The 57,671-nt window shown below is 44.1% G+C and carries 38 protein-coding genes and 4 tRNA genes (1 of these 42 running past the window's edge); 20 read left to right on the top strand and 22 right to left on the bottom strand.

Going from position 1 to position 57,671, the window contains the following annotated elements:
• From L1070_RS18325 to L1070_RS18370, 10 genes are all read right to left on the bottom strand, one after another.
• Nucleotides 1–359 (bottom strand): hypothetical protein (locus L1070_RS18325; RefSeq protein ID WP_237126645.1); only part of this gene is annotated, 359 nt, incomplete at its 3' end.
• Nucleotides 356–13,462 carry a non-ribosomal peptide synthetase gene (locus L1070_RS18330; protein WP_237126646.1) on the bottom strand — a complete coding sequence of 4,369 codons (13,107 nt, stop codon included), beginning with the start codon at nucleotides 13,460–13,462 and terminating at the stop codon, nucleotides 356–358. The genes L1070_RS18325 and L1070_RS18330, both read right to left, overlap by 4 nt.
• Before the next feature lie 38 nt (nucleotides 13,463–13,500).
• Nucleotides 13,501–15,099, bottom strand: a complete 1,599-nt coding sequence (locus L1070_RS18335; protein WP_070987163.1) for an MBL fold metallo-hydrolase — start codon at nucleotides 15,097–15,099, stop codon at nucleotides 13,501–13,503.
• A 55-nt stretch (nucleotides 15,100–15,154) separates the two neighbouring features.
• Entirely contained in the window at nucleotides 15,155–16,135 is a 981-nt protein-coding gene (locus L1070_RS18340) for a sulfotransferase domain-containing protein (RefSeq protein WP_237126647.1), read from the bottom strand.
• On the bottom strand, nucleotides 16,122–17,906 hold the full coding sequence (locus L1070_RS18345) for a cyclic peptide export ABC transporter (protein WP_070987167.1): 1,785 nt from the start codon (nucleotides 17,904–17,906) through the stop codon (nucleotides 16,122–16,124). The genes L1070_RS18340 and L1070_RS18345 overlap by 14 nt, the downstream gene beginning before the upstream one ends.
• Before the next feature lie 24 nt (nucleotides 17,907–17,930).
• On the bottom strand, nucleotides 17,931–20,381 hold the full coding sequence (locus L1070_RS18350; protein WP_237126648.1) for a penicillin acylase family protein: 2,451 nt from the start codon (nucleotides 20,379–20,381) through the stop codon (nucleotides 17,931–17,933).
• Between the two features lie 91 nt (nucleotides 20,382–20,472).
• Nucleotides 20,473–21,687 (bottom strand): aminotransferase class V-fold PLP-dependent enzyme, encoded by a 1,215-nt coding sequence (locus L1070_RS18355; protein ID WP_237126649.1) that lies wholly within the window; start codon nucleotides 21,685–21,687, stop codon nucleotides 20,473–20,475.
• Complete coding sequence (locus L1070_RS18360; protein WP_237126650.1) at nucleotides 21,678–22,979, bottom strand: phenylacetate--CoA ligase family protein; 1,302 nt, start codon at nucleotides 22,977–22,979, stop codon at nucleotides 21,678–21,680. Before L1070_RS18360 ends, L1070_RS18355 begins: the two co-directional genes overlap by 10 nt.
• An 899-nt stretch (nucleotides 22,980–23,878) precedes the next feature.
• Entirely contained in the window at nucleotides 23,879–25,891 is a 2,013-nt protein-coding gene (gene uvrB, locus L1070_RS18365; RefSeq protein ID WP_070987437.1) for an excinuclease ABC subunit UvrB, read from the bottom strand.
• Nucleotides 25,891–27,267: an MATE family efflux transporter gene (locus L1070_RS18370; protein ID WP_237126651.1), complete on the bottom strand. Its 1,377-nt coding sequence runs from the start codon at nucleotides 27,265–27,267 to the stop codon at nucleotides 25,891–25,893. The genes uvrB and L1070_RS18370 overlap by 1 nt, the downstream gene beginning before the upstream one ends.
• A gap of 1,026 nt (nucleotides 27,268–28,293) precedes the next feature.
• Between L1070_RS18370 and L1070_RS18375 the strand changes: the two genes are divergently transcribed.
• The 13 genes from L1070_RS18375 (at nucleotide 28,294) to L1070_RS18435 (ending at nucleotide 38,255) form a co-directional block, all read left to right on the top strand.
• Nucleotides 28,294–28,370 (top strand) — tRNA-Asn (locus L1070_RS18375).
• 19 nt (nucleotides 28,371–28,389) lie between these two features.
• Nucleotides 28,390–28,466 (top strand) — tRNA-Asn (locus L1070_RS18380).
• Nucleotides 28,467–28,483: 17 nt separating this feature from the next.
• A tRNA-Asn gene (locus L1070_RS18385) sits at nucleotides 28,484–28,560 on the top strand.
• Nucleotides 28,561–28,587: 27 nt separating this feature from the next.
• Nucleotides 28,588–28,664 (top strand) — tRNA-Asn (locus tag L1070_RS18390).
• 126 nt (nucleotides 28,665–28,790) lie between these two features.
• Nucleotides 28,791–30,734 (top strand): GGDEF domain-containing protein, encoded by a 1,944-nt coding sequence (locus tag L1070_RS18395; RefSeq protein ID WP_237126652.1) that lies wholly within the window; start codon nucleotides 28,791–28,793, stop codon nucleotides 30,732–30,734.
• Nucleotides 30,735–30,934: 200 nt separating this feature from the next.
• On the top strand, nucleotides 30,935–31,516 hold the full coding sequence (rsxA, locus tag L1070_RS18400) for an electron transport complex subunit RsxA (RefSeq protein ID WP_070987180.1): 582 nt from the start codon (nucleotides 30,935–30,937) through the stop codon (nucleotides 31,514–31,516).
• Nucleotides 31,517–31,518: 2 nt separating this feature from the next.
• Nucleotides 31,519–32,073, top strand: coding sequence for an electron transport complex subunit RsxB (rsxB, locus tag L1070_RS18405; RefSeq protein ID WP_070987182.1), 555 nt, complete (start codon nucleotides 31,519–31,521; stop codon nucleotides 32,071–32,073).
• Nucleotides 32,074–32,082: 9 nt separating this feature from the next.
• Nucleotides 32,083–34,560 (top strand): electron transport complex subunit RsxC, encoded by a 2,478-nt coding sequence (gene rsxC / locus L1070_RS18410; protein ID WP_237126653.1) that lies wholly within the window; start codon nucleotides 32,083–32,085, stop codon nucleotides 34,558–34,560.
• Nucleotides 34,557–35,615 (top strand): electron transport complex subunit RsxD, encoded by a 1,059-nt coding sequence (gene rsxD, locus L1070_RS18415; RefSeq protein WP_237126654.1) that lies wholly within the window; start codon nucleotides 34,557–34,559, stop codon nucleotides 35,613–35,615. The genes rsxC and rsxD overlap by 4 nt, the downstream gene beginning before the upstream one ends.
• Entirely contained in the window at nucleotides 35,612–36,250 is a 639-nt protein-coding gene (rsxG, locus tag L1070_RS18420; protein WP_237126655.1) for an electron transport complex subunit RsxG, read from the top strand. The genes rsxD and rsxG overlap by 4 nt, the downstream gene beginning before the upstream one ends.
• The gene (locus L1070_RS18425; protein WP_237126656.1) at nucleotides 36,247–36,945 is read left to right on the top strand and encodes an electron transport complex subunit E; all 699 of its coding nucleotides are present in this window, start codon (nucleotides 36,247–36,249) and stop codon (nucleotides 36,943–36,945) included. The genes rsxG and L1070_RS18425 overlap by 4 nt, the downstream gene beginning before the upstream one ends.
• Nucleotides 36,946–36,962: 17 nt before the next feature.
• Nucleotides 36,963–37,598 (top strand): endonuclease III, encoded by a 636-nt coding sequence (gene nth, locus L1070_RS18430; RefSeq protein ID WP_237126657.1) that lies wholly within the window; start codon nucleotides 36,963–36,965, stop codon nucleotides 37,596–37,598.
• A gap of 15 nt (nucleotides 37,599–37,613) precedes the next feature.
• Nucleotides 37,614–38,255: a helix-turn-helix domain-containing protein gene (locus L1070_RS18435; protein ID WP_237126658.1), complete on the top strand. Its 642-nt coding sequence runs from the start codon at nucleotides 37,614–37,616 to the stop codon at nucleotides 38,253–38,255.
• Here L1070_RS18435 and L1070_RS18440 read toward each other — a convergent pair.
• Nucleotides 38,252–38,635, bottom strand: a complete 384-nt coding sequence (locus L1070_RS18440) for a VOC family protein (protein WP_237126659.1) — start codon at nucleotides 38,633–38,635, stop codon at nucleotides 38,252–38,254. The two genes, L1070_RS18435 and L1070_RS18440, sit on opposite strands and share 4 nt — an antisense overlap.
• 171 nt (nucleotides 38,636–38,806) lie before the next feature.
• Nucleotides 38,807–39,193, bottom strand: coding sequence for a winged helix-turn-helix transcriptional regulator (locus L1070_RS18445; protein ID WP_237126660.1), 387 nt, complete (start codon nucleotides 39,191–39,193; stop codon nucleotides 38,807–38,809).
• A gap of 154 nt (nucleotides 39,194–39,347) precedes the next feature.
• Here L1070_RS18445 and L1070_RS18450 point away from each other — a divergent pair, with 154 nt between their 5' ends.
• Nucleotides 39,348–39,890: a nuclear transport factor 2 family protein gene (locus tag L1070_RS18450; protein WP_237126661.1), complete on the top strand. Its 543-nt coding sequence runs from the start codon at nucleotides 39,348–39,350 to the stop codon at nucleotides 39,888–39,890.
• Between the two features lie 224 nt (nucleotides 39,891–40,114).
• On the opposite strand, the gene L1070_RS18455 is transcribed toward L1070_RS18450, so the two are convergent.
• Nucleotides 40,115–40,630, bottom strand: coding sequence for a hypothetical protein (locus tag L1070_RS18455; RefSeq protein WP_237126662.1), 516 nt, complete (start codon nucleotides 40,628–40,630; stop codon nucleotides 40,115–40,117).
• A gap of 143 nt (nucleotides 40,631–40,773) precedes the next feature.
• On the opposite strand from L1070_RS18455, the gene L1070_RS18460 reads away from it, so the two are divergent.
• Nucleotides 40,774–41,823, top strand: coding sequence for a helix-turn-helix domain-containing protein (locus L1070_RS18460; protein ID WP_237126663.1), 1,050 nt, complete (start codon nucleotides 40,774–40,776; stop codon nucleotides 41,821–41,823).
• A 262-nt stretch (nucleotides 41,824–42,085) separates the two neighbouring features.
• Here L1070_RS18460 and L1070_RS18465 read toward each other — a convergent pair whose 3' ends face one another.
• From L1070_RS18465 to L1070_RS18495, 7 genes are all read right to left on the bottom strand, one after another.
• Nucleotides 42,086–43,336 (bottom strand): peptidase S41, encoded by a 1,251-nt coding sequence (locus tag L1070_RS18465; RefSeq protein ID WP_237126664.1) that lies wholly within the window; start codon nucleotides 43,334–43,336, stop codon nucleotides 42,086–42,088.
• A gap of 5 nt (nucleotides 43,337–43,341) precedes the next feature.
• Nucleotides 43,342–44,109 carry a helix-turn-helix domain-containing protein gene (locus tag L1070_RS18470; protein ID WP_343221775.1) on the bottom strand — a complete coding sequence of 256 codons (768 nt, stop codon included), beginning with the start codon at nucleotides 44,107–44,109 and terminating at the stop codon, nucleotides 43,342–43,344.
• A gap of 125 nt (nucleotides 44,110–44,234) precedes the next feature.
• Entirely contained in the window at nucleotides 44,235–44,885 is a 651-nt protein-coding gene (locus L1070_RS18475) for a DUF1826 domain-containing protein (RefSeq protein ID WP_237126665.1), read from the bottom strand.
• A 1-nt stretch (nucleotide 44,886) separates the two neighbouring features.
• Entirely contained in the window at nucleotides 44,887–46,092 is a 1,206-nt protein-coding gene (zigA, locus tag L1070_RS18480; protein ID WP_237126674.1) for a zinc metallochaperone GTPase ZigA, read from the bottom strand.
• Nucleotides 46,093–46,311: 219 nt separating this feature from the next.
• Nucleotides 46,312–46,875, bottom strand: a complete 564-nt coding sequence (locus L1070_RS18485; RefSeq protein WP_070987218.1) for a hypothetical protein — start codon at nucleotides 46,873–46,875, stop codon at nucleotides 46,312–46,314.
• A 191-nt stretch (nucleotides 46,876–47,066) separates the two neighbouring features.
• Nucleotides 47,067–47,624, bottom strand: coding sequence for a hypothetical protein (locus tag L1070_RS18490; RefSeq protein WP_070987220.1), 558 nt, complete (start codon nucleotides 47,622–47,624; stop codon nucleotides 47,067–47,069).
• A gap of 22 nt (nucleotides 47,625–47,646) precedes the next feature.
• Entirely contained in the window at nucleotides 47,647–47,805 is a 159-nt protein-coding gene (locus L1070_RS18495) for a hypothetical protein (RefSeq protein WP_237126666.1), read from the bottom strand.
• A 385-nt stretch (nucleotides 47,806–48,190) separates the two neighbouring features.
• On the opposite strand from L1070_RS18495, the gene L1070_RS18500 reads away from it, so the two are divergent.
• Together L1070_RS18500 and L1070_RS18505 are read left to right on the top strand one after the other, a co-directional pair.
• Nucleotides 48,191–49,003 (top strand): LytTR family transcriptional regulator DNA-binding domain-containing protein, encoded by an 813-nt coding sequence (locus L1070_RS18500; RefSeq protein ID WP_237126667.1) that lies wholly within the window; start codon nucleotides 48,191–48,193, stop codon nucleotides 49,001–49,003.
• A gap of 130 nt (nucleotides 49,004–49,133) precedes the next feature.
• A complete protein-coding gene (locus L1070_RS18505; protein ID WP_237126668.1) occupies nucleotides 49,134–49,676 on the top strand; it encodes a cytochrome b in 543 nt (180 codons plus the stop codon).
• A 114-nt stretch (nucleotides 49,677–49,790) separates the two neighbouring features.
• Here the strand turns inward: L1070_RS18505 and L1070_RS18510 are convergent, their stop codons facing one another.
• Nucleotides 49,791–51,488: a cyanophycinase gene (locus L1070_RS18510; protein WP_237126669.1), complete on the bottom strand. Its 1,698-nt coding sequence runs from the start codon at nucleotides 51,486–51,488 to the stop codon at nucleotides 49,791–49,793.
• 348 nt (nucleotides 51,489–51,836) lie between these two features.
• Between L1070_RS18510 and L1070_RS18515 the strand changes: the two genes are divergently transcribed.
• From L1070_RS18515 to iadA, 3 genes are all read left to right on the top strand, one after another.
• Nucleotides 51,837–54,764: a TonB-dependent receptor gene (locus L1070_RS18515; RefSeq protein ID WP_237126670.1), complete on the top strand. Its 2,928-nt coding sequence runs from the start codon at nucleotides 51,837–51,839 to the stop codon at nucleotides 54,762–54,764.
• Between the two features lie 148 nt (nucleotides 54,765–54,912).
• Nucleotides 54,913–56,322 (top strand): putative basic amino acid antiporter YfcC, encoded by a 1,410-nt coding sequence (gene yfcC, locus L1070_RS18520; RefSeq protein ID WP_070987228.1) that lies wholly within the window; start codon nucleotides 54,913–54,915, stop codon nucleotides 56,320–56,322.
• 12 nt (nucleotides 56,323–56,334) lie between these two features.
• Nucleotides 56,335–57,501 carry a beta-aspartyl-peptidase gene (gene iadA / locus L1070_RS18525; protein WP_237126671.1) on the top strand — a complete coding sequence of 389 codons (1,167 nt, stop codon included), beginning with the start codon at nucleotides 56,335–56,337 and terminating at the stop codon, nucleotides 57,499–57,501.
• A 21-nt stretch (nucleotides 57,502–57,522) separates the two neighbouring features.
• Here iadA and L1070_RS18530 read toward each other — a convergent pair whose 3' ends face one another.
• A protein-coding gene (locus tag L1070_RS18530) for an SDR family NAD(P)-dependent oxidoreductase (protein WP_237126672.1) crosses the window boundary here: on the bottom strand, nucleotides 57,523–57,671 show its final stretch. Its footprint extends 775 nt past the window's final position; only the last 149 of its 924 coding nucleotides appear in the window; its start codon lies beyond the right edge, outside the window; its stop codon occupies nucleotides 57,523–57,525.

The raw sequence follows: 57,671 nt of genomic DNA on the forward strand, positions 1-57,671 counted from the left end.
ATCAGAATACTTTCAAACACCTGTTTTATCAGACCTAAATCAAGCTCCCCTTGTACCTGCCACGCCATCGGCATATTGTATTGTGCTGAGCCTGCTTGTAGCTGGTCGATTAGCCATAAGCGCTGCTGTGAAAACGACGTCAAACAGAGTTGCTCTCGATTTTCAACTCTCTCAATTCGAGCTGAGTCTTGGGTGGCATCCTGCTTTAACCATGCTACGATCTCTTGTTTTTTCTGTTTAAGCTCACCTAGCAGCTCCGGCGTTAAGTTTTCTTTTTTCCCAGCAACTTTGATGTTATCAGTAGCATCAAGACTTAACTTGATGCCCAATTCTAGTAATTGCTTTAAAAAATTATTCATATCAAGAACTCCACTTCATCTCCTTCGACTTCACTGCCAGCCTGTTTAAATTCAAGTTTTAAAATTTCACTATCAATGTGGTGTGCTACTTCTTTAATATTTGGCGCGCGCAGTGCAGTCGCCATATCTAGTCCAACTGTGAACTTTTGTTTAATCATGGCGACCAGACGAACGACCATGAGTGAATGTCCACCTAATTCAAAGAAATTTGTCGTCGTACCAATCTTGCTCTGTTCAACACCGAGCAGCTGTGACCACATCTCCGCCAAGACTTGCTCAGTCTGTGTTTCTGGGGCTATATACTCGCTTTGTCTATCGATATTCTCTGGTGTGGGCAGTGCCTTTTTATTCACTTTCCCGTTGGGGGTCAGTGGCCATTGCGACACCACTAATAACACGCTAGGGATCATATAATCAGGTAACTGTTTTGCTAGCCCTGCTTTCACCTGTGTCACCAAGCTCAACTGCGCCGCTTGCGGTAGCTCATTTGGCGCTTTGATATAACCTACCAACTGTGTACTACCTGCGAAATCTCTCGCCATTACATAGGCCGACTCCACCCCTGATTGCTTAGCAAGTTGCGCCTCAATTTCACCCAGCTCAATACGCAGACCTCGTACTTTTATTTGGTCATCCTCGCGTCCAATAAACTCTAGGTTTCCATCTGGTAAATAACGTGCAAGATCACCCGTATGGTACAAACGTTCTGAGCTGTTGACGCTATTAGCCGCAAAGAATGGATTAGCGATAAAACGCTCAGCCGTTAATTCTGGGCGATTCAAATAGCCTCGAGCTAAGTTGTCTCCGCCGATATACAACACGCCCGGTACGCCCACAGGCACAGGTTGAAGCTGTGTATCCAGTACATACAATTGGGTGTTATTAATTGCTCGACCGATAGGCACAAAGCTGAGCTTATCGCTGCCATCACATTCCCAGTAAGTGACATCAATGGAGGCCTCAGTCGGACCATATAGATTAAACAATTGGGTATGTTCAGATTTAGTCGCATTAAATTCATCGGCTAATTTTTTCGCCAATGCTTCACCACTACAAAATACGTAACGTACTGACGGCAGCTGCGAAAAACTAACTTCATTGAGCATATTCGCCAACATAGAAGGTACAAAGTGCATGACTGTTACCTGCTGTGTTTGGATTAAGTCACGCAAATACTCAGGATCTTTATGTCCATCAGGTTTAGCAACAACGAGTTGCGCACCATATCCTAGCGTCCAGAAGAACTCCCAAACCGATACGTCAAAGCTGTAAGGTGTTTTCTGTAGTACGCGATCGCCTGTTTGTAGTCGGTATTCACAGTGCATCCAATCGAGCCTATTCATCATGCCACGGTGAATCGACTCCACCCCTTTGGGCTGGCCCGTACTACCGGATGTGTAGATCACATAGGCTAAATGAGATGAGGTCAGACCTAGACGCGTTTTATCAATGTTTTCTGTACTGTACTGAGCAAAAGTCTCTGCTTGCTCTAAACAAACCAGCTGTTGTTGGTCACACTGGAACAACCCTGCGAATTTTTGCTGTGTTAAGACGAGCTCCGCGCCACTGTCTTGTACCATGTAGTTTAAACGTGCTTCTGGTAGGCTTGGGTCTAACGGTACATATGCACCACCCGCTTTGAGGATCCCCAGCAAACCAATAACCATTTCAAGCGAGCGTTCCACACTGATACCAACCAAAGTGTCAGGTTTTACCCCTTGCGCAATCAAATAGTGCGCCAGTTGGTTGGCTTTCGCGTTAAGCTCCCCATAAGTTAAGGTGGCAGTAGTGTCACCATCAAAGGTTACCGCTATTGCTTGTGGCGTGTTTGCAGCATGCTCCTCAAACAACTCATGAATACAGCTTTCTTTTGGATATTCTGAAACCGTATTGTTCCAATCAAGTAACTGGCGAGACTGAGAAGGAATCAGTGCTGACAACTGCCCAACGGTGTGGCAATCAGACGCTAAGAACCTGGTTAGGGTTAACTCGAAGAGCGCCAATAGTTCGCCAACTGACTCTGTTGAATATTGCTCAGAACGATACCCCAACTCAAAGCTCAATTTGTCTTCTGAACCTGTGTGCTCTGGCAGGACCATTAAGGTTAAAGCATAATTGGTTTGCTCTTCGTTACGTAACTCATTTACCGTAAGCCCAGACCCCTCAACAATATGATGTATTTCCTGATCGACCGGATAGTTCTCAAATACCACCAGTGTATCGAACAACTTACGTTCGGCTAGACCACTACTGATATGCGGACTTAATGTCTGTATTTCAGACAGAGGTAAATGACCATGCTCGACACGTTCAACGCTTGCTTGGTTCAAACTACGTAACCAATTACCAATGTCTTGCTCTGGCTGAATATCGACAACTACAGGTAGACTGTTAATAAACAAACCAATGATATCATTGACCCCAGCAAGCTCTGGTGGGCGACCTGATACAGTCTCACCAAACATTACTCGCTGCTCACCACTATATCTGTGCACCACATATGCCCACGCAGCTTGGATCAGAGTATTTAGCGTCACCTTATGTTGCTGGGCAAGTGACTGTAGCTGAGCACTCACCTGTGCAGATAAGGCCAACTTTTCCTTAGCGGCACCGTGTGTACTATGCTCTTTCGCCTGTTCCAAATAGAGATGGGTTGATGACGCTACTTGTGCTAACTTCTCTCGCCAAAAATCCTGTGCTTGTTGCTTATCCTGTTGTGCCAGCCAGCCAATGTAACGCTCATATTGAGGTGCATCAGGTAAAGATGAAACAACCGACTGAGTGCTAAGCTGCTGCGCATCTAGGTCATGAATTTGGGTGTATATACTTAATAGCTCTTTGAGCACTAAAGGCAATGACCAGCCATCTGACAACGCATGATGGTTTGACCAAATAAGATAATGACGACGCGCTTGTAGCGTGACCAAGGTCACACGCGTCAATGGCACAGCGCGCAAATCAAATCCCTGTGCTCTATCATCTTGTAAAAACTGAGATAATTGCTGTTGCTGTTCAGAATCACTCAGTGCTGACCAATCTAAGTGAGTAAATGGCACGTTTACATCCGATAACACCACCTGATGGGTTAGATCATCCGTAAAAGCGGTTCTGAAAACATCATGGCGTCTTATGATTTCGCGCCAAGCATGTTGCATTGCTGCGGCATTTAGCGCCCCATCAATATCGATCGACAGCTGCGTTAAGTAGGCTGAAGCATCTAAGCTACTGTGGAAAAGTAACCCTTGCTGCATACCCGTTGTAACATACAGTTTTTCCATATTTGGATAATTCTGATACCACTCATCCAACTGAGCTTGATCAACGCGACTTAGCGCAAAGTCTGATGGCGTAACGCCCCCTACTGCTTGGCTTTGACAGTGCTCAATTATCTCAATGAGCGCAGTTTCAATTTTATGTACTAAGGCTTTGATGGTCGCTTGCTGGTATTGCAATGCATTGAAACGAAGAGAAAACTGAAGCTTTCCACCTGAAACCAAGCCATTGAGTTCTAATTGGTGTCCGCGCTGGCGACGCATACTCACGTCCTCACCGGTAAACTCATTGGCAGCTTGAAATACCCCATCATTGTTGATGACCTGATCAAACTGTCCTAAGTAGTTGAATAGCACAGCCGATGCACCACCCACAGTACGTGCAAATCGCTCTCTGTGTTCGTTGCTTGCTAACATCTGCTGCATTACACCAAAGCCAATACCACCATGTGGAACGGCTCTCAATTGCTCCTTGACAGCTTTGATAACCTGCTCAATTGAGGCATCTGGCTGGGTGTGTAACAACACAGGATAAACACAGGTAAACCACCCCATTGTCTGGGTCAGATCTAACGCTTCGTTAAGCGACTCTCGCCCATGGCTTTCTAAATCGACACGAAATGCGTGATTCCCAGTCCATTTATGCAGTGCAAGATATAAGGCCGATAACAGCAAATCATTTATTTGCGTGCGATATGCCGCGGTGCATTGATTAAGCAACGCTTGGGTGTGTGAGTCACTCAACTCAAATTCTACCGTGTCACTGTTTGACAAACTGTTGTCTTCAACGGCACCTTGGTCAACTGGCAAGTCATCTACTGGCGTGGCAGCTTGTGCTTCCCAAAAAGCTTTTTCAGCACTGATATCATCACTGTTGGCATAGTCATAAAGGAATTGACCCCATTGCTGGAAAGAAGACGTTTTTGCGCCTAAAACGATGGCATCATTTTGCTGCCATTGCTCAAAAGCACTCGCCATATCTTCAAATAAAATACGCCATGAGACGCCATCTATAACCATGTGATGAGCCGTTAATAATAACCGGCGCTGCGTACTATTCCCTGTAAACAATACGGCTCGGAAAACATCTGCGGTAACCAGCGATAGACCTGCTTTGGCTTCACGGCTGGCCTTTGTCAATTCATCTTCCCAGCTTTGGCCTGCTAAGTGCCCTAAATCTACACATTTGATAGCACGCTCAACACACTGCTCTGTCAGTGGCATATATTTTCCTGCTTGCTCAACCACCGATAAACGCAATATATCGTGGCGCTGATACACCGCAAACATGATGTCTCGTAGTGCCTCAATAGTGAAATCCGCAGGAACGGTTAATAGCACAGACTGGTTATAATGATGCTGGTCAACGCTATCACCGGTTAAGAATTCACGCTGAATTGGAATGAATACCTGCTCACCACAAATAGCCTCTTGCGGCGCTTCTATCTGTGCTGTGCCATTGACCAAAGGCGCAAGCTTTTCTATTGCTTGACACTCAAAAATTTGACGAGTAGTCAATACTAGGCCTTGCTTAGCCGCTTGTGTAACGGCTTGGATGGCCAAGATTGAGTCACCACCAATGGCGAAGAAGTTTTCAGTGACCCCTACTTTTTTCAGCTTAAGTAGCTTTTGCCAAATTTCACAAAGTTGCCGCTCAATCTCACTACTTGGTGCCACATATTGTTGAGTCAATTGCACAGGTACATCTTTCGCCTCCAGTGCTTTGCGATCCACCTTGCCATTAGGGGTATGCGGTAAAGCGTCTAAAAATACGAACGCCGAGGGCACTTTATGACTGAGTAAAGAGTTTTCGAGGTAAGCTACTAATTCCTCGCGTAAATTTAGCTCATTGAAGTCGTCTTCAGCAGCAGCTTCTTGCTGTGTCTTGCTAGCAACCACATATGCCACTAACTGCTTGGTGTCTTGCGCAGGGTCAAGTGATTTTGCCAGTACCACAGCTTCAGACACCAGCTCACTGGTCAAGATTGCACTTTCTATCTCACCTAATTCAATTCTGAAACCACGAATCTTAATTTGATGATCAACCCGTCCTACAAATTCTAGGTTGCCAGGCTTGCCCTGCTGATCAGGTGCACAGCGAACCAAGTCACCTGTTTTGTACAGACGCTGTCCGTCTCTAAATGGACTGGCGATAAACTTTTCATCCGTCATAGCGGTGGCATTTAAGTAGCCTCGCGCTAGATTATCACCACCAACATACAGCTCTCCTGTCACTCCAACAGGACAAAGCTGCTGCTTGGCATCCAATACAAACAACTCTGTGTGTGGCGCAGTCATTCCGATGGGTACCGCCCCCTCTGTGTGCTCAGTACAGTCAAAGTAACTACTCCAAACACACGCTTCCGTGGGTCCATATTCGTTGACTAATCGGCAGTTTTTCCACCCGCTGCTACACTGGTGCTGCTTCACAAGATTCAAATCACAAGGTTCACCTGCAACAATAACCGTTTGCAGTGACGAGTTCGGGTGTATATCAGCTAACAACATGGTTTGGTAAACACTCGGTAGCGTCAAGAAGTGGCTCACTTGCTCATCAGCCATGAGCGTTTCGAACGCCTGTAAATCCAAGCCTTGCTTAATGTCAACAATACACAGTTTGCCACCGGATATGTGCGTCCAGAAAATCCCAACTATCGAGCTATCAAATGCATACGATGAGAACAAAGCAAAACTCTGAGGTGATTCTTGGTAGGCTTTAAATCTGCCAACCGTTGAATTCGCCAATGCGCCATGTTCAATGGTCACACCTTTTGGCTGACCCGTGGAACCCGACGTGTAAATAACATAGGCTAAGTTGCTCTGGGTCAGTCCCAATTTACTTCTATCTAGGTTTTCTTCATCGTAGTCACCTAAAAAACTGTCCCACATTTCATCGTCTAGAGGCAGTATCTGCAAGTCACCAAACGGTAGTTCAGATAACAGTTCCGCACTGGTGAGCATAATCTCGATATCGGAGTCTTCTAAAATATGTTCAATATGCTTCTCTGGGTAGTCAGGGTCAATTGGCACATACGCCGCACCTGCTTTTAAAATACCCCAAATACCAATGACCATCTCTAAAGAACGTTCAACACATAGGCCCACCAGGGTATCCGGCGTAACCCCTTCACAGACAAGATAATGTGCAATTTGGTTTGCTTTAGCATTCAACTGCTGATAGCTAATTGCTTCTCGCATGTGTGCTGAGAGCCCAAACGTTGCGGCAATATTATTCGGATGCTCCTTTACTTGTGCTTCGAACAGATCAAGTACAGATTGACCATCAGATATCGATGTCTCTTCATGGTTTTCTGAGGACCAAGTTGACCAATCGAGTAACTGCTCCACTTCATCTGTTGATAAAAATGGTAATTCACTCACCCGTGATTGTGGTGCAGCAATAATCCCTTTGAGCAAGATTTCAAAGTGTGATGACATACGTTCAATAGTTGAAGCATTGAACAAAGCAGTTGCATACTCCCAATCAAGCATTAATCCACCAGCTTGCTCATAGATATCTAAGCTCAAGTCATGTAATGCCACACTATGAGGTTGCTCAATCTTTTGCGCTGTAATTGATGGTAAATCAAACCAACCTTGAGTGTTATTTTGTAGCGCTAGTTTCACCTGAAATAAAGGAGAGTACCCAAGGTTACGCGCTTGTTGTAACTCATCCACCAGCTTTTCAAACGGAAGTTCGGTGTGCTCATACACATCTAACAAATCTGCTTTAGAGCTTTGCAATAGATCAGTGAAGCTAGGGTTACCACTGAGGTTAAGTTGTAACACGACACTGTTGGTGAAAAACCCAACCAAAGGCGCTAACTCACTTTGTTCGCGGTTTGCCACTGGTGCACCAATCACAATGTTGTCTGCTCCTGTTGAGCTGTCATCTTTGTCAGAGTGTCTCGCCAATAAAATTGCCAGCGCCGCATGCAACACCATAAATAGAGTAGTATTGGAAGCTTTAGCCAGCTCGTTCAAGCCAGTTTGAATGTCTGGGCTTAGCGTTTGAATTAAGTGCGCACCTTTGTAATCTTGCACTGGTGGCCTTGCTCGATCTAGTGCAAGGTTGTGCACTTCTGGCAGTCCTGCTAATCGTTCTTTCCAAAACGCTAGATGACTTTCAAGTCTCTCTCCTTGAAGGGTCTGCTGTTGCCAATGCGCATAATCACCATACTGAATGTCAATGTTTGCAAGTTTCGATTCAGGGTCTTTATATAGACGATTGAATTCGTCAAAGATAATCCCGACTGACCAACCATCCACGGCAATGTGGTGCATTGTCACAAGTAATACATGTGATTGTGGCGCAAGCTTTAACAGTTTCACACGCACCATCAAGTCACGGCTTAAATTAAATAATGTACTTGACTCTAGTGCGATATTGTCACGTACCGTCTGCTCTTGTTCTGGCTCGCTCAAGTCACTCAAATCGTAAGTTGGCAGCTCTAGTGACCATGTATCTGAAACAACTTGGATAGCCGTGCCACTGTCGGTTGTATGTAAAGTAGTTCGCAACACCTGATGGCGTTCAACAATGATATTGAAAGCATTCTGCATAGCCGCCACATCTAGTGGACCTGATAGCTTAAATGCTTGACACATATTGTACTGTGTTGTGCCCGACTCGATTTGTTCAATCAACCACAATCTCTGCTGTGCAAAAGACAAAGGCGTTGGCTCGTTGCTCACAGCAGGCTGGATCTTGGTACTGTGACTAACCGATGCCAAGTCTATAACATGCGCCAACTTACGCACGGTTTGCTCAGTGAACAAGGTTCTGATTGGCACTTCTACATGCCATTGTGTGCGTATTAGCGCAACTAGGCGTGCTGCGAGTAACGAGTGACCGCCTAGGTTGAAAAAGTTGCTGTTAACACTCAGCCACTTACCTTGTTTCGGTTCAATACCAAGCAACTGCTGCCATAACTCACACAGCTGTTTTTCAGTCTCTGTTTCTGGAGCTACATATTGAGCCTCGTTACCGCGCTCAGGCTTTGGTAATGCATGGCGGTTTACTTTGCCATTTGGTGTTAAAGGGATTTGCCTCAAACATACAATCGCGTTTGGCAACATATATGAGGGCAACAGTGCCTCCAAATGCTCAAGCAACGCGTCTTGTATATCCTCTTGCAGATGATTTGACGTTAATGTGACATATGCAACCAGCGATGTATCATCACGCTCAGCAAAAACATGAGCAACCGCATCTTGAACCTGTGGGTGCTGCAAAAGCGCAGACTCAATTTCACCCAACTCAATACGATACCCACGAACCTTAACCTGATGATCCACACGGCGTAAATACTGTAATGTACCATCAGCTAACCAGCGCACTAAGTCACCCGTTTTATACAGGTGACCGGGTCCATAAGGGTTGTCAATAAAGCGCTCTGCGCTCAATTGAGGTTGATTAAAATACCCTCGAGCAACGCCATGACCGCCAATGTAGAGTTCCCCAGCTACGCCTACTGGTACAGGGTTAGAATGTGTATCCAACACGTAAAATTGAGTGTTCGCGATTGGTTTACCTAAAGAAATTGCATCCTCAATCTTACATGTAGCGGACCAAACAGCCGTTTCTGTCGGACCATACATATTCCAAAGTTCAATGTTATCAAACGATAATAATGAGTTTTTCAATGACTCACTTAAGGCCTCACCACCGCAAAGCACTTTTAGCTGATGTTTTGGCTGCCATCCATTACCGACGAGCATTTTCCACGTTGCAGGTGTTGCTTGCATCATCGTAACTTGATGCTCAGCCATGAGTTGTGCTAATTCATCCGCCGATATGGCGTTATCCGACGAAGCCAAAACGAGACGTCCACCAACACTCAGTGGCAAGTACAGCTCTAACACGTGGATATCAAAAGACAAGGACGTTACTGCGAGTAAGGTATCATCATGTGTCATTCCCGGCGCTTCTTGCATTGCGCGCAGGAAGTTAACAACATTTCCGTGTTCCAGCATCACGCCTTTTGGTTTGCCTGTAGAACCGGAAGTGTAAATCAGGTAAGCCAACGTGTTGCTATCTAGTTCTAATTGCGCTTTATCTAAATTGCTTTGCGCTTGACGAGCTATTTCTTTAGCAGTCGCTTCATCGTCTAAACAAAGGAGATTTTCAACTGATAGTCGCTCACTAAGGTGCTGATGTGTAATGACCCATTTGACCTCTGAGTCTTCCAACATATAACTCAAACGAGCATGTGGGTAGCTGGGGTCGAGCGGTAAATATGCGCATCCCGCTTTCATGATAGCCAATGTCGATATCAACATGTCCAATGAACGCTCTACACATACCCCTATTATTGACCCCGAATGGATACCATTTTGCGCAAAGTAGTGCGCTAACTGATTGGCTCGCTGATTGACCTGTTGGTACGTCAGTGCATCACCATTAAATATGGCCGCAATAGCATCTGGCGTTTCAGAAACCTGCTGCTCGAACAGTTCATGAATACAGGTATTTTTTGCGTAATCTCGCTTAGTATCATTGTATTGTGTTACCAAACGTTCGTGTCCAGATGTGTCAAGTAACGGTAACTCACTCACTCTAGTCATAGGAGATGAAACGATACCCTCTAGCATCAGCACAAAACTTTCAACCATCCGCTCAATGCTGGCATGTTCGAATAGATCGACCGCATATTGCCATTGCATTTCTAGTCCTGCATCGCTTTCATTGAGTGTCAGCGTCAGGTCATACTGTGCAAAGTTATCTCTTGCCTGTGGGTTTTGTATATCCAACCCTGGTAAACACAACGCCTCCATTTGATGACTTTGCAGAATCAACATCACTTGGAACAACGGACTGTGTCCAAGGCTTCGTTCTGGTTGCAACTCATCAACCAGCTTTTCAAATGGCATTTGCTGATGCTCATAAGAGGCTAATGTCCGCTCTTTCGTTTGCGCCAGCAAATCTACAAACGTTGGGTCTTCTGACAGGTCGCAGCGGTACACTAGGTTATTGATGAATAAACCGATCAGTGATGCAACTTGCGATTGCTCCCGATTAGCGATGGGTGATCCAAATACAATATCTGTTTCGCCAGAATAGCGACTTAAGAAGCTAGAAAACGCCGCATTCATAAGCATAAATGTGGTCGCTTGATGCTCTGTTGCAAGTGCCTGTAAGCGTTCTAACAGTGCTTTATTAAGCGTTTTATTAACCGAAGCACCTTGAAAACTTTGTATCGACGGACGTGGCTTATCTAAAGGCAGGCTGTGAACGACAGGTAGGTTCGCTAAATGTACTTTCCAATACTGCAAATGCTTTTGTAAAGCCGATTCATCAAGCGTCTTACGTTGCCACAGTGCATAGTCTGTATACTGAATGTCAAGACTCTCTAGTGGATTGGCAGTACCATGTATTTGGGCTGCGTATAGCGCGTTTAGCTCTTTAACCAACAATCCTAAAGACCAGCCATCTGCCGCGATGTGATGCACACTAAGTAACATGATATGAGATTGTGGGCTCAGTTTCAGTAAACTCACTTTGAGCATGAGATCTTGCTCAAGATCAAACGCTTTCGTGCTTTCTTGCTCACTTAACGTTGCAATACGCGCCGCTTGTTCATCTGAATCAAGAGCACATAAATCATACTCGGTAATTTCCAGTTCAAATGAGCTGCGCACTCGCTGTAATACCTGACCTGACTGCTCATAAAAGTTCGTTCTAAGTGTCTGATGTCGTTCGATAATGGTATTAAGTGCTTGCTGTAAGTACGCCTTGTTCAACTGACCAAATAATTCTATAGAGAAGGACAAGTTATAGTGGGCATTGTTTGACTCTATTTGATTAACCAGCCACATTCGCTCCTGTGCATAGGACGGTAACAGTGACGTAGTTTGATTGCTCGACTGAATGGTAGTCAATTCACACGCTGACGCATTTTCAATCACTTGAGCAAGTTTTCGAATAGTATTAGCAGAGAAAAGATCTCTAATCGAAACATCGACACGCCATGTCTGTTGGATCTCAGCAACGAGTGTGGCAGCTAAAAGTGAATGACCACCTAAATTCAAGAAGTTATCTTCAACTGATATACTATCTAAGCCAAATGTTTTCTGCCACAAGGTGCACAAAGCAGCTTCCGTTTCACTGACTGTTACAGCTTTTTCACTGACCTGTGCCTGTTGCCCTTCTGTATCTGGGTGTACTGCGCTGTATAAGTATTCAATGTCATTTGCGAGGTAACGCTTTTTAGATAAAGAACGCTGAATTTTGCCACTAGACGTACGATTGATCCTACCCGCCTTTAGGAACAAAATGTCTTCAAGTACAACTTCAAAGTGTTCAAAAATGGCCGCTTTTATCGTTTCACATGCACTTGCATAATCAAACTTAGCCATTTCGCTGCGACTGATCTCCAGCATTAACACCGCGCTGCCATTTACTTCAAATGCAGCGGCACCATTTTGGCTCAGTCCAGGATAAGCACTGTATGCCAGTTTCTCAAAATCCTGAGGGTAATAGTTGCGACCTTTGATGATCATCACATCTTTGATTCGACCAGAGATATACAGCTCACCGTTATACATAAAGCCTAAATCACCCGTTCTTAAATAACGTTGATCATCTGACTCCAATGTCGCACCAAAACTGGCCGCGGTTTTCTGAGGGTCATTCCAGTAACCTTGCGCTAGGCTTGGCCCTGCAAACCATATTTCACCCACATGACCTTCTGGCAGTTCTTTACAAGTTTGGGGATCAACAATTTTAAGGTGGTGATGCTGTTGAACCTGACCGTGTGCAATGAGGATCTGCTGCTTTTCATCATCATCGCTTGGCAGTATTGCTTGCCCTTTTTGTAATGCCTCGCTGTTAAATGGCAGCGCGGTATATGCCACTTTGTGCGCACCGCCACATATAAATACCGTTGCTTCAGCCATGCCATAAGCAGGGAACAACGCAGACTCTTTAAAGCCAACTCTGGCAAAACGGTCGCTAAAGCGCATCAAGGTTTGTGCATCAACAGGCTCAGCTGCATTAAACGCGATACGCCAAGTAGATAGGTCTATACCCGCCAAGTGATGTGGCTTAATACGCTCTATACAGTGATCAAACGCAAAGTTTGGCGCACCACAAATAGAGGCCTTAAACTCTGTAATAGCCTTAAACCAAGCTAATGGACTTTTGATAAAGCGCACCGGTGACATTAATACAGAATGCGCACCGAGAAAGATAGGTAACAGCAATGTATTGACTAACCCTAGGTCGTGGAACAGCGGTAACCAGTTACAAAATACATCCTCTTTCGCACAGTGTGTTGCCTGTTGCAGTGTTTTTAAGTTTGCAACGATGTTTGCGTGGGTGACCACCACCCCTTTTGGTGTGCCCGTTGAGCCTGAAGTGTACTGCAAGAAAGCAACTTGCTCAGGGGCTGGCAAGTTGAAGGTTTCTACATCAGTTGACCCGATAAGCTCGTCAAACCCTTTAACAGATAGTGGGGCCAGTTCCATTTCTAACTGACCTTTTAGCAGGCTATTGGTGAGTATCAGACTTGCCTTACAGTCATCAATTACCGTCAGCACGCGGCCCGCGTGCTTTTTGCTTTGTGGTGGGTACAAAGGTACGGCAACAACCCCTGCGTATAAACAACCTAAGAAAGCTTGGATGTATTCAAGGCCTGGTGGATACAATAAAACCACTCGCGCACCTACGTCAACTTGAGTCATTAAAGTCTGTGCAATAGATTGAGCTTGCTGATGTAGCTGACTAAAGCTGATTTGAGATTGCTCACCATTATCTTCAATAAAAGTAAAAGCAGTCCCCTGATCGTTTGCTATGGCATGTGCTGCCAAATAATCATGAATTGTTTCCATGAGTGTTCCTTACCCTGTAGGTTGTTTATTTTTCTTATTTATTTAAGGTGGATGGTCTTTTTACAAAACAGCATCTCTGCTGGTACATCCATTTTTTTACAAGCTTCGAGGAATTTGGTTGACTCTTGCACCTGTCTTGAATCTTCTTCATGCTCAAGACCATTGAAATATTTAAAACAAGTTTCTAGTCCAATGGCGTAAACACAGACCTGCTTGGCATTAAAGGCCTCTACCATCGGCACCGCTTGGTTACAGTCAGATCCATCTAAGCGCCTAGAATTTTTAATATTTTTCGGCACTTTCTTGGTGTGAAGTGCGCCATAAGCCCATGTATAAGGTGCACCAACGCACTCCATACCAATCGCCAAAACGTCAAGATCAGTGAAGATTTTACCCAGTTGTTGATATAAGTTTCCGTCGGGGTTAGACGAATCAGCACCAAAGAAACACTTTTTACCATGCGCCTCAATGTACCAAGCAGCCTTAGAACGAATATTCAGATCACCGTGCTCCCCTAGGAAAGGTAAGCTCACAATACGGCCATGAGGAATCGCGATTTCCTCTAAATCATCAACTTCAATCACGTCAAAGTTCAATTGCTTGAGCATTAATCGCAATGATGGGTCAGCAATGGTGCCACCATTATTTTTCGGTACAATCACCTGCTTTGTTTTGTATCTCAACTGCAACAGTGTCTCTATATTCGCGTGGTCCATATGGGTATGAGTCAACAGAATATAATCGATGGTTTGGGGCAGTTCGCTGTAGCCTATCATTGTGCCATCGTTATTATGCTCTCGTGAGGCGATAATAGGGTCGACTAAAATACACACGTCTTTGGTTTCAACCATAAAACCCGCGTGTCCGGTATAATTCAGTCTAACGCCTTCTTCAACTGGCACATGTTTAATCGCAGGCTTTTCCGTCGTAAACAACTCGCGGTATGCAACTCCACCGGTTTGCTCTAGGCCTGCAAACAACGCATCAACTTGCTCTACAGATAAAGGCTTTTCTCTTGCCTGAAAAATGGCATCGACAATGGGTGAGTTAAAGTCAGCATTAACCTGTAAATGGTTCGCATCAGGAAGACGTGGTGTACTTAAAACAAATGGTCGCTCTCCCACTTTAGACAGTAAGCCGAAAGACAAACTTTGCAACGAAGGCTTGTAATATTGGCTTCTGTACATTAGTGGTTCAATGATGCGATAAGATGGACGGTGCTCCATATCCAAAAAGAGTTCCACACACCCTTTTAACGGGTCAGGCACCTTATCATAAAGATGCTCTATGCTTTCTCCGCTAGTGTGAGCATAAAGTAGATCATCTAAATACTTAACGGCATCAGACAGCTCTATTAAGTCACCACATCGCTCATCAAGCTCAGCAATCAGAGCCTTGATGTCATCGACCTGCTCTTCTGTACAATTAAGAAACTCTCCACCGGTGAGTACCGACTCTTTGGAAGCGATGATATGCAACTTATAGTTTTTAACGAAAGATTGCATAATTCGACGATGGGTGTTGACCACATGTCGCGCACAAGTAACCGGAGGCATAAGATATGGCCAGGCATACCAATGGTTTAATAAAGGTTCAAAGTAAACGTCAGGTTTTAAATATAGTAATTCGTTATTCATTGTTATTATGCTCAATTAAGAAAACTCTAAAAAAACGGTTTCGAGAAAAGGGGTGCTATTTCCAGTCAAAATCTTTACCCAATAAAGCAAAGAGCTTTTGATTGTAAGGTCGATAAAACTCAGAGAGTTTGTCGTTGCTACTTTGCTCGGGTCGAGGAAACTTGATTGGGTTCTCATTGGCCTTTTCACCGTATTCAGGAATGTCTATAACGGATAACCCCAAGAACTTTTGTACTCTTTCCAAAGTCGGCTGACGCCCTTTGAAATACTCAGCAGAATCTAGAATCAGAACATTTTCTTCGCCAAACCGTGCCATCCATTGCTCTACCGCTTTGTAATAAATACCCGTTTCCAATACGGGAAAACCACATGCTGATGTCATTGCTACACTGGGGAACAAATCCAAAGCTCTATCTATGTAGCTTTCAAAACTATCGAAATAAGGGGAATTCTCTAATCCCTTGCCACCTAAAAACATTTCCCACTTCCAATGCGTATAGGCTCTAGCAACAGGGTCTCTCAGAGTAATGATAATTTTCGACTCAGGATTGAGCTTATACAGCTGTTCCATCATCTCCATGTTATTTAGTTCAGGCTTAAGATAGCCACACCTTACCACCCCCCCACTTTGCCTCTCTAAACGCTCCTTTTCCCTGCGTGTTGGGTAAAATAGCTTTATGCGCTCAGTGCCTTTACAGCTGATCTCTTTTGCTAACGGGTGCATCACATTGGGGTGCATTTGCAGGTGCGTCACCAAATCGCTTGAACCGCTTTTAACTGGGCCTACAACAACATAATTGGGTGCGATTCTATCTTTGGAATACAAACCTCTGAGCAACAACCGCCAATTCGGAACTTTGGAAAAGTAGTAGCTCAGAAACTGATATTCCACTAACCCAAATAGAAGCTGCGTGGGGTTGTGAAACAGTGACTTACCTTGATATTTGCGTACACGATATTCGGTAGACAGTTCAAATGCCCTAAAGAACTTTTTCAAGTCGCCACCAGCCATGCCATAACTCTTATCCGTCTGCATGTGCTTCCTCCCTACGATGTTTGCCAACAGCCTGATTATCTTCATGATTATCAGACGCCTGCTGCGTCAGCATGTCCTTCGTTAGCTCTTGTGCAACTTGGCCGTTTTCCATTTTCACTACCTTATCCGCGAGGTGAAAATATCGGTCATCATGAGTAATGACGATCACCATCTTGTTGAGGCGTTTTAACTCCGGCAAAATTTGGTAGTAGAATATATCTTTAAAGCTGGGATCTTGATCTGCGGCCCATTCATCAAACACATAGATTGTTCGGTCTTCAAGGTAAGTGACCAATAATGCAAGGCGTTTCTTCTGTCCGGCAGATAAATCTGTGGTTGAAAATACGCCATCATGAATGGTTACTTTCTCATCTAAACCCAATTCTTTTAAGTTTTCAGCTGCGCGTTGATCAAGCTCATCTGGGGCTAAACCATATAGTTTTGTAAACAGATAAAAGTCTGAGTAGATAGCCGATATGCTTTGACGACAAGCCTCACGGTTAAGGTTCGTTACCGCTTGGTCGTCAAAGCAGATACTCCCCTTACTGGGAACGTAATGCAAAGAAAGTAATTTTGATAACGTTGTTTTACCAGAACCATTACCACCCACTAGGTAGGTCACTTCGCCACGATGTAATGTTAAATCTACAGGGCCAAGATGAAACTCCTTATCCTCGCTGCTTTTTGCAGGATAGATATATTCAACACCTTTCACGTGTAATTGCTGACAATCTATCGCCTCAGACCAATCTGAAGTTTCTTCAATTGGCATTTCTTGCAATAACTTATCAAGCTTTTTCGCGGCAATACGCGCCATTATGATGTTATTTACCAAACTGGTGAGTGCAGCCATCGGACCGGTGATATACAGCAGCACCATCACAATTCCCTGAAGGTTGTTCTGAGACAAGCCATAGTAATTAGCCATGATGTAAGTCACGATACCTATTGCAAAAAAGCTAATCAGCGTGCCGTAGTTCATGCCCGCACTTAGATAAAATCGGCCTCGTTTTTGTGCTGCTCTGAACTTTTCTTCATAAGCATGAAGACTCTCTTCCAAGAACGCTTGTTTCTTTTGCTGGTTTAACTTAAGTTCCTTGGCACCATAAATAAGCCCTCGCATCCCTTCTTGAATACCATCGAAGCTATTACGTGATCGGGCCATATATTTCTGCCCAAAAAATAGCGGAATACGATACGTCAACGCACCAAATATGATGATCGCAACGATAAATAGAAACACTTCAAGTTTTAAGTACATCAAAAAGGCCAACATTCCAAACAACGTCGCTGATGCCACCAAAATATTTGGAAATACTGCTGCCCCTTCTGTCACACGCGCAATGTCATTGTTCATTGCCGTTAATATGCGCGACTGACCGATTTGCTCTAAACTCTGAATTGGTAGTTGAGACACTCGCTTATATAGCTTTTTGCGTAAACCCACCGTGGCGTCGATAGATGTTTGTGCAACCATGGTTTCAGATGTCACACGACATAGCAAAATGAACATCACTATTGAAAAATAGTAAAATGCTTGGGTAGGTGACGTGATTTCAAATGTGCCCAATAACCAATATGAAGATTCAAACTCTGGTTGCATCAATCTACTCAATGCAGGCTGTAGCGAAAGTAGTATTAAAGGTACGACAACGGCATACGCCATCCCCGCCAACGAGCCCAACAAAATAGAAAAGAATACTTTGTTGGGTGAAGTCGCTGTTAACAGCTTAAACAAACCTGTAGGTGAGTTCGCTTGATTGTCTTTCATTTTTAAGCTCCTTTTACACAGCTGCTATTGCGCGGGTTCTAATATCAGTGTGGATACTGATTGGTCGTCAGTATCTAACGACATTGGCCACAGCTTTAAATGCTTAAAAGGCGCAATGTTGTCGTCATAATGCTCGCTGATGACATTGCCACTTTGCCCAGTGCTATTTATAAAGCCACCCTTGTTCTCATTACCTAAATCAATAACTTGACGATAATTTCCAGTAGACACTGTGCGGTAACCATTATCTTCCGTGTAACCCCAGTTACCACTGTTTACGGTATAGCGATCACCGCCCCCTTCTATGGCGCGATCAAAGATAGAATTCCACAACTGCATGTTGGTAAACACGAGATGTGGAAAATAGCTTTCATGTACCTCTCCCCACGTTGCGTCTTTGCCAATTTGACGGTTAATTTCATCTATTGCCCCGTCCAATGCCAGAAGTGCTAACTCTTCACACGTTTCCGTTTCTTCTGTATTGATTCGGTCACACCAGTTGAATTTCACCGCACTGTTGTTATTAATGACCGCGTTTATAAACGTTGGCTTTAAGCGAGTTACAAAAGATTGCAAATTGTTTCCTCTGGCTTCATGCAAGATGTTTCCACGCAGCTCGTCACTGACCAATAAGCTGTTAAAGTGGCGCAGCCATACTTCGTAGATGACCGCCTCTTGGCTTTGTCCAGAGACAACACCATCCCATCCCTTGAGTCTATCTATCGTGGTTTGTTGTTGCGTATTTTGTGGAGATAACCCTAAGAAAAACGGCAATAGCTGCTTAGTTTGCAAACTATCCACATTACCCTGAAGCGCGACAAAGTCCTCTGCCGTAATTTTCTTTCCTTGTTCGATCAAACCTTGAATGGTTGTATTAATACGCTCAGCGCGATAAGGCACAGCCCAAACATTTGAGATGAGATGAGGGTACTCTTCGCTATGATTCTTGTTATTTGCGTTTGCAACATATCCAATTTCGGGGTTGAACTGATGAGGTAACTCGTCGTTTGGAATGTATCCACTCCACTCATAACGCGAATTCCAGCCCGGTACAGGTAGTCGGCCGTTACTATGGTGGCGAATGGGAATGCTGCCTGCAGCAAAAAGTCCAATATCTCCGTTTTGGTCAGCATAAACAAAGTTCATAGCCGGTGCGACATAGCCGTCAAACGCCGATTTAAAGCTGTTCCAATCGCTTGCATAATTAATATTGAGAAAGCTTTGAAACGTTTTGTCTTGCTTTTCCAGTGCACTCCATCTAAACGCTAAGGGACGCTCTACTCGACCCATCGCATCACTTATCAATGGACCGTGGCGGGTTTTTCTAACTGGCCATTTGACGGCTGGGATAGGGTTGGTTAAAAATTGAGGAAAATCAGACCTAACATGGATAATTTCTTCTTCCACTTCCATGTCAAACCATTGGCCATCTACCTCATACTGATTATCATCCAATGGATTGGTACGAACCACATATAAATCTTGCGCATCAGCAAGCATATTGGTGGTTCCCCAAGCAATCGATTCGTTTCTTCCCATCAAGACGATGGGGGCACCAGGATACGTCGCACCGGTTACACTGAGCTTGTCACCTTTAATCTCAGCGAGATACCAAATAGCGGGGATCTCTAGTCCCAAATGCGGATCACTCGCTAACAGTGGAAACCCGCTTTGAGTATACTTGCCTGATACCACCCAAGCATTACTGCCAGTTCCTTCCCCGCCTAAGTTAAATTGCGGCTGCATCTGGTTATTTTGCGCTAGTAGGCCCTCTATAACGCTCTCATCTAGCTGTGAAATCGCTTCCATATCTGAAAAGCGCTCTGCATTTACATTGGGCATTAGTTCATTTGCTTTTGCCACCCCGAGCTCTTTGATCAGTGCACTTAGTGTCAGCTCATTACCAAAGTTCAATGGCCCACCTAAGTTATATGCCATCAGTTTAACCAGAGTAATTGAATTAACAGGCTGCCATAGCTCAGGTTCAACATCTAACAGCTGAAATTCAAGCGGTAAGGTATGACCCTCCTTGACCCAAGCATTCACACCGTTGGCGTAAGACTCCAACACCTTGAGTGAATGCTCATCTAACGACTCTAAAGCAGACTCAGAAGCTCGCTTAAGGCCAAGCGTTCTCATAAACTTATCACTTTGCAGCGACTCTCGACCTAACACCTCACTTAAACGCCCAGTTGCTAGGCGCAGCGCGAAGTTCATTTGCCATAGTCTATCTTGTGCGTGCACATAACCTAACGCAAAGTAAGCATCATAATCATTATCGGCAAAGATATGCGGAATTGAGTTTTCATCTCGAACCACTTTGACGGATGAGTCAATGCCCGACAGACTAATAACCCCTTCTTCTTGCGGCAAACTTTTCAACAGCGAGCTGTAGCCGTAAACCAATAGCACCAATAAAGGAGCTACTATCCAAATTAAAAAACGAAATAGTAAAGGATGTGAGCGCATTTGCATGTCAATATTTCCTTATGAAGTCGCCTACACAGACGGACTTCAATTACACTGTTCCTTGGTGATAAAGATCCCAAAAGGATTTTGGGTTCCGTTATACAAGCCCTAAAAAGTAAACCAGTTCATCAAGTGATTGATAGAATCGGTCAATTTCTTCAGTTGTGTTGTAAATGTAAGCGGAGATACGTAGCACCTCGCCACCCATTTGCTGATCAACAATGGGCTGAGCGCACATGTGACCCGTTCGGCACATGATGCCGTAAGAGTCACTCAAAGACCTGGCGATATCTGATAAGTCCTCGCAACCTTTGATTCTTAAGCTACCAATAGCACAGCGATTTTTAGCACTTTTCGTCCCCAATAACTGAATATAATCTCGCGCTAGCGCGCCTTTAATAATTGCTTCAGTGAGTTCTTCTGTGTGTGCTAAAGATGCTTCTTCACCAAACTGCTTCAAATAGTTAAGTGCCGCACCAAAACCCAATGTCGATGCAATTGCGGGCGTGCCAGCTTCAAAACGATGGGGTATTTTTCGTTCTTGTGAGCCTTCCATATCAACCCAATCAACCATACCACCGCCGACAACCAGTGGACGTAGTTCATTCAGTCGAGCACTTTTTCCATATAAGCATCCAACCCCTGTTGGGCCTAGCATTTTATGAGCAGAAAAAGCAACAAAATCAACATCTAACTTAGAAACATCAATACGCAAATGAGGGTGAGGCATGGATTGTGCTGCATCAACGACTACAATTGCATCACATGCTTCTTTTGCAGCTTTAGTCATCTGATCGATAGGCGCAACTGTTCCCGTAACGTTTGAGCAATGTGTTAGTACTACGACCTTTGGTTTGAGTTTAAGCAGCCCATAGTAATGATCTAGATCTATACCACCTTCGTCATTTAGGTTAACCAGTCTTAAATCCGCTGCTCTTCGCCAAGGCAGCATTTGCGCGTGATGTGAGTCTAAGAAACCAACCACAATATCATCGGATTGAAGGTTTAAGCCATACGCAACCATGTTTAATGCTTCTGTCGTACCTTTGGTGAAGACTATTTCATTACCATAGGCACCTAAGTATTGTGCAATTGAATATCTAACTCGCTCATAAGAGTCGGATGCTTCTTCAGAAAGGTAATATTTCCCTCTGTGAATATTTACACCATTTTGTGAGTAATAATTAGACATCGCTTCGATTACCGAGCGTGGCTTCAAAGAGGTCGCAGCGCTATCCAAATAGGTAATTTTTTGTTCATCTATATGGCGTTCCAGAACAGGAAAGTCCGACTTACAACTTACTAAATCCATGATATTAACCTTCTTTTTTCATCTCTTACTGCAACGCTTGAAACGCATGACATAAATTTACCACCTCGATCTGCGGGTAAATAATTTGTGGTGGAGCAGTGGATGTTTCTTGTTTTTAAAGTGTCCTTGAGCATTTCAACTAGCTCATCTTCAAGTTGTTGTGTCCAAGCATCATTACTCATGTAATGGAAACTGAATTCATCATCGTCTAATTGGTTCACCTGATACATGTCTATCCATGGCGCAGGTCCAATCAGATCATCTAATTCTCTGGGCGTGATTAACGATCCATCATTGAGCCACAGTACATTTTTAACGCGCCCTTCATGACGAACCATAGGTGCAGAGTCCCCACATGGGCACGGCTCAGGACTCAAGCGATAAAGATCGCCAGTTGCATATCTAATATGAGGGGATAAACGGTCACCAAGCGTAGTGATGACCATCTCAGCCAACTCGCCAGGTTTGGCAAGTTGTCCATCTTTGATGAATTCAATATGGTAATCTTTGGTGTTAATGTGCTGATGGCCTGCTGGGCATTCGAAACCAATATAGCCCAACTCTGACATACCGAGCATATCTGCAAAGGCGACCTTGTCACCAAAACACTCTTTGATTTGGCGGCGTGCTACCTGTGTGCAGAGGGTGTACCCCGACATAATACAGAAGCCCTCTTTTTTGTGCGGTACTCTCCCCGCTTTTTTCATGGCTCGAATCAAAAATGCAAAGTGTGTTGGGTCAACAAATAGCAGGTGCGGATCGTACTGTTCTATCTCATCTAAAGCACGATGAATCATATGTTCTGGCGTTGTAAGCAAGTCATGGTATACCGGCAGCACCAATGTACCATCCGGCAACATGCGACTTTCCATCGTACTGTTGGGGTTAGCACATTCAACGTCCGAACAGTTTGGCGCTGCAAAGCGACAAGTACGTAGCTTTAATCCAGGCTTCCATAAAGACGAAAACGCTGGGTTAACTGAAATACAACTCGCTTGGCGCCTAGCGAGATCATATGACAATACCACACTCACTAATCTATCACCTTCTGTACCAGAACTTTGAAAGCGCATCACATAGGGGCTTTTCAAGTTATAACCAGAAGCGATTACCGATGCAGGGAACCCTTGGCGGTAATTCCGTTTAACTGTAGGTGGTATTTTTAATAGGTCACTGGGTTGAGTGATATCAGCTAAAGTTAGCCCAGCCTGATCAAGATGTTTTCTAAAAAAGCCTGTGTTGTTATACGCATAATCCAGCTCATTTTTTATTTTTTTAAAAGCCACGTCCACGACAATCGATTCCTTGATATAAATAAAATTATAAAATCGATACTATAACGTTTATTTTTTGAGAACAAGATGGTTATTAAAGTTTAATAAATACCGAGATACTGTTAATATTGTTAATAATTAACTGTTGAAAATAACGAAATACTGATTTATTTAACAAAAAACAAATCGATAGAGCAATATAGAGACCTACAGCTCTAGTGAAAAACATTTAAAGCATTGAATAATAAAGTTATTTTTTTAAATCACATTCGTATAATATATATAAAGCACAGCTATTATATTAAATTTCAATGCATTACATCCCTCCCTTAGACAAAAGGGTGAAGTCTACTCATTTCTTCAATAAAATTGGCTTCCCATAGCACCCACATTGTGAATTGTTGATTGCACTAGACATTTATATATTTGCAAATAGCAAAACTATCGATGTTAGATAAGCAAATGCGGAGCAAAATTTAACCAAGAAAGTTCATAATATAGGCAAAAATACCCATTAATCGCAGGTTAACTGTTCAGTAAGGTGTACACTTTGCGAGCACACTTAGGATTGTAGGTATGAATTATCATCAGGATAGACTTGCATAACATATATCTGTGGATTTCCTGCTGTGCTGTTTCCCAACATTTCAAAATAAAACTAGTACTTTTGTATAGTTATAGTCTAGGCTACGGGGCAAGAATAAATAAGCATTTTACAGCACGAACCAATACAGGCACAAATTACGCGTCATCTAAGTCGCAATATTGTTTGATTTTTCATTATTATAAAAAGCAGTTATCGGTCCCTAATTTTCTCACTTATCCGCTTTTTCATACATGTGTTAGCAATAATGATCAGGCAAACATGACCGTTACCAACGGCCAATTCTATGTCCAAAGTGCAACACATCAATATGCTAAGATATCCCTAACAATTGCTGCTGCAGCTCATGAACTTGATCACGCACTTTGGCAGCCTGTTCAAACTCTAAGTCACGGGCGTGTTGCATCATTTTCGCTTCAAGCTCCGCTATTTGTGCTGCTAACTGTTTAGGATCAGAATCAGCCATAGCCTCTTTTGGCTTTTTATGTAGCTTGGCTTTGGCAATATCTGCCTCTGACACCTCTTCGCCTGTGTCCATCACATCTGTGATCTTCTTAACCAAAGCTTGTGGCTCAATGCCATGCTTCTCGTTGTAAGCTTGCTGAATAGCACGACGGCGCTCCGTTTCATCTATCGCCTTACGCATAGACTTGGTGATCACATCGCCATACAAAATGGCTTTACCATTGAGGTGGCGAGCGGCACGCCCTATCGTCTGGATCAATGAACGAGCTGAACGTAAAAAACCCTCTTTGTCCGCATCTAAAATCGCAACCAAAGAAACCTCTGGCATATCCAAGCCTTCACGAAGTAAGTTAATACCTACTAGCACATCAAACACGCCTTTTCTGAGGTCACGAATGATCTCCATGCGCTCAACCGTGTCAATATCAGAGTGTAAATAACGTACCTTTACATCGTGATCGTTCAAATAATCCGTTAAGTCTTCCGCCATACGCTTGGTCAACGTTGTGACCAGCACGCGCTCTTGTTTTTCAACACGTAAATAAATCTCGGATAATAAATCGTCAACTTGCGTCGCGACTGGCCGCACTTCCAATTGTGGGTCTAGAAGCCCTGTCGGCCTGATAACCTGTTCCGCCACATCACCGTTTGACTTTTCCAGTTCAAAATCACCCGGTGTGGCAGATACATAAATAGTTTGTGGCGCTATGGCTTCAAATTCATCAAACTTGAGCGGTCGGTTGTCCATAGCTGAGGGCAAGCGAAACCCGTACTCAACCAAGTTTTCTTTGCGGCTTCTGTCGCCTTTATACATCGCCCCGATTTGCGACACAGTCACGTGTGACTCATCAATGATCATCAATGCATCATCTGGCAAATAGTCCAGTAATGTGGGTGGTGGCTCGCCCGGTGCTCGCCCTGATAAATAACGGCTGTAGTTCTCAATGCCTGAGCAATAACCAAGCTCGGTCATCATTTCAATATCGTACTGAGTACGTTGCGCGACACGCTGCTCTTCAACCAGTTTATTATTATCAAGTAGCTGTGCTCTGCGGTCTTTAAGTTCAACCTTAATTCTGTCAATGGCATCAAGGATCTTTTCCCGCGGCGTAACATAGTGCGTTTTTGGATAGATAGTGGCTCTTATCAGATGTTTTTCTACCGCCCCTGTGAGCGGGTCAAACATACTAATACGCTCAATTTCATCGTCGAACATTTCTACTCTAATCGCGTATGAATCCGATTCCGCTGGGAAGATATCTATTACTTCACCGCGAGCGCGATAGGTGCCTCGGCTAAAATCCAAATCATTGCGAGTATACTGTAGCTCAGCAAGACGTCTGAGCATGTCTCGTTGATCTATAGTGTCGCCCACTTTGAGCAACAACATCATTTTCATATACGAGTCTGGGTCGCCCAAACCATAAATCGCCGATACGGATGCAACAATGATGGTATCTCTGCGCTCTAGCAGTGCTTTGGTCGCTGACAAACGCATCTGCTCGATATGTTCATTAATCGAGGCATCTTTTTCTATAAATGTGTCGCTGGCAACCACATAGGCTTCTGGTTGATAATAGTCGTAGTAAGAGACGAAGTACTCAACGGCATTGTCAGGAAAAAACTCTTTCATTTCGCCATAAAGTTGAGCCGCCAACGTCTTGTTATGCGCCATGATAATGGTTGGTCGATTCAGGTTGCTGATGATGTTCGCCATAGTAAAGGTTTTACCTGTGCCTGTGGCTCCCAACAGAGTTTGATGTGCCAAACCCGCTTCCAAACCGTCACATAATTGAGCGATCGCTGTGGGCTGATCACCACTGGGAGAAAACTGCGATACTAGTTTAAACTCGTCACTCATCATGCAAACTCCTTTAGTGATGCATCATGCATTCTGGTCAGGTTATGATTAAACCACTGATATGCGACACAAGCCGTAACCAGATTACCAATTGCCGCACCGATAAATAAACCTGTTAAGTCTCCAACTAGCGACCCAACGTACGCAAAAGGCACATAAAAAACAAACAGTCGAACCACACTCAAAATCAACGCATTCATTGGTTTATGTAATGCATTGAAAGATGAGTTCGTCAATATAATCATACCTTGTAAACCGTAGCTCAATGGCATGATATAGATAAACAATTCGATCACCCTCACAACTTCAGGTTCATTACCAAAAGTGCGGCTGATCAGCCCAGAAAAAATCAACAAAAGTAAATAAACACCCAACTGCCATAGCAACACAAATTGAAGCGTTTTACGGTAGGCTTGCTTGACTCTATCATATTTACCAGCACCATAATTTTGGCTGACAAACGGTGGCAACGTCATAGACAGCGCTAACACCACTAAGCTTGCGATGGACTCAATACGACTGCCCACCCCAAATGCGGCCACGGCTTCCGGACCATATCCGGCAACAATGGCGGTCATCACAGCCATTGCCATCGGAGTCAGCATGTTAGCTCCTGCAGCAGGAAAACCGATTTTTAGAATTTTACGGCTCGCACTTATCACACCTTGTTGCCCACCATGCAGACTTAGTAAACGTTTTTTGATTGCCAATAAATATAAGATGATCACCACCGCGACCGCCCAAGCAATCACACTGGCAATCGCAGCCCCTTTTATGCCAAGTTCAGGAAACGGGCCAACACCAAATATTAGTAGAGGGTCTAACACTGCATTAATTAACCCCGCAAAGCCCATAATAAAGCTGGGTGTTTTGGTGTCACCGCTGGCACGCAACACCGAGTTTCCTATCATCGGAGTTATCAAAAATACGCTACCTAAAAACCAGATGGAAATGTAGTCATAGATATAAGGCATTACCTGCGCGTTCGCACCGAGTAATTTAAAAGTTGGTTCAATAAGAGCGAACCCCACAGCCGAGAGAGAAAATACAAAAACCGCAGATATCAAAAGTGAAATTGTGGCATCAAATTTTGCTTCTTCTATTTTGTTAGCGCCAAGCGCCTTGGCTATTACCGCTGAGGTACCAATACCCAATCCGATAGCAAGGCTAATAACCGTAAATGTCACTGGGAAGGTAAAACTGACTGCTGCTAATTGTTCGGTGCCGAGTAAACTGATAAAGAATGTATCGACGATATTAAACATCATCAGTGTGATCATGCCGAAAATCATAGGGATGGTCATTCGTTTTAAAGTGACTGCAATGTCCCCGTTTAGGATATCATTGCCTTTATCTGGATTGTGCACTGACGACATAGTAATGTTTATTCTCCTATAGTGAGCCTGGCATTTTAGATCATCCCTGACTTTAAACCCAGTCAAATAACCTGAGATTTTGCCTCTCACCGATTACCATACACAAAATCAGGATCAAAGACATTTGCCTATGATAGACCGAGCTAGCGCTTAAAAATGTTCAAAACCCCCCTAAATGACAAATTAGTTACACATTTAACAACCAAGAGTATTTTTTTTGCACAACAAAAGTGCGTTTTGGTCATAAAAAGTTCACTTATATCAAAAACTGCGCCAATAATAAGCAATTTTAGTAAAGTATTGATTTTATTATCAAAAAATAATTCCATAAAAAATATTGAAATGCTTGGAGGGCACTATTTTCATAGCGTTGACACACTTCTTAAATATTAATAAACAATGTTATCCACAGATTCCGTGGATAACTCAATAAACACCAATAGAATAAGGGGCTGTAGAGAGATCATTTCTGACACCTTAATAATTGCAAGTTGATCTGACCGATCACAGCAACAAATTTTCGGCTTGATCTTTGTGGAAAAGCATCCACATGAACGTTCCTTTTATAGGCCCTTTTTATTCCACTTAACAGCATAAAAACATTACTACCTGATTAATAAGGAGTTTTAATATATGACGGAAAATCTATGCAGATTTACTCGCAGCCCTAGTCACAAAATCTCCATTAGGGCATAGATTGAGGACAATTTTCATCACTCTAGAGAGCGATCTTTTCTATAAGATCTTCAACTACAAATTTGGATCTCAAAGAAAAGCTTATAAAATCCGCAGTTCGATGCTTTTTTAGCTCAAAAGCTTAATAATCACACATTTTGTAGATTTCGATTAATAATCAAACAACCTTACTCATCCCGTTTCTTATCTAGTGCTGTATCAGTGCAATAATTTTCAGCAAATCGGATAGAAAAGCAGCGAATGAGACAGTTTTTTAATTTTATGACGTTTTATTGGTTGACACCTTGCAAAGGGGTCATTAATATTTCGCCCCGTTGAGAGATACACGCTTCCCCCTTAGCTCAGTTGGTTAGAGCGACGGACTGTTAATCCGCAGGTCCCCCGTTCGAGTCGGGGAGGGGGAGCCAAATCTTTTAACGTAACGATTCCCCCTTAGCTCAGTTGGTTAGAGCGACGGACTGTTAATCCGCAGGTCCCCCGTTCGAGTCGGGGAGGGGGAGCCAATCGTTAATGTAATCGTTCCCCCTTAGCTCAGTTGGTTAGAGCGACGGACTGTTAATCCGCAGGTCCCCCGTTCGAGTCGGGGAGGGGGAGCCACATTACACTCTCTTCTTTATATATTGTTCCCCCTTAGCTCAGTTGGTTAGAGCGACGGACTGTTAATCCGCAGGTCCCCCGTTCGAGTCGGGGAGGGGGAGCCAATATCACTTTTAAATAGACATTCAAGCACTTTTGCACTACCCTACAACAGTTTAGATCCGTTCAAAAAGATTATGATTTTTGGCAGTTTTCTTCCCTCGTTGATAGATAAAAATAATGGCTGAATAATGGCTAGTTTCAAGAAACTCGTATTGTTACAATTTTTCTCATGGTTGATATTTTCACTCCTTGGCGTGTTATTTTTTGCATCGAGCTTCGACTCCGCAGTAAGTAAAGCACAGCAAAGTGCTCAAGCGATGGTTACTCAGTACATCCATGATAAAACGATGGCTGAAGTAACACCCCAACATATTCAGACCGCCCTTGCCGATGGCCAAGTCTTTTCGACGTTTATAGTGCGTAATTTTAACGGTGAAACAGTTTTAAATATTAGTGAGCCAAACTCATTACCAGTGTTAGCAAGTATTATAGAGTCAAGTATCAATGCGGTAAGACCTCAATTTGCTGTCAATAAAACCAAAGACATTAAAATTGAGTTTGTGATCAACGCACAAAGCCAAGGCCAACTCTTACAACAAACTATGTTACTGACATTTGCGGTGACTGCCCTATTGGCATTTATTCCAATCTTTTATATGCGCACCATATACCGTCGGCTGATCCGAAATGTAAGTACCACCGTGGCTGATGCCGTCGATGTCTATATTACCCGTAACCAAAACTCAGCAGACATTGACAGTGAGTTTGACACAGAAGAAATGCAATCTTTGGGTGCCGACCTTACGCCATCATTTAAACGCCTGGCACACTTTTTAAAGAGTAAAGAGCACGACATTAAAAGTGCTGCACAAAGCATTAAACAAGAAGCTTATAAAGATGTGATTACAGGCCTTGGCAATCGCAATATGTTTGTTGAGTACTACGAGCACCATATCGAGTCAGCGACTAATAAGACCTTTGGTAGTTTGGCCATGATCCGCTGTAGTGAGCTACAAATCATCAACCAGACACGCGGCTATCAAAAAGGTGACGAATACATCAAATCAGTATCTGACATCATTAAACATGTCAGCGGCACCTATACTGGTAGTCAGACTTTTAGGCTAAACAGCTCTGATTTCGCTGTATTGCTACCCAATGTGCCTTCTAAAGAAGCGGAACATTTCGGTGAGACATTACAATCTAGATTTACACAATTTCAGCAAAACCAAGAGCTTAGTTCTGTGGCAAATACAGGTATTGTGTCTTACGAATCAGGCAAGCCGCTAGGTGAGCTACTCTCTGTGGTTGATAACGCCATGAGCATGGCACAAAGCAAACAAGCCAATGCTTGGCACTTACAAAGAGAATCAGACCTTGTTAACAATGTAGGCGCCAGTTTTGGTAATCAAAACTGGCGTAAAGTGATCAGTGAAGTGATAAGCTCAAAGCGTGTTTCGCTGATGATGCAAAATATCATGCCAGTAGGTAAAAACACCAAAGCCTATGCCGAGATCCAAGCGCGCTTTAAAACCGAAGAAAATCAAATGCTGCCAACAGCCTCCTTTTTGGCGATGGCTGAAAAGCTCGAAATGGCCATTGATATTGACCGCTTGATCATTGATACCTCTTTGGAGCTCATCAAAACACGTAACTTTACCGAGAAATATTTTGGTATCAACGTTACCGCATCCAGCGCCCATAGCGACCAATTTGTGATTTGGCTAGAGCGCCGTTTACTCAAAGATGCCAACATCGCATCTAAACTTATATTCGAAGTGAGTGAGTTTGGCCTACAACAGAACATTAAAGCCAGTAAGCGCTTCATTGATATGGTTCACCGTGTTGGTGCACGCATTACGGTCGAGCGATTCGGTGTGGGTTTAACATCCTTCAAGTTTTTCAGAGACCTTAAACCTGATTTCATCAAGATGGATGCAAGTTATACCCGCGGCTTGGAAGAGGATAAGAACAATCAATACTTCATGCGCTTAATGGTCGATTTAGCACATAGGATTGGAGTAAATGTGTTTGCGGAGGGCGTTGAAACGCAAGAAGAAAAGCACATTATAGAAACACTCTGCCTAGATGGCGTACAAGGCTACTACATCGAAAAGCCAAAGGAAATTTAGCGGCGCTGCCCTATTTTTCAAACAAGGCCATTTTATATGGCCTTGTTTGTTCTTGTATGTTGGACTAGTGTCAACATTTTAAGGCACATATGGCCTACCATAGCTTTTAATTCTGTGATTTTTTTATGATCTTAGCGCACAAAATTGCTAGAATCACGGCCATCTAAAACTCACCTCAGTTTTTAGCAAAAGGGGCTGCAATGACTGAATATATCATGTTGCTTATCGGTACTGTGCTGGTAAACAACTTTGTTCTGGTTCAATTTTTGGGACTTTGCCCATTTATGGGAGTCTCAGGAAAGTTAGACACAGCCGTGGGTATGTCTTTGGCAACCACGTTTGTGCTTACTTTGGCATCCGTAACCAGCTATTTAGTCAACCAATATATCCTGTTGCCACTGGAGCTAACCTTCTTAAGAACCATGAGTTTTATTTTAGTGATTGCCGTTGTGGTGCAATTTACTGAAATGGTGGTGCGCAAAACCAGCCCCACATTGTATCGACTATTAGGCATTTTCTTACCTTTGATAACCACAAACTGCGCTGTATTAGGTGTTGCATTATTGAATATTAAAAAGGATCACACTTTCATTGGCTCTGCGGTCTATGGGTTTGGTGCCGCTGTTGGTTTCTCTTTAGTATTGGTGTTATTTGCCGCGATGCGTGAACGACTTGCCGCGGCTGACGTACCCACGCCTTTTAAAGGCGCTTCTATTGCGATGGTAACCGCAGGACTTATGTCGCTGGCCTTTATGGGCTTTTCTGGATTAGTGAAATTATAACCATGACTTTGTTTTATGCCTTAATCGCGCTGGGTTCTCTAGCGCTTATATTTGGACTGATACTTGGCTACGCTGCGGTCAAATACCGAGTTGAAAGCAACCCTATCGTTGATCAGGTTGATGCCATATTACCGCAAACACAATGTGGCCAGTGTGGTTACCCAGGTTGCCGTCCCTACGCAGAAGCCATCGCCAATGGTGATGAGATAAACAAATGCCCCCCAGGTGGTGAAGCCACGGTCAAAAAGCTGGCCGATTTAATGGGAGTTGAAGCTAAACCTTTAGCCGGCGGTGAAGAGGCTGAGCCTGTAAAAACAGTAGCGTATATTAGAGAAGATGAGTGTATTGGTTGTACAAAGTGTATTCAAGCCTGTCCGGTTGATGCCATTGTCGGGGCAACAAGACAAATGCATACGGTCATTGATGACGAATGTACTGGCTGTGATTTATGTGTAGAGCCCTGCCCTGTTGATTGTATTGACATGCTACCCGTTGAACAAACTAAGCAAACTTGGAAATGGCAATTGGACGCCATTGCCATTAAACAAATAGATTAAGAGGTTTAAGTGGACTCGTTACTTGAACAAATTGAACGTGGCACCTTGTGGCAATTCCCTGGGGGCGTTCACCCACCTCAGAAAAAGTCGCTTTCAAATCAGCAACCTATTGCAAGGTTGCCACTGCCTGATAAGCTTGTACTACCTCTTAAACAGCACATAGGTGCCAATGGTCAGTTATTAGTTAATGTCGGTGATAAAGTATTAAAAGGCCAAGCACTTACTAAGCCCACAGCCAACTGGTCACTGCCAGTACACGCCCCCACATCAGGTGAGGTCATTGAAATTAAACCAATGCCTTCGGCACACCCGTCAGCATTGCCAGAGCTGAGCATTGTGATGACGCCAGATGGCAACGACACATGGTGTGAACTGAGCCCTGTTAGTGACTTAAACAAGCTTGACCATAAAACACTGATCGATCTTTTACACAATGCGGGCATTGCCGGCATGGGCGGTGCGGGTTTTCCAACCTATGTTAAAGCCGACAGCCATCAGCCGATTGAGTTTCTAGTTGTTAATGGCGTGGAATGTGAGCCGTATATCACAGCCGATGACCTTTTGATGCGTGAGCATGCACAAGAAATTGTGCAAGGCATTGAAGTTATGCAGCAACTGCTCAAACCTCAGCGCGTCTTGATTGGTATCGAAGATAACAAGCCAGAAGCTATTGCGGCGATGAAGCAGGCAAGCGCCCATAACACTGCGATTCTAGTGCGAGCCATTCCAACAAAATACCCGTCTGGTGGTGAAAAGCAACTTATCCGCGTGCTCACTTCAAAAGAAGTACCAAGTACTGGGATCCCTGCGGATATTGGTGTACTGGTACAAAACGTAGGCACCTTGTTTGCTATTAGCGAAGCGATTTATAAAGGAAAACCGCTGATTGAGCGAGTGGTGAGCGTCACGGGCAACACCATTGGCAAACCACAAAACGTCTGGGCATTGATTGGTACTGAAATCAAGCACCTACTTGATTGCCAAGGCTTTACGCCTGTACCTGAACAGCGTGTCGTGATGGGCGGTCCCATGATGGGCTTTACACTTCCTACCGTGCGCATTCCTGTGGTAAAAACCACTAACTGTATCTTAGCGCCAGACAATCAAGAATTAGCTGAGCCTGGCGATGAAAAAGCCTGTATTCGTTGTAGCGCTTGTGCCGATGCCTGTCCGCAAAGTTTGCTTCCACAACAGTTACAGTGGTTTGCTAAAAGCAAAGACTACGACAAACTAGAAGCCTATAACCTATTTGATTGTATCGAGTGTGGCGCCTGCTCATATGTGTGCCCGAGCGAAATCCCGCTGGTGCAATATTATCGAGTTGCAAAAGCCGAGATCCGTGAGCAGAAACTCGATCAGATCAAGGCAGAGCGTGCAAAAGAACGTTTTGAAGCACGTAAAGAGCGTTTAGAGCGTGAGCAGCAAGAAAGACAAAACAGACATAAGCGCTCGACTTCCCGTTCGGCCAAACCTGACGCAGAAAAAGCAAAAGTGGCTGATGCACTTGCTAGAGTAAAACAAAAGCAAGGTGATAAATCGGCGGTACAAGCAGCAATTGAACGAGCAAAAGCGAAAAAGGCCGCGGACGGTAGTTTAGAGCCAGATAACAGCGAAGTTGCACTCGAACGCGCACGACGCAAAGAGCAAGCTCGACTGTACAAAGAACAAAAGACAAGTGAAGATGCACCTTTAGCTGAAAGTGCTAAAGAAGACAGTGGTAAAAAAGATGCGGTTGCCGCCGCGATTGCGCGCGCTAAAGCGAAAAAAGCCGCACAGCAGGCCAAACAAGAAAACGGGCAGCCGCAGCCACAAGCCTCTGAACCTGAAACGAAAAAGTCGGATGACGACCCGCGTAAAGCCGCGGTAGCCGCTGCAATTGCGCGTGCCAAAGCAAAAAAAGCCGCACAACAGGGCGAGCAAGAAAATGAACAGCCGCAGCTACAAGCCTCTGAACCTGAAACGAAAAAGTCGGATGACGACCCGCGTAAAGCGGCGGTTGCCGCAGCAATTGCGCGTGCCAAAGCGAAAAAAGCCGCACAACAGGGCGAGCAAGAAAGTAAGCAGCCACAACAACCCGCCTCTGAGTCTGAAACACAAAAGCCGGATGACGACGACCCGCGTAAAGCCGCGGTAGCCGCTGCAATTGCGCGTGCCAAAGCGAAAAAAGCAGCTAAACAGGCGGAGCAAGAAAATGAACAGCCACAGACATCGACTTCTGAATCTGAAACACAAAAGCCGGATGACGACGACCCGCGTAAAGCCGCGGTAGCCGCTGCGATTGCTCGCGCCAAAGCGAAAAAGGCCGCAAAGCAGGCAGAGCAAGAAAATGAACAGCCGCAGCAAGAGCAGAGCGTTCAAGACGCGGGGTCAACAGACGCAACACCACAAACGCCAGAGCAAAAACGTCAAGCTGCCATCAAAGCCGCCGTCGCTAAAGCCAAGGCTAAGAAACAAGCCAAAGAACAAGAAGGAAATGATCCGTCATGAAACTAAGCATGGCCTCATCACCACACAATCACAGCCAAAAAAACCTGAGTAGGCTGATGCTTACTGTTATCGCCGCCTGTATTCCTGGCATTATTGCGCAGTGTTACTTCTTTGGTTTTGGCGTCATAGTACAGTTAATGTTAGCGCTTATTACCGCAAGCCTCAGTGAAGCCTTTATGCTAAGTGTTCGCAAACGACCGGTTTGGCCTGCTCTGAGTGATGGTAGTGCTTGGCTAACGGCGGTGTTGCTGGCTATCAGTATTCCACCGCTTGCGCCGTGGTGGATTGTTGTTATCGGCACCGTTTTTGCCATTGTTATGGTTAAACAACTCTACGGTGGACTGGGTTTTAATTTATTTAACCCTGCCATGGCGGCCTATGTATTGTTACTAGTCTCATTCCCAGTACAGATGACCAGCTGGACACCCGTCAGCAGTTTGTTGACTCAGCCTCTAAGTCTTATGGATCAAGCCTCACTCATTTTCTTTGAATACTCTGCCAATCACACAGACCTTATCGGCGCATTGACCTCTGTGGATGGCACCACCATGGCAACGCCACTTGATACGGTTAAAACCGCTGTATCACAAAACTTGACCGTGGATGAAGCCATGATGGGTAAGCAGTTTAGCGCCTATGCAGGCATTGGCTGGATGTGGGTCAATCTCGCTTTCTTAGTCGGCGGCCTGTTTTTATTAAAAACCAAGGTCATTAATTGGCATATACCCGTTGCAATGCTTGGCACACTCGCTTTTTGTTCTGCTATCGGCTTTATAATTGCGCCAGGCAGCCATGCTGGCAGCCTGTTTCACCTGCTTAGCGGCGCAACCATGTTGGGGGCATTTTTTATCGCCACCGACCCTGTATCAGCCTCGACCACTAATCGTGGTAGATTGATTTATGGCGCATGCATTGGCTTGTTGGTATACCTGATCCGCAACTACGGGGGCTACCCTGATGCCGTTGCTTTTGCGGTGTTAATTATGAACATGGCAGTGCCTTTGATAGATCATTACACGCAACCGCGTACCTATGGTCATGGAGCAGCAAAATGATAGCGCAATCTATGTATCGAAATGGAGCGATTTTAACCGCCTTTGCACTGGTAACCACAGGTGGTGTAGCCGTAGTACAGTCGATGACCGCTGAGCGTATCGCACTACAGGAAAAACAACACCTAATGCAACTACTCGGGCAAGTTTTGAGTGCACAAGAGTATGACAACAAGCTTTATCTGGACTGCACCAGCAGCAACGCACCAGAGCTTGGCCCCGGTTCGCCACATATTATTTATCGTGCAACTAAAGCAGGAGAACCCGCTGCTCTGTTAGTTCGCCACGTCACACCAAAAGGTTACAGCGGTAACATTGACATTCTAACGGCCGTTAAAGCCGATGGCAGTATTAGTGGGGTGCGTGTCACTCGTCATGAAGAAACCCCTGGCCTTGGTGATAAGGTGGAACTTGCTAAGTCAGATTGGATCACAAGCTTTAATGGCCTAACCATTAACGCTGATAACGCCAAACAATTTGCAGTCAAAAAAGACGGCGGTCAGTTTGACCAGTTTACGGGAGCGACTATCACGCCACGCGCTGTTGTTGCTTCAGTGAAACAAGCAGTTGAATATACACAGCAAAACTTCGATGCATTATTTGCAGGCAAAAACCTGTGCGCAGGAGATGTACAATGAGCGATATGAAAACCTTGTTCAAAGAAGGTATGTGGGCAAACAACCCCGCCCTTGTACAATTATTAGGGTTGTGTCCTCTGTTGGCAGTAACCAGCACGATTACCAATGCCCTTGGGTTGGGGCTGGCGACCTTGTTGGTATTGGTAGGCTCAAATGTCACCGTTTCTGTGGTGCGTAATTGGGTGCCGAAAGACATTCGTATCCCCGTGTTTGTCATGATCATCGCCGCATTTGTGACCATCGTTCAACTGCTGATGAACGCCTATACTTTTGGCTTATATCAATCCCTTGGCATCTTTATCCCCTTGATTGTAACCAACTGCGCCATCATTGGCCGTGCCGAGGCTTTCGCTTCTAAAAACAATCCCTTACTTAGCGCTTGGGACGGTGTAATGATGGGCCTAGGTTTTGCCATTGTTCTCATCGTACTAGGCACCATGCGCGAATTGATCGGCCAAGGCACCCTGTTTGATGGTGCAGACCTGTTACTTGGCCCATGGGCAGCCAGTTTGCGCGTGGAGATATTCCAGTTTAATAGCCAGTTCTTGGTGGCAATTTTACCTCCCGGAGCGTTCTTAGGCTTAGGCCTGCTGATCGCCGCTAAAAATGTGATTGATGCACAAATTAAAGCCAAAGCCGCACCTTCTTCAGAACCTGAAAAGGCACCCAGAGCACGTGTTACCAGTTTAACGTAAAAGAATAAGAAGCAGTTATGAACAAACAAAAACGTATTGAAATACTCACCCGCCTGCGCGATGACAATCCGCACCCTGAAACCGAACTTGAGTACTCATCGCCGTTTGAATTGTTAGTAGCCGTTACCCTCTCTGCGCAGGCCACTGATGTGGGGGTTAACAAGGCCACCCGCAAGCTGTTTCCTGTTGCCAACACACCACAGGGCATTTTAGATTTAGGTCTTGAGGGTCTACGAGATTACATTAAAACCATTGGCTTGTTTAACTCAAAAGCAAACAACGTCTACAAGATGTGCCAAATTTTGGTTGAAAAGCATGGTAGCGAAGTACCCGAAAACCGCGAAGCCCTAGAGGCATTACCCGGAGTCGGCAGAAAAACCGCCAATGTAGTACTGAATACCGCCTTCGGCTGGCCCACTATTGCCGTTGATACCCATATTTTTCGCGTTTCAAACCGTACCAAGTTTGCCATGGGTAAAGACGTGGTAGAGGTAGAGAAGAAGCTTGAAAAAGTGGTGCCCAAGGAGTTTAAAGTGGACGTTCACCACTGGCTTATTCTACATGGCCGCTATGTGTGTACCGCCCGCAAACCCAAGTGTGGCTCGTGTTTGATTGAAGACTTATGTGAGTTTAAGGATAAGGTCGATAGCTAATATCAGCGTGAGAATATGGACAATAACCTAATTGCTAGTTGGCAAGCAGAATATAGTCGCACATCATCGACCGTTATCATTCCTGATGGTTGTCGCGACTTGATAGTAAAAACGCTCGCAAATGATAAGCCAAATTGGTTCGTTTCTGAGCTGTTTGATAGCGCCGAGTTAGTCCAAATAGAAGCGAATAGCCAGTGGGCTGGATTTCGTTTAAGTCCAGGCGCACAAATTAAAGAGCAGGCGCTACTAGAGTACATTGAAGCTAAACAATATCATGCGCAAGATGTAGAGAGTTTTATTGGCGAGTTTGTTTCCTCTGAAAGCTCCATTGAAGAAGCTTTGGAATGCTTCGCCTGCGACGCAGGGTCTATAAAACAAAGCGCAGCCCAACTTGGCGTCAGTGTTAGAACCTTGCAGCGACTGGTTTTGCATAAAACAAACAGAACGCCTAGTTACTGGTTGCAGTTAGCTAGGGTTAGAAAAGCAGCTCGAAGCTTAACACACAACACGCTTTTGGCTGATGTAGCCCAAAACCATGGCTTTTCTGATCAATCCCATATGAATAGAGAGTTTCAGCGCTGGCTTGGGCTGACGCCAGTACAGCTATTCAGTTCTCCAGCTATCATCAGACAGCTCAATAGCAAAGGCTACGCTTAAGACCTGACAGGCGTACATATTTCAACTAAAAAGCCATTATTCTCAGTTACATAAGCTATTGTCTGACCCCAAGGCATTTGTGTTATATCTTGTACAAGTGACGCCCCAGCACCCAGCGCATTAGCAAGTGCTGCCTCTACATCATCAGTTTCAAAAGCTATCTCAAATGTCGGGGCTTTAGGGTTAGGTTCTGCGGGACGCTTGCCTAACTCATTCATTAGCTTCAAAGAGGAAAAGGAAAGTGTTGTACTACCTGTATCTAACTCCCCATAATCTCCACTTTCATGCAGCATTTTCTTTTTCAATCCGAATGCCTTCTCATAAAAACTGAAAGTTTCACTGACATTTTCAACATACAGTATCGTGTATTTAAATTTCAAGGTATTGCCCTCTTGTCGATTAAAGTCTCAATAAGGCTACAGATAGGTGTGCTATCTATCTTGAACAATTGCGACAATCCTCAAATTAAATGCGCTACCACGATAATTTGATAACCGACTGGCCAAGCATTGCCGTTGATAGCCATATAACTTTTCAAACATACTTAAAGCTTATGACTGAGCATTTTTATCGTACGCTTTACGCGCTTTATTGATTTTTGCATGGTGTTCATCGGCCCATGTGACTAGCTGGTACAACGGTTTTACGATCCCTTTTCCCATGGCTGTCAACTCATACTCAACCCGTGCTGGTACTTCAGGGAATACCGTTCTTTTGACATAACCTTCACGCTCTAAGTCTCGTAGCGTTTGCGTTAGCATCCGCTGTGAGATCCCTATGATTCTAGACTTCAAAGCGTTGAAGCGCTCAGCGCCATCCACCAAAGCAAATAAGATCAACATTGACCATTTATCTCCAATTTGCGCAATCACATTGCGAATTGGGCATGTCTCGTCATTATAAAACTTTCGTCTTTCTTTAATGTTTTTTTCAGTCACCCATTTCCCTTAACTATCTGTTTTATTTAAAAATAAACCTCGATTAGGTTACCTATTTGTGCCTAGGGTAGGTTTGTGTACCTAATTGCAAGAGTGGTTACTAATAATTACTATAGTCTCAGTTAGTAACCAACTCGGATTTTAGGAAATATTTATGTTTAAGGCTATTACATTTTTATTATTTGCTTTAATGAGCATGGGCTCACTCGCTCAAGGCATTGATAAACCAAGCATTGATTTTAAATCATTGCAAAAATCAAACTGGACAAAGCAAGAGTTAGAAAATGCGTTGCTCATCAAGGATTTTGTGCAAAGCCTAATGAATAATCACGATTTTGATTATGTGTTAGCACAGTACAACAACAGTGCGTACAAGCAACACAACCGCAACCTACCAGATAAAATGACGGGATTAGTTGGTTTCTTAAAAGATTTTGTAGAAGATTATCCCGAATATTCTTACGACGTTAAGCGCATTCTTGTGGATGGTGATTTTGTAATCTTTCACTCTCACGCCACTTTGTACAAAGACGATAGAGGCAATGACCAAAAAGGCATGAATATCATTGATACTTGGCGAGTTGAAGACGGCCGCATCGTCGAGCATTGGGACTCAATTCAAGCACTGGACGGCTTTATGCGTTTTTATTCGCTGATAAGCGGTGGAACCATTCGTAACGACAATGGCGTGTTTTAAGCTAAACGATTATTTCATTGGCCCCATATCTTCAGTGCTTAAAACCGCATTAAATTTGCGGTGGGTAAAAGTGTGGTGAAGTAAAAAATAGGCTCAAAAAGGTAATGCGAAGACGAGAGGGGCTACCAAAGCGCCCTCGCGTTACTAGATAACCTTATGAAATCAGTGATGAATGCACTCATGCGTGACGTCTAAGGCTTGTTGTCCGTCATTGTTTCAATTCGCTAGTCGTTATCATTACCCACTTGCTTTTTTCGTCTCCATGGCTCGATGGGTTGCGTAAAATACCTCCACCACACGTACTTCCATGGGATCACTATCATTATTAAGCAAATTCCAATGGTCGACCCTTTTACACTAACGATGCTAGGAATTTCCTCACCTGCAAGCCAAGGTGGTAGCGCAACAACGACCAACCAGAGCGCCTTCCAAACAATTTCGTAGAGCATAATCGGTAGAAATGCTAACGGGCGAAATAGGCCACCAATGGCAAATACAGCCAGTGCGAATAACATCGAATGTCCAAGCCCCCGCCATGGAGTCCATTGAGAAGCCCCCTCAAGAATGTAATTCAATTGATTTGAGCCCAGCACAAACACCATTCCCGCAAAAAATACTCTAAGCCCCCACGTTTTCCAAAGCGGTACTAATGGGGCACTCTTTTGAATTGAGTCATACTTACTCTGATTATCTACACTTGTATTCACCGCTTCGTTATCGGTGACTGATTTGCTTTTCATTACCCTAGCTCCTTTTTTAAATTCGTCTCAATACTGTCATTCGTCGGGGTTTAAAGCGTATCGATTTCGAAATTCGATGCATGAAAAAGGCAAAAAGAGGCGGGATTCATGTAAAATCACTTTAGAAATAGGGAGGAGAGAAATTGGAACCGCTAAACATCGCGCAATTATTCATTGTGTCACTGAGCCTGACACTCGCCGTTGTTCATGTTCGTCAGCGCGATACGCATGTGTTGCATTTAGCTTTTGCCGTTTTTTGTGCCTCTTCGTCTATGCATATTGCAGCTAAATTGACGGGCAACTATTGGCCGCCCTACCATCACCTTATCGGTATGCTAGGTTTTGCAACCTGTAGTGGGTACTGGCTATTTGCGCGGGCTTTTTTTCGTAAAACCAACCCTATCAATCATCATCATCTTCTTTTTGTCGCCATACTGGGAATGTGCTTGGTATTAAGGCACCTTTTACGTTTTTGCGAAAAAATGTGGCTAATAGATACCCAGTGGTTCACAACGCTCACAACCGTTTTATCCGAAGCCATTGCAATCTTATCTTCAGGCATGCTTATTCTTGCGTTTTGGGAAGGCTATCGAGTTTTACACAGTACAACCGCAACGCAACGTAAAATATCCAAAATCTATTTATCTTCACTAACGATTGGCATTGTCAGTGTTATGCTCATTGCTACGGCGCTGCCAACAGACTTATTAGCCGGTGCAGGAAGAGACTGGCTCGTCGTTTTCGCTTACACCTTGATATTAACCAACACACATGGACTGATCCGATTTCGCCAACAAAAAATTGACCAAAAAGAAGCTGATACAGGTTCTTCCGAGGGCGAAGAAAGCATGCTTGCTCACCAAATCAAAACGCTGTTGGTTGAAGAAAAACGCTTTTTAGAGCCAAGTTTGCGTGTTGTAGACATTGCACGGGAGTTAGATGTACCTGAATACCGTATTCGCACAATTATGCTCAACCATTTCAATGCCAAAAACTTTAATCACTACGTTAACCAAATGCGTATCGAACACGCTAAAACACTGTTATGCGCGCCTGATAAACAAGATTGGCCAGTTCTGGTTGTGGGGATTGAAAGTGGCTTTGCCTCTGCCGCCCCATTTACACGCGCTTTCAAGGAGTTTACAGGTTGCACACCCGGACAGTATCGCAAGCAAAACCTAACACCGCAGTAGTGCCTTTAATCAAGGCTGCGTTGGTAGTGAGCGGAACGCTCTAGCTAAGCGACTTGCTGCAATCTTAACTAGATAAGCCTTAACTTGGTCTATCAGAACTCATTTGAGGTGTTGCGCAAATTTGGCGGCCGTGTTCGCGCCAGAGGCTTTTCTTCAAGGCGTGAACATAAAGCTCTGTTGGGTGGCCCCCTGGCTTAACCAACCGACCTTTTGACGTAGGCCGGTTAAGTGGCAAAGCCACGCCACCCGAAAAACGATAAATTTACTTAGAAACAACCCGACTAACCGCGCTGCCTACCACCTGTAATGCTTTTAAAAGTACCTTATCTGTGCCGTTTTGAAAGTCATCCCAACGGGTGTTAACCAATACATCTGGATAGACGGCATCCGTTTCTTCATCAATAAAGGGGTAGTAACGCACGGACAAACTTAACTGACGCCCTGAATTGGGCAACGCAAACCGATAGCTTTCAGAAAAAGTATTGGGGTCGCCTCCTGTTGGCTCGCCAATGATTTTGGCATTAAAAATTTGTCTAAATTGAAGCACATTACTCATTGCCGCTGAAAACGTGTGGCCGTCGGTGAGTAATGCTGTTCCTGCCAACCAATCAAACTGCGGCAGCGACTGAAGACACGAAGAAAATGCCAGCCCAGTGTAAAAACTTCCCCCACTATTTCCTCGAAAATCAATGATCAGTTTAGTTGCTGTACTGTTGGTTAAGCGGTTTTTAAGCGTATCACATTGTGCTATTACGTCTTCATATTTTGGGTATTGAGTGAAGCGAAAATAAGCCGTGTCGTTATTGATAAAAGCGAGTTGGATACCTTCTAAATTGATGTTCTGAAAATCAAGCTTGGGAGTTTTTACACCGAATGCATGGGCCACTTCACTAAATGCTTGCATTGAAACGGGTGAAACATGTGTGTTGGTGATTTTACTACCTCTTCGTGTGACAAATTGTGCCGGTTGTGAGTCAATCACAACACCCAACCCTCGCAGTAACTTTTCCAGCGTGAGGAAAAACTCAAATCGTACTGCTTGACTGTAGCGGTTATCTACCCCAGGCAAATAGCTACCTAACAACTTATACAGCGCCGACACATCAATGCCATTAATACTCAGAAGCTCACTGCCAACCAAATCGCTATAATTCTTTGAACTGGCAATAATGATGAGTTTATCCGCAAAAAATTTTAATCGAAATGGGTAGTGTTTGTGGGGACCTGACATCATAAAGTAGTTGGAATGACCATCACCAATTGCAGCCGTAATTCCCATCAGCCTAGCCTCAGCCTCTACCTCTGAGAGTAAGGGGAGCGCTTTTTTAAGCTTGTCTATCTGGGCGTCAAATTCAGTTTCAGGCAGGGTATGAAAAGGAAAAATATGCTTGGTTTTTACTTTCTCTGTATAAAAGTCAATATCTTGCTCCCAAAGTTGTGCTTTGGACTCTGATAATGCGCTGGCATAACAAGGAATAAACAGAACCCAAAAGGCGATCATTAGAGACTTCATTACTATTACATTCCTTTTGAAAATTTTGACGGTGACACTGAAAATTGGCGATAAAAGGCACGCCGAAAGCTATCATAACTACTGAACCCGACTCTTCGGCTTATCTGCTCAACACTCATGCACTCATCCCCCAATAAGTCTCTGGCAAAGTTAAGTTTCATCTTTTTAAAATAATGACTTGGGGTACAACCTAGGTGTTGCTTAAAGAGCCTGGTTAATTGCCGTTCACTAAGGCAGAGCTGCTCAGCCATCTGAGCGACAGTGATCTGCTCATCCACTCTAGCGCTAAGCCAATCAAGCAGGGGCGATAGCTTTAGACTCTGTGCTGATTGAATTTGTAGAATATCTGAAAACTGATTTTGTGAACCAGTGCGCTGGATGTAAACCACCAGCTCTTTGGCAACTTTTGCGGCGATTGAATTACCGTGGTCTTCTCTAATAATTGCTAGCGCAAGGTCGACACCCGATAAAACACCCGCTGATGACCATTTATTGCCACTCTTTACAAAAAGCGGTTCACTACAGACTTCTTTGGCAGGGTTTTGTGTTGATAATTCACTGCAATGACGCCAATGAGACGTCATCGTTATATCCTCGTGAGGAAACAACTTAGCCAAAACAAATGCACCTGTACAAATGCTTATCACCCGCTTTGCACTGTTGGCTATTTTGCGCAGCTGTTGATTCTGTGTTTTAGTCAAAGTGAGTTTAAATTCCGCCGTTGACCGTGTTAAATCGGAGAGCCTTGATTTGCCTAATAGACGCAACTTCAAGCTAAGGAGAGGTTAATACTGGGCCGAGGCTTTTGTGAGTTTAAGGGTAATGGCGGCTAAGTTATATATTCCAACCCACCCTTACAAGTCACAAGGTGAGTTGAAATTTAAGCCCGAGAGCAAAGTTACATGGGATCTAGGGTTAGCAAGACCCGCTTAGAATTCAAAGCAACTTGGCATGAACGGTGAATAGCAGCCATCTGTTCTTGACCTTCTTGCCATGCACTGCCTTTTAGCAACGCGACATCAAATGCATTCAGCTGATTCACACTGCTTTCGCTATAAAACCCATTATGTACGGCGGTTTTTAGTTTGAGCGGCGCTTGCGTATTTTTGCACTGATGAATTGCCTCATTTGGCAACCACTGCGTGCCCTCACCCAGATAAGTGTTTACCAAGCGGACCGGTATTTGATCAACATGGAGTTTTGGGCACATTGCGCTTGATAGTGGCGTTAGACGCAGCCCTACACTTTTACAACCAAATAGACAAGTGAGCATGTCTGATAACAGATAAATATCTTCTATTACTTCTAACTTGCCAATGCCATTGGGCAGCGCTGCGTTTAAATGCGCTTTTAACGAGTTCATGGTAAATACATTACGAATTCCTAAACCGAGCGAACTAAACACAGCTTCAAAATAACGGTTAATTATAGGATTGTTCTCACGCTGCCAGATAGCGACACTGATATCTTGAGACACACTCTCAGTGAGTGACTCCGGTGATGAACTCGACGCCCAACTCTGTGGTAACAACTGCTTTGCAAGGGCCATATCAGTACTCCCACACTGGAAATGGATCTGGCAGCTTTGCCCAAGCATCACTTCCTTGGGCAAGCACTTGGTCAGATAACAAACAGTCATTTAACTTGCGAATAATATCCTGCTCATCTAGATCTTGCCCAATAAATACTAACTCTTGTCGTCTATCCCCAAATGGCTCAACCCATTGTGCTTCAATGGATGCTAAAGATTCTGGGTCATCAGGCCATTGCACTTTTGGAACGCCATGCCAAAACAATCCCGCCGCGCCGTAGTGCGCAATGCCACCCGCTTGATTCCAGCTGCCAGCAAACTCGGGGCGAGTTGCTAGCCAAAAAAAACCTTTTGAGCGAATTAACTTTCCAGCAATCTCTTTACTGTGTAAGAAGTCATAAAATTTCTGCGGATGAAACGGACGCCGTTCACAAAATGTGAAGCTCCGAATGTCATATTCTTGCGTTTCGGGTAAATGCTCGCCTCGCATTTCTTTAAGCCACCCAGGCGCCTGCTGCGCTTTCTCAAAGCTAAATTTTTTAGTGTTTAAAATTGCTTCTACAGGTACATTCCCGTGCTGTATCGCTATTTGTTGTGCCTCGGTGTTTAAGGTTTTTAGGATTACCTTGAGTCGCGCAAGCTCTGCTTTAGACACCAAGTCTGTTTTACTGATCAATAGCACGTCGGCAAACTCAACCTGCTCCACCAGTAAATCAGTAACGCTACGCTCGTCTTCTTCGCCGAGGCTCTCTCCCACATCTTGTAAGTATGGCGCTTGTTCATAATCATTTAGAAAGTTCACCGCATCGACAACTGTCACCATAGTGTCTAGTATTGCTATATCAGATAAACTGACTCCCTGCTCATCGGCGAACGTAAAAGTTTCCGCAACGGGTAAAGGTTCAGATATTCCAGTAGATTCAATGACTAAATAATCATACTTACCCGCTTTAGCCAAACGGTTAACTTCTTCAAGCAAGTCTTCTCTAAGCGTACAGCAGATACAGCCATTACTCATTTCAACGAGCTTTTCTTGTGCACGGTTGAAGCTGACTTCATTTTGAACCGTTGTAGCATCAATATTAACGTCACTCATGTCATTAACAATGACAGCAACTCTTAACCCTTCTCGATTATTTAAAATATGATTCAATACCGTTGTTTTACCCGCACCTAAAAAACCTGACAGTACGGTAACGGGTAATAAGTTTTTGGTGTTTAACATAGCCATATGATTCTATCTAGCAGTATAAATTGGAGACGCTAACGTTGAGCATTAGTGATCTCTAACACTTCAACTAATGTTATATTATATCATATCACGAATAAAGCATAAAATGACCGAAGGGCCATTTTAATAATCAAGAAGTTTGCAGTGGGCAACGCGTGAATGTCGTCGCAGCCTGAAGAAGGTACTTTGCTAAGAATAACTTAGGCAAGCCAGTCAGCACATTTTCCTGCTTTTGTAATACATCATGGTTTGTTGAACCGGATACCGATAAATAACGGCTAAACTGGTGAGATTAATGATCCATACACAGGTTGCATAGAGTGGCTTTAGCTTATGATAATCAAAGTAGCCTCTGGCAGTTAACTGAATCAAAAGCACAACGAGCATAAGCAGTGTAAGGGTTACGCATCGGTGTGCAGCCCAAGACATTGCACAACCTCGCAATAAATGCAACAACAGTACCGCAATGACAAACGCGCACGAATTCACCATCATTGCAAGGTAAAACATTCTTATTGCAGGGAGCCTGTCAAACGCTAAGTTTAGAAAGTAGAAACCAAACTCAGAACCGATAACATGAAACATAAATGTACACACGGCAATGATAAAGCACGAATGCATTTCATGAAGTTCACGAGAGACCATGTCTCGCTTAGTTGCAAAAAACAGTGACCACTTATGACGAGGAAACTGTGTGACCAAAAACCAAACTATGGCTAAAAACTCAAATCCCTTGACGACCCATCCAGCTCGATAAAAAAGCTCATTAAGTGTCATTAAACGTAACCTGCTTAGATTGCAGCACGAGGTTATGAGTGTTGTTCTGTGTCAAAAAGGAGTAACAAATGAGAACAAACACACATAGCTCACATACTAATTGTTGTAATTTTATTACTCAAGAAAGAGTAATAAAAATGGTGAGTAAGCTCACCATTTTAAATAAATGATATTTTGCGCTGCTAAATATGCTAAGCCATCGCATATTTTTCTCTAAAGTAACCCTTTAGACAGCGAATTGGGTAGGTACATAGAGCCGTGACAACCATTAAATTACACATCCACCCGCCCATTCTGTACATAGAGCTCAGTGCATGATAATCATAATATCCTCTTGCTATCAATTGCATTCCTAACAAACTTATATAAACAAGCGTTGTATACATACAAATGCGAGCGGTTGGTGAGAAGGTGCATCCACGTACCAAATGTAAACACACCAGTATCATGGCGAAAGAAAACTGTACTATTATCCCACAGGTATAAAACAGCTTGATTTGATCTACCTTATCCATGGTTAAAGATAGCGTAAACTGGTCAACTTCCGAACCTATTAAATGGAAAACCAACACACTGAATGCAGCTAAAAAGCAAGAATACAACTCATGATGATGTACCGAGGATAGATCCTTTTTTTGACCAAAAAACAGCTTCCACCTCATTGTGGAGAACTTATGCAACCAAAAAAGTACTATTAATAGCTCAATTCCTTTTAGTACCCAGCCTAAGCCATATAAAATATCATTCATGTGTCATCCTTTATATTGATTCCTAACAGCTATACGTATACTGAGTTTCGCAGTCACGCTTTTGAGCTTGCTTAGGTTCTGTTGTATCACCTGTACCAGCGGCAGCAACTTGCTGAGCCTGTACTTGAGATAGTTCTTTTAGTTTTGTAGCTTTGATTTTTAGTGTTATTGAGGTTTTCATTATCCAAATCCTTACTTTAAGGGATATTCACCTCACCTAAGCATTAAAATGTTAACTCAGAGTGCACAAGGCAGCAACATGATGTAAATTTGAGTGAGTTGCAAAGGCTTGGTTTATCCAAAGTTATTAATATATTCATACCTGAACAGCCGACTAGCTGAACTCACAGGTGTTTACATGTTACTTTCTAAACACCACTTCAACAAATAATTTAGTTAAAATGTATGACGGATAAGGTAAATGATTGTAACAAACCCTTAATAACGCATCTAGCAGCAAGTGTTAAATTTACCAATGTCAGAACTTTTGATCTCAATTAGAGGTCTGTTTATGGTAATTTACCATATTTAAAATGACTTCAAACTCCTCGTCAGGTAATTGAACCGTGGATACACTGCTAAAAAATCAATTTTACAAACTCAAAGATTATCAAATTATGCTCATCGGCTGGGCGCTTATCCTCACTGTAGTCTGTTTAAACTGCACAGTTCATAGCTTGCTGATAGCCAAAGAACGTGTTGATATTGCTTCATCCATCGTTTGGTCACTACAGAAGTTTGGCGTGTGGCTTGTCATGACACCTGCGCTTTGCAATGCATTTAACAACGCTCGTTTCACGTCTCAGTTTAATAAGTATTCTGTGGTCGGATTATACGCCATTGGGTTTGCACTTGCGGTCAATACGGTACTTGATATCACACTGGAAAAGATCTCCTGGCAAGAGAGCCTATTTTATCAATGGCATCACCATGTTATCGCTTATATCACCATCATTCTGGTGTGGCAGCTTAAGCACACCATTTTTGAGCGTAATACAGAGCAACACAGTGAGCTAGAAAACACCACTGCTCAGCCTGAAAATGAGCAGTTGATTGAGCATGAGCATGACACGCTTACCATCGATGATAAGCACATCACACTAATGGATATTTTATTCGTTAAGGCGGCAGGAAACTACATTGAAGTTGTCACCCACTCCAAAACCCATCTTCTGCGTAGCACCATGAAAGAACTTGAGTCCTTACTACCTACCGAGCAGTTTTTTCGCTGTCACAGATCTTATTTCGTAAATTTGATTCATGCAAAAACAGTCATAAACGAACGCTCCGGTCATGGCCAAATTCAGCTCACAACAGCACAACAGGTACCTGTTAGTAAAGGCAAGCGAAAACACGCACACGCTTTGGTAGGCCATTAATCATAAGGCTTAGGGACGAATGGCAAAGCAGCTACCGCTGGTCCCAAAAGGCCCGCTATTGGTCCCCTAAGGGTAGCTTCCAGATATAAAACTCAGTAGCGTCTTACACTCCGTTAGTTAAGGAGCAAGTATGAATAACAATCTATCTCTTAGTGTTACCACCAGAGCCATGCATTGGCTGGTTGGCCTTACTATGCTGGGCCTTATCATGGTCGGCTTTTATATGGTTAATCTTGAAGTCTGGGCACTGTATCCTATTCACAAAGCGTTGGGCGTATTAGCACTGTTACTGATTCTGCCAAGAGCCATTTATCGTGTCAAACGAGGCTTTCCAAAGCCTGTAGACGGTGTTTCCCCCAGCAATCAAAAGCTAGCTCATGCTGCACATTGGCTGCTCTTGCTTGGCACGGTTTTGATGCCCGTAAGCGGTATGCTGTACTCAGGGTTTGGTGGCTATGGTATTAATATATTTGGCTTTCATTTGGTGGCAGAAAACATTGTAGGCGATGAGATCGTACCTTTTAACGAGACTGTCTTCATCATTGCTAAAAATGCTCACAGCCTGATTGGGTATGGCCTATCGGCACTGATAGTGGTGCATATTGCAGCAGCGTTCAAGCACCATATGGTAGATAAAGACGCAACACTTAGCAGAATGCTGGGTAAAACTTAACAACTCCAGTGTTCTTATCATTGCTCAATTGGGGGACACAGCCATAGTGCCCCTTTAGGCTTCAAGCATAACCTCAATAAGCAGGCCAAAAATGGCCTGCTGTTGTTCTGTATCTTAATGATTGTTTGAGTAACTTATTTTTAAGTTCTCTATCGCACAGCCAAACTTTGTTTTGTTGACGCGCAGGTAGCGAGTGCTGTCATCTGCTAGAAAAGTAAAGTTAAACTTTTCATGCTTGGCCTGAGCTTGCTGTTGTTTTGCCAAACACATAGCCTGAGTCAACGAACGCAACTTGGCATCCTCCAAAATACCAGCAAAGCGCTGCTCTGGTAACGCTGGAATATTAATATCTGTCAGTACCTTTGCCAATGTACGTTGGTGAATAGAAAACCCATCTTGGCCCACATCTACATACGTGCCACTGGGCCAATATGAGTAGCTAAACGATTGAGGTGAAATACTTTTAATATGTACCACGCCGTGCTTACCGACCACGGTCATCACTTCCCCTTGCGCAGAACGGATCACCACAAGCGCTGTGGTTTCATCTACACCAAAGCCAAATCTTTGTCCTGTATGAGCCAGCAATGTCGCTAAACGTACTGAACGGTTTCGTTCACTAAAATGTGTATCAAGAATACCAAAATTAAAGGAACCTAATCCTCCATCAGCTTGGTAAGTAAGCGCATCACCGGATAAGCCCTGCTGACAGTCTTGAATGCAGCGTGCACTGGGCGCGGCCACAGCATGTGCCCCTTGCTCCATTGCTGCTACACTGGTGCCATTGGTTATCATGGCAACCTGTCCAAACTGATTTTTACTACCACTTTGTACTGCAGTTCCTGCACTTGTACCTATCAACAATGGACGCTCGTTTATCGTTTGAGTCCATGGATATGGCTTGCCTTCGTCATCAAATAGAACCTGCTTGGTCAAGCTTTGGTCGCCACCGTTAAACATAATTCCAGTTGCCGAGGCAATCAGTTTGACTAAATGTGCGACCCCTTGTTCACATAATTGCTGCTCAGCCTTGACTCTGTCTGTATAGATAACCTCACGGTTATAGGCTTGCATAACTTGTGTTCGAAGTTCACCGAGCGCTTTACACTGGCCTGATGTTATCGCTTTAGCAAGTGCTGGAGTAAGTGGCAACCACGTAGCTTGAATGCCTGTTTGAGACAGTAACCCCTCATAAAAGTCTGCTGACTCGTATGGATCTCTACTCGAAGCGGTAACAGCTAATAGCGACGGAGACTTAGTCGCAACACTGGCCGATGCCTTGATAAAATTCAGTATATCAACGCTTGCTGGCTCCGCGTTATGGTGCGTAGCAACTTGTTCTTTAATGCGCCGGCCTTGCGCATCCAACACCGGGACTTCTAGCATATCCAGTACAAAATAATATTCGGCATCGCTTAACTGATTAAGCAACTGGTTATTCGTATCACGCCAAGCCCACAACAAACGTTTTTTACTGAGTGTTTGTGTATGCTGGTTAGCCATTTTTGAGAGCAAATTGAGTATTTTCGCTTTATGGGCAGTATTTTTACTTGGCCATTGGGCGTCGACTCGCTTAATGTTGGCTTCGGTTATCTGAAAATTACTTGCTGATTTGCCTTTTGGCACACCTTTATTATTGCAATTTTTAGGACTCATACTGGAACACGTTGTCAGTGTCCCTCCGATTAAAACTAAAGTTTGAGATTGCTGACTAGCCAATAAATGCTGTGAAAAAGCAGAAAATAGCATAGAAATACAGGCTAAAGTAACTGTTCTAAAGCCACCGCTTATTGCAGTATAATTTTTGTTCATTACCTTCTCGCTCGTGCTGAGGTTAAAAAAAGTACTTGCAGACACAATTATGCCTTGCTATAAAAATAAGGAACTTTAAAACGCGAGTAAGCTAGCACTGTCTTGTTAGCTTTGTCAAAAACCTTAGTTGGATTGGAATTATGTTAAAAAAAGCCACATCGCTTTGTACATATTTCTACTCACCTCACTACCTTTCGGAGTGGTTTGACGAGTAGCCAACACCTCACAACGTCATTGTTTTGTGGGGGGCTATTTGTATTCATGCATCACTGCCCTGTCTGAATAATCATAATAATTGAGCTTTGGCACCTTTGCGCCTGCTCGATAAAGACATAAAGGTAATCCGTCATGTTTCGTCGATTAACTATTGCCGCGGCAATCAGCGCTTCGCTGTGCCCAGTTGCGTCTGCGTATGCACAACAAGAAAACGAATTAGAGAACATTGAAAGAGTAGAAATTACAGGCTCACGCATCAAAGGCGTTGATCTGGAGGGAAGCGTACCGCTTACCGTATTGGACCAACAAAGCATCAAGCAATCGGGCGCCAATACTATTTTTGAACTATTGAAAGACTTGTCTGTACTCAAAGGAGGCAATGGCACTTTTTCCACTTCTGAAAGTGGTGGCACGTCGACTTCAACCCCCGCGGGTCAATCGGCAGCTAGCCTAAGAGGCATGGGGCCATCTTCCACGCTCACTCTGATAAATTCACGTCGTGTAGCGCCTAGTTCATTTGCCGCAGGCACTGAGAACTTCGTTGATATTAATGCTATTCCTCTGGCTGCCATTGAGCGTATTGAAATTTTAGCGACCGGGGCATCTGCAGTTTACGGCGCCGATGCGGTTGCCGGTGTTATCAACTACATTCTTAAAGATGATTATCAAGGTGCTGAAATAAATGCGTCGTATGGTGATAGCACAGATAGCCATGATGAGAGCAAAAAACAAATTAACATGCTGTATGGCACACAGATCGGCGATAGCCATCTCAGTGTGTTTTTAGACATGTATGACAGAAATGCTTTTAAAGCCACTGACCGCAGTTTTAGCGCATCACCTAACTTGGTCAATTCATATTCTTACTTGCCAACACTTGAAAATTCACCAAATATTTATTATTACAGCAGCCGAGATGGTAACGAGCTGCCAGCTCCAAACTGTCAGACTCCGTTAGTGACAACCGAATATGGTGAGCAAATCTGCGCCTACTATGGTAATCAACACGATTATCTCGAAACGCCGTTCGAAAGTGTTTCTACCGGCTTCATGTTTAACTCTCAACTCGGTGAACTTGACTGGCATACAGATTTTTTCTACAGCCAAACCAAGTCACAAGCCTATTCATCACCGGCACCAATTAATCAACTAGATGACAGCGATGGTCCATACATCCTAGAAGACGCCCTGTTTATTTATGATCAGGCCGATGGCAGCAACGCACTGATGGATCAACTCTACATCGATCCATTCACCACACAAAGTGGCAGAGAAGTTTGGGGCTTTGCCTTTGATGCGCGCTTTAACGACCCTAGAACTGTTGAAGTAGAGACCAAGAACTTCAGATTAGTCAGTACATTAGAAGGTGAAATAAACGATTGGAACTGGGAATCAGGGGTAACTTTTTCACGCTCACGCTCTGAGCAAGAGGCAATTGCTGGTGTATATAATCGCTACCAATTTCATGGCGCAATCACTGGAGAGCTGTGTTCAGACGGCTCGTTGGCAAGCTTTGATGGCCAAAACCTAAACTGCCAAAGTGGCGAATTACTGCCATTTTACAACCCATTTATACAAAATGATGCCAATAACGATGCTGTGCTAGCCGTTGCGCAAGCCCTTCCAACTCGCAGCGGGGAAAGTACCGTATATGCGTGGGATGCCAATATCAGTGGCGAAGTATTTACCTTCAACGAACTACCAGCCTACGCCTCTTTTGGTGTTGAAGCTCGTAAAGAGGAGTTAAGCGACATTCCATCGACTGATTCACAAGCTCAAGCCGACAAAGAGTACCTTGTTGATGTGTTTGGTTTTGGTTCATCTTTATCACGTGCTAAACGTACGCAATACGCCGCATTTGCCGAGCTCAGTGTGTCAGTCACTGAACAAATCGAGTTGCAACTGGCTGGCCGCTACGACCATTATGATGATTTCGGTAGCACCTTTAACCCTAAAATTGGCGTGAGCTTTCGCCCATCTGACTCACTGATTTTAAGGGGTTCATGGTCTACTTCGTTCAGAGCGCCCTCTCTCACGCAAGCTGGTGTCAAACTGAGAACGACAACATCATCATTTGACTGTGGTGCCAACCAAGCTGTTTCAGAACTTTATTGTATGGGTGATGGAACACAAGTGAGTGTAAACTCACTTGAGCTCGGCAACCCTAATCTAAAAGCTGAGGAATCTGAAGCTCTCAGCGTTGGCATGGCTTGGAGCCCAAGTATCGACACCAATGTGACGCTAGATTTCTGGCACTTTGACCATGAACAAGTGATAGATACCAATATGACGGCAGTGCTAGATAGAGCCATGACGGATGCGTCACTGCGCCACTGTGGATTGGTGCCTGACGGCGCGCAAGGTATTTCTTATGAAGCGCAACTATGTGACGTAACAGACAGCAATGGTTTAAACATCGAACAAGATGGTGCTGATCTTGGGCAAGTCTTAACGGCATACATCAACACCTTTGAACCGCGTGACAGTGAGCTGTTTCTCCCACTTTATCGTGACCATGTGATCCCGCTTGAAAACACAGGAACACAGACACTTTCTGGGCTTGATTTTAAGCTAGATCACCGCTTTAACTTCGCTACAGGCGAACTTACTCTGGCATTAAACGGTACACACTACTTGAAGTTTGACCGCAACAAGCCAGGTTCTGATTCGTTGGAAAAACTCGTTGGTAGCTATCAATACCCTCGCAATATCGTTCGTATGTCGATTGATTGGAACAGCGAAGATTACTACATCACACTTGGTGCAAATTACACCAGCAGCTATGAAGACGACATTGAGGGACTCAGAGGCCGAGAAATTGGCGAACTAGAAAAGTTAGGTGTTTTGAGTGCTGAAGGAGGACGTGAAGTGGATAGCTTCTTAGTATGGGATCTCTCTGCGGGTATCGACGTTAATGACAAGCTCACTCTCAGAGCGCGTGTTGACAATCTATTTGACAAAGAGCCACCGCGTGTTTATGGCTCTGCTCGAGGATTTGATTCTATCAATCACAATGCCTTTGGCACCCGCATTACCCTAAGCGCGACTTATCGTTTCTAGCTAGGTACATGAGTTTAGCTCTGTGTACACTATGCTCATATTTACAGTGGCTTTACTAATTTAGTAAAGCCACTGCACTAATTAGTCGTTGTCAGCGCTTGCATCTGAGCAAGTTCGCTGGTCAATACTTTGCGCTTGAAGTGGAATTATGAAAACTAAAAAATTTATCATGCCTGATGCAAGTATCATCTTGCTGACGGTCGCATTTGTTGCCTATATAGCTTCTTTGCTGATCACACCGGGAAAGTTTAACGTTGAGGATAAAAGTCATTCCGTGGAACTCTCCCAGTATCAAACCGTTGAGGGAGTTCAGAGCGCCCCAATTTTTGCTGAAGGTGGCAATATTGGTCTCGCCAATGTGTTATTTGAAGGCCTTGTTACAGGTGATAAGTATGGTGCCACCATTGGCGTGATGGCCTTTATCTTAATCACAGGTGGCGCTTTTGGCATCATCATGAAAACCGGTGCGATTAATAACGGCATCATGGCCCTCATCAACAAAACACAACGCATTGAATGGCTGTTTATCCCACTACTATTCACCTTATTTTCCCTTGCAGGTGCAGTATTTGGTATGGGAGAAGAAGCCATTGCTTTTTGTATCGTGCTTTTACCCATTATGAAACAACTGGGTTACGACGCCAAAGTTACAGTACTTACTACCTATGTGGCGACGCAAATTGGCTTTGCCACTTCTTGGATGAATCCATTTAGCATCGCAATTGCTCAGTCTATCGCGGAAATCCCTGTTTTTTCAGGTGCTAGCTTTAGAATGCTCGCTTGGTTGGTGTTTACTTTGTTTGGCTTAGGTTTTACTGTGCGTTATGCCAATTCAATAAAGCAAAACCAACTAGATACACCTGTTGGTTCTGGCGAACATACTCCGCTGGATATATCTGACAAATTAATACTATGCACATTCGTGCTCGGTATGGTGTGGGTGGTATGGGGCGTGATGGCAAGACAATACTATATTCCCGAATTAGCAGCTCAGTTCTTTTGTATTGGTCTATTCAGTGCGGTGATCGCTAAAATGTTTAACAAGCTCAGTGCCAACGACAGTGCTGACGCATTTAAACAAGGTGCTCAGGAGTTACTTCCTGCTGCGATGCTCGTTGCGCTTGCCAAAGGTGTTGTGTTGCTGCTCGGTGGCAGTGATCTCAATGCCCCCTCAATTTTGAATACTCTGCTTTTTCATAGCGCCAGTAGCATAGCGGCCGTTCCCGATGCCGTCGCTGCATGGGGCATGTTGTTATTTCAAAGCTTATTCAACTTTTTTGTATCGTCTGGTTCTGGGCAAGCTGCGATTACTATGCCGCTTATGGCTCCACTCGGTGATTTACTCAATGTTTCAAGGCAAATAGTGGTACTTGCTTTTCAACTAGGTGATGGACTGACCAACATCTTTATTCCAACCTCTGCCAGCCTGATCGGCTGCTTGGGTATCGTAAAGCTAGATTGGGGTGAATGGGCTGCATTTATTTGGCGATTTACACTGGCGTTATTTGCCCTTGCCAGTAGTTTTATTTTCATCGCCTATTTCATTAATTATCAATAAAAAGAGCTATCTATGTTAACTCTTATTCAAGGAGCAGACTTATACGCTCCTACAGCGCAAGGTAAAATGGATGTGCTGCTGGCAGGTTCAAAAGTCATCGACATACAGCCTGAGATCAAGCTCGATGGCAACACTCAAGTCAAAGTAATTGACGCGCGCGAGCACATTCTCGCACCAGGTTTTGTCGACTCTTTAGTACACATTACCGGTGGTGGCGGTGAGGCAGGTTTTGCCAGTCGAACACCAGAAATGGAACTTACCGATGCAACTTTAAACGGCATCACCACTGTAGTTGGGGCTTTGGGCACCGACTCTAGTAGCCGTACCTTAAGTAACCTAATAGCTAAGGCTAAGGGGCTCAAGGAACAAGGCCTCAATGTGTTTTGTCATACCGGATCATACCACCTCCCAGCTAAAACCCTTACTGGAAGCATCACGGATGACTTAATGTACATTGAAGAGTTCATTGGGGTTGGTGAGGTCGCAATTTCTGATCATCGCAGTAGCCAGCCCACCGCACTACAGCTTGCCCAGCTAGCAGCGCAGGCTAAGGTTGCCGGAATGCTCAGCGGTAAAAAAGGCACAGTGAGCATTCATGTTGGGCCGCAAGAAACGTATTTATCTTTACTGCATGAGGTTTCGAAATGTAGCGATATTACTTTATCTGCATTCTACCCAACACATATGAATCGTAACAAAGGATTGCTAGATGCAGGCATTGATTTTTGCCGTGGTGGCGGTCATATCGACTTTACCGCTAGCACCACTGAATATGACCTTGCACATGGAGAATATGCGGCCGCACAAGCACTGGCATATTGTTTAGCACAAGGCGTCGATCCAAATCGTCTGACCATTAGTTCTGATGGTCATGCCAGCTTACCGATTTTTGATGACACACTTAATCTTGTTGGTTTAGAGGTCGGCAAAGAAGCGTCACTTCATCAAGCATTTGTGCAGGCCGTACAGGAGTTTGATGTTGCCATCGAACATGCCCTAATGGCCATTACAACCAACCCCTCACAGGTACTGGGGCTTAAAAAAGGCACCATCAAAGTGGGTAGTGACGCAGATTTGGTATTGTTAGATAAGCAGACGCTCGCTCCCGTACATGTTTGGAGCAATGGCCTACATATGGTCGAAAACAGCAACGCTATCGTTAAAGGCTTGTTCGAATAACCTCTCCCCAGTGAGGTTAACTTAAATCGCCCACCTACTTGGTGGGCATTTTTTGTGGCCCGTTACATCACCAAACGTATTGCTATGAGGTATTTGTGGCGATAAAGTTGGATAGCAATATCCCGAGAGGCGTTCACATTCGCGCCACAACCATCTCGCCAATGCTTTGC

It is taken from the genome of Pseudoalteromonas sp. MMG022, assembly GCF_021654245.1.
Taxonomy (GTDB): domain Bacteria; phylum Pseudomonadota; class Gammaproteobacteria; order Enterobacterales; family Alteromonadaceae; genus Pseudoalteromonas; species Pseudoalteromonas amylolytica.

What these genes read in the sequence shown, in the direction of transcription:
- L1070_RS18330 (WP_237126646.1), bottom strand. Translation starts at nt 13,462, where the DNA reads ATGGAAACAATTCATGATTATTTGGCAGCACATGCCATAGCAAACGAT.
- L1070_RS18335 (WP_070987163.1), bottom strand. Translation starts at nt 15,099, where the DNA reads ATGAATAACGAATTACTATATTTAAAACCTGACGTTTACTTTGAACCT.
- L1070_RS18340 (WP_237126647.1), bottom strand. Translation starts at nt 16,135, where the DNA reads ATGCAGACGGATAAGAGTTATGGCATGGCTGGTGGCGACTTGAAAAAG.
- L1070_RS18345 (WP_070987167.1), bottom strand. Translation starts at nt 17,906, where the DNA reads ATGAAAGACAATCAAGCGAACTCACCTACAGGTTTGTTTAAGCTGTTA.
- L1070_RS18350 (WP_237126648.1), bottom strand. Translation starts at nt 20,381, where the DNA reads ATGCAAATGCGCTCACATCCTTTACTATTTCGTTTTTTAATTTGGATA.
- L1070_RS18355 (WP_237126649.1), bottom strand. Translation starts at nt 21,687, where the DNA reads ATGGATTTAGTAAGTTGTAAGTCGGACTTTCCTGTTCTGGAACGCCAT.
- uvrB (WP_070987437.1), bottom strand. Translation starts at nt 25,891, where the DNA reads ATGAGTGACGAGTTTAAACTAGTATCGCAGTTTTCTCCCAGTGGTGAT.
- L1070_RS18370 (WP_237126651.1), bottom strand. Translation starts at nt 27,267, where the DNA reads ATGTCGTCAGTGCACAATCCAGATAAAGGCAATGATATCCTAAACGGG.
- L1070_RS18395 (WP_237126652.1), top strand. Translation starts at nt 28,791, where the DNA reads ATGGCTAGTTTCAAGAAACTCGTATTGTTACAATTTTTCTCATGGTTG.
- rsxA (WP_070987180.1), top strand. Translation starts at nt 30,935, where the DNA reads ATGACTGAATATATCATGTTGCTTATCGGTACTGTGCTGGTAAACAAC.
- rsxB (WP_070987182.1), top strand. Translation starts at nt 31,519, where the DNA reads ATGACTTTGTTTTATGCCTTAATCGCGCTGGGTTCTCTAGCGCTTATA.
- rsxD (WP_237126654.1), top strand. Translation starts at nt 34,557, where the DNA reads ATGAAACTAAGCATGGCCTCATCACCACACAATCACAGCCAAAAAAAC.
- rsxG (WP_237126655.1), top strand. Translation starts at nt 35,612, where the DNA reads ATGATAGCGCAATCTATGTATCGAAATGGAGCGATTTTAACCGCCTTT.
- L1070_RS18425 (WP_237126656.1), top strand. Translation starts at nt 36,247, where the DNA reads ATGAGCGATATGAAAACCTTGTTCAAAGAAGGTATGTGGGCAAACAAC.
- nth (WP_237126657.1), top strand. Translation starts at nt 36,963, where the DNA reads ATGAACAAACAAAAACGTATTGAAATACTCACCCGCCTGCGCGATGAC.
- L1070_RS18435 (WP_237126658.1), top strand. Translation starts at nt 37,614, where the DNA reads ATGGACAATAACCTAATTGCTAGTTGGCAAGCAGAATATAGTCGCACA.
- L1070_RS18450 (WP_237126661.1), top strand. Translation starts at nt 39,348, where the DNA reads ATGTTTAAGGCTATTACATTTTTATTATTTGCTTTAATGAGCATGGGC.
- L1070_RS18455 (WP_237126662.1), bottom strand. Translation starts at nt 40,630, where the DNA reads ATGAAAAGCAAATCAGTCACCGATAACGAAGCGGTGAATACAAGTGTA.
- L1070_RS18465 (WP_237126664.1), bottom strand. Translation starts at nt 43,336, where the DNA reads ATGAAGTCTCTAATGATCGCCTTTTGGGTTCTGTTTATTCCTTGTTAT.
- L1070_RS18475 (WP_237126665.1), bottom strand. Translation starts at nt 44,885, where the DNA reads ATGGCCCTTGCAAAGCAGTTGTTACCACAGAGTTGGGCGTCGAGTTCA.
- zigA (WP_237126674.1), bottom strand. Translation starts at nt 46,092, where the DNA reads ATGTTAAACACCAAAAACTTATTACCCGTTACCGTACTGTCAGGTTTT.
- L1070_RS18485 (WP_070987218.1), bottom strand. Translation starts at nt 46,875, where the DNA reads ATGACACTTAATGAGCTTTTTTATCGAGCTGGATGGGTCGTCAAGGGA.
- L1070_RS18490 (WP_070987220.1), bottom strand. Translation starts at nt 47,624, where the DNA reads ATGAATGATATTTTATATGGCTTAGGCTGGGTACTAAAAGGAATTGAG.
- L1070_RS18495 (WP_237126666.1), bottom strand. Translation starts at nt 47,805, where the DNA reads ATGAAAACCTCAATAACACTAAAAATCAAAGCTACAAAACTAAAAGAA.
- L1070_RS18505 (WP_237126668.1), top strand. Translation starts at nt 49,134, where the DNA reads ATGAATAACAATCTATCTCTTAGTGTTACCACCAGAGCCATGCATTGG.
- L1070_RS18510 (WP_237126669.1), bottom strand. Translation starts at nt 51,488, where the DNA reads ATGAACAAAAATTATACTGCAATAAGCGGTGGCTTTAGAACAGTTACT.
- L1070_RS18515 (WP_237126670.1), top strand. Translation starts at nt 51,837, where the DNA reads ATGTTTCGTCGATTAACTATTGCCGCGGCAATCAGCGCTTCGCTGTGC.
- yfcC (WP_070987228.1), top strand. Translation starts at nt 54,913, where the DNA reads ATGAAAACTAAAAAATTTATCATGCCTGATGCAAGTATCATCTTGCTG.
- iadA (WP_237126671.1), top strand. Translation starts at nt 56,335, where the DNA reads ATGTTAACTCTTATTCAAGGAGCAGACTTATACGCTCCTACAGCGCAA.